The sequence below is a fragment of the Amycolatopsis sp. NPDC005003 genome (genome assembly GCF_053600695.1).
Genome location: NZ_JBSGAI010000048.1, coordinates 1 through 55065, shown reverse-complemented (window position 1 = coordinate 55065; position 55065 = coordinate 1). Strand labels below are relative to the sequence as shown.

Annotated in this window: 57 protein-coding genes; 32 read left to right on the top strand and 25 right to left on the bottom strand. The window is 71.8% G+C overall.

Going from position 1 to position 55065, the window contains the following annotated elements:
* The first annotated feature begins 113 nt into the window (after positions 1–113).
* From ACWED2_RS39485 to pucD, 4 genes are read left to right on the top strand one after another with little or no spacing between them, the layout of a single operon-like run.
* Positions 114–986 (top strand): FAD binding domain-containing protein, encoded by an 873-nt coding sequence (locus ACWED2_RS39485; protein ID WP_449695627.1) that lies wholly within the window; start codon positions 114–116, stop codon positions 984–986.
* Positions 977–1444 (top strand): (2Fe-2S)-binding protein, encoded by a 468-nt coding sequence (locus ACWED2_RS39480; RefSeq protein ID WP_361082788.1) that lies wholly within the window; start codon positions 977–979, stop codon positions 1442–1444. Before ACWED2_RS39485 ends, ACWED2_RS39480 begins: the two co-directional genes overlap by 10 nt.
* The gene (locus tag ACWED2_RS39475; protein WP_449695626.1) at positions 1441–2781 is read left to right on the top strand and encodes an 8-oxoguanine deaminase; all 1341 of its coding nucleotides are present in this window, start codon (positions 1441–1443) and stop codon (positions 2779–2781) included. Before ACWED2_RS39480 ends, ACWED2_RS39475 begins: the two co-directional genes overlap by 4 nt.
* Positions 2778–5039: a xanthine dehydrogenase subunit D gene (gene pucD, locus ACWED2_RS39470; protein ID WP_449695625.1), complete on the top strand. Its 2262-nt coding sequence runs from the start codon at positions 2778–2780 to the stop codon at positions 5037–5039. The genes ACWED2_RS39475 and pucD overlap by 4 nt, the downstream gene beginning before the upstream one ends.
* A 1-nt stretch (position 5040) precedes the next feature.
* On the opposite strand, the gene ACWED2_RS39465 is transcribed toward pucD, so the two are convergent.
* From ACWED2_RS39465 to ACWED2_RS39440, 6 genes are all read right to left on the bottom strand, one after another.
* Entirely contained in the window at positions 5041–6618 is a 1578-nt protein-coding gene (locus ACWED2_RS39465; protein ID WP_449695624.1) for a glycoside hydrolase family 27 protein, read from the bottom strand.
* Between the two features lie 77 nt (positions 6619–6695).
* Positions 6696–7316 (bottom strand): TetR/AcrR family transcriptional regulator, encoded by a 621-nt coding sequence (locus ACWED2_RS39460; protein WP_449695623.1) that lies wholly within the window; start codon positions 7314–7316, stop codon positions 6696–6698.
* Between the two features lie 27 nt (positions 7317–7343).
* A complete protein-coding gene (gene pucL, locus ACWED2_RS39455) occupies positions 7344–8225 on the bottom strand; it encodes a factor-independent urate hydroxylase (RefSeq protein ID WP_449695622.1) in 882 nt (293 codons plus the stop codon).
* A gap of 2 nt (positions 8226–8227) precedes the next feature.
* The gene (gene uraH, locus ACWED2_RS39450; protein ID WP_449695621.1) at positions 8228–8545 is read right to left on the bottom strand and encodes a hydroxyisourate hydrolase; all 318 of its coding nucleotides are present in this window, start codon (positions 8543–8545) and stop codon (positions 8228–8230) included.
* Positions 8542–8991 (bottom strand): 2-oxo-4-hydroxy-4-carboxy-5-ureidoimidazoline decarboxylase, encoded by a 450-nt coding sequence (locus ACWED2_RS39445; protein ID WP_449695620.1) that lies wholly within the window; start codon positions 8989–8991, stop codon positions 8542–8544. The genes uraH and ACWED2_RS39445 overlap by 4 nt, the downstream gene beginning before the upstream one ends.
* A gap of 55 nt (positions 8992–9046) precedes the next feature.
* Positions 9047–9523: a helix-turn-helix domain-containing protein gene (locus ACWED2_RS39440; RefSeq protein WP_449695619.1), complete on the bottom strand. Its 477-nt coding sequence runs from the start codon at positions 9521–9523 to the stop codon at positions 9047–9049.
* Between the two features lie 127 nt (positions 9524–9650).
* Between ACWED2_RS39440 and allB the strand changes: the two genes are divergently transcribed.
* Both allB and alc read left to right on the top strand, forming a co-directional pair.
* On the top strand, positions 9651–10979 hold the full coding sequence (gene allB / locus ACWED2_RS39435) for an allantoinase AllB (RefSeq protein ID WP_449695618.1): 1329 nt from the start codon (positions 9651–9653) through the stop codon (positions 10977–10979).
* Positions 10980–10991: 12 nt separating this feature from the next.
* Complete coding sequence (alc, locus tag ACWED2_RS39430) at positions 10992–11993, top strand: allantoicase (RefSeq protein WP_449695617.1); 1002 nt, start codon at positions 10992–10994, stop codon at positions 11991–11993.
* Here the strand turns inward: alc and ACWED2_RS39425 are convergent.
* From ACWED2_RS39425 to ACWED2_RS39395, 7 genes are all read right to left on the bottom strand, one after another.
* A complete protein-coding gene (locus tag ACWED2_RS39425) occupies positions 11990–12163 on the bottom strand; it encodes a hypothetical protein (protein WP_449695616.1) in 174 nt (57 codons plus the stop codon). The genes alc and ACWED2_RS39425 overlap by 4 nt on opposite strands.
* Positions 12164–12277: 114 nt before the next feature.
* Positions 12278–13027: an MBL fold metallo-hydrolase gene (locus tag ACWED2_RS39420; RefSeq protein WP_449695615.1), complete on the bottom strand. Its 750-nt coding sequence runs from the start codon at positions 13025–13027 to the stop codon at positions 12278–12280.
* Between the two features lie 35 nt (positions 13028–13062).
* A complete protein-coding gene (locus ACWED2_RS39415; RefSeq protein ID WP_354851715.1) occupies positions 13063–13539 on the bottom strand; it encodes a CoA-binding protein in 477 nt (158 codons plus the stop codon).
* Positions 13536–14822, bottom strand: a complete 1287-nt coding sequence (locus ACWED2_RS39410; RefSeq protein ID WP_449695614.1) for an O-acetylhomoserine aminocarboxypropyltransferase/cysteine synthase family protein — start codon at positions 14820–14822, stop codon at positions 13536–13538. Before ACWED2_RS39410 ends, ACWED2_RS39415 begins: the two co-directional genes overlap by 4 nt.
* A 57-nt stretch (positions 14823–14879) precedes the next feature.
* Entirely contained in the window at positions 14880–16214 is a 1335-nt protein-coding gene (locus ACWED2_RS39405; RefSeq protein ID WP_449695613.1) for a Clp protease N-terminal domain-containing protein, read from the bottom strand.
* Positions 16207–17523, bottom strand: a complete 1317-nt coding sequence (locus ACWED2_RS39400) for a caspase, EACC1-associated type (RefSeq protein ID WP_449695612.1) — start codon at positions 17521–17523, stop codon at positions 16207–16209. The genes ACWED2_RS39405 and ACWED2_RS39400 overlap by 8 nt, the downstream gene beginning before the upstream one ends.
* Positions 17520–17876 carry an effector-associated constant component EACC1 gene (locus ACWED2_RS39395; protein WP_449695611.1) on the bottom strand — a complete coding sequence of 119 codons (357 nt, stop codon included), beginning with the start codon at positions 17874–17876 and terminating at the stop codon, positions 17520–17522. The genes ACWED2_RS39400 and ACWED2_RS39395 overlap by 4 nt, the downstream gene beginning before the upstream one ends.
* A 110-nt stretch (positions 17877–17986) precedes the next feature.
* Between ACWED2_RS39395 and ACWED2_RS39390 the strand changes: the two genes are divergently transcribed.
* On the top strand, positions 17987–18424 hold the full coding sequence (locus ACWED2_RS39390; RefSeq protein WP_449695610.1) for a VOC family protein: 438 nt from the start codon (positions 17987–17989) through the stop codon (positions 18422–18424).
* A gap of 6 nt (positions 18425–18430) precedes the next feature.
* On the opposite strand, the gene ACWED2_RS39385 is transcribed toward ACWED2_RS39390, so the two are convergent.
* Entirely contained in the window at positions 18431–19246 is an 816-nt protein-coding gene (locus ACWED2_RS39385; RefSeq protein ID WP_449695609.1) for a carbonyl reductase, read from the bottom strand.
* 71 nt (positions 19247–19317) lie between these two features.
* Here ACWED2_RS39385 and ACWED2_RS39380 point away from each other — a divergent pair, with 71 nt between their 5' ends.
* Together ACWED2_RS39380 and ACWED2_RS39375 are read left to right on the top strand one after the other, a co-directional pair.
* Positions 19318–20226, top strand: coding sequence for a LysR family transcriptional regulator (locus ACWED2_RS39380; RefSeq protein ID WP_449695642.1), 909 nt, complete (start codon positions 19318–19320; stop codon positions 20224–20226).
* An 82-nt stretch (positions 20227–20308) separates the two neighbouring features.
* Positions 20309–21163: a sigma-70 family RNA polymerase sigma factor gene (locus ACWED2_RS39375; protein WP_449695608.1), complete on the top strand. Its 855-nt coding sequence runs from the start codon at positions 20309–20311 to the stop codon at positions 21161–21163.
* On the opposite strand, the gene ACWED2_RS39370 is transcribed toward ACWED2_RS39375, so the two are convergent.
* Together ACWED2_RS39370 and ACWED2_RS39365 are read right to left on the bottom strand one after the other, a co-directional pair.
* Positions 21160–21786, bottom strand: a complete 627-nt coding sequence (locus tag ACWED2_RS39370) for a (2Fe-2S)-binding protein (protein WP_449695607.1) — start codon at positions 21784–21786, stop codon at positions 21160–21162. The genes ACWED2_RS39375 and ACWED2_RS39370 overlap by 4 nt on opposite strands.
* 18 nt (positions 21787–21804) lie before the next feature.
* A complete protein-coding gene (locus ACWED2_RS39365; RefSeq protein ID WP_449695606.1) occupies positions 21805–22653 on the bottom strand; it encodes a putative RNA methyltransferase in 849 nt (282 codons plus the stop codon).
* Positions 22654–22827: 174 nt separating this feature from the next.
* Here ACWED2_RS39365 and ACWED2_RS39360 point away from each other — a divergent pair, with 174 nt between their 5' ends.
* Genes ACWED2_RS39360 through ACWED2_RS39350 form a run of 3 tightly spaced genes read left to right on the top strand, consistent with a single transcriptional unit; the run spans position 22828 to position 26874 of the window.
* Positions 22828–24213, top strand: a complete 1386-nt coding sequence (locus ACWED2_RS39360) for an ammonium transporter (RefSeq protein ID WP_449695605.1) — start codon at positions 22828–22830, stop codon at positions 24211–24213.
* Positions 24210–24548 carry a P-II family nitrogen regulator gene (locus tag ACWED2_RS39355; protein ID WP_013223833.1) on the top strand — a complete coding sequence of 113 codons (339 nt, stop codon included), beginning with the start codon at positions 24210–24212 and terminating at the stop codon, positions 24546–24548. Before ACWED2_RS39360 ends, ACWED2_RS39355 begins: the two co-directional genes overlap by 4 nt.
* Before the next feature lie 10 nt (positions 24549–24558).
* Positions 24559–26874 carry a [protein-PII] uridylyltransferase gene (locus ACWED2_RS39350; RefSeq protein WP_449695604.1) on the top strand — a complete coding sequence of 772 codons (2316 nt, stop codon included), beginning with the start codon at positions 24559–24561 and terminating at the stop codon, positions 26872–26874.
* 90 nt (positions 26875–26964) lie between these two features.
* Here the strand turns inward: ACWED2_RS39350 and ACWED2_RS39345 are convergent, their stop codons facing one another.
* The 6 genes from ACWED2_RS39345 to ACWED2_RS39320 form a co-directional block, all read right to left on the bottom strand.
* Positions 26965–28296: an FAD-dependent oxidoreductase gene (locus ACWED2_RS39345; RefSeq protein WP_449695603.1), complete on the bottom strand. Its 1332-nt coding sequence runs from the start codon at positions 28294–28296 to the stop codon at positions 26965–26967.
* Positions 28289–28951 carry a VC0807 family protein gene (locus ACWED2_RS39340; RefSeq protein ID WP_449695602.1) on the bottom strand — a complete coding sequence of 221 codons (663 nt, stop codon included), beginning with the start codon at positions 28949–28951 and terminating at the stop codon, positions 28289–28291. The genes ACWED2_RS39345 and ACWED2_RS39340 overlap by 8 nt, the downstream gene beginning before the upstream one ends.
* The gene (locus tag ACWED2_RS39335) at positions 28948–29550 is read right to left on the bottom strand and encodes a TetR family transcriptional regulator (RefSeq protein WP_449695601.1); all 603 of its coding nucleotides are present in this window, start codon (positions 29548–29550) and stop codon (positions 28948–28950) included. Before ACWED2_RS39335 ends, ACWED2_RS39340 begins: the two co-directional genes overlap by 4 nt.
* Positions 29551–29617: 67 nt before the next feature.
* Entirely contained in the window at positions 29618–30922 is a 1305-nt protein-coding gene (locus tag ACWED2_RS39330; RefSeq protein ID WP_449695600.1) for a diguanylate cyclase, read from the bottom strand.
* 650 nt (positions 30923–31572) lie between these two features.
* Positions 31573–32325, bottom strand: coding sequence for a glucose 1-dehydrogenase (locus tag ACWED2_RS39325; RefSeq protein ID WP_449695599.1), 753 nt, complete (start codon positions 32323–32325; stop codon positions 31573–31575).
* A 23-nt stretch (positions 32326–32348) separates the two neighbouring features.
* Complete coding sequence (locus ACWED2_RS39320) at positions 32349–32936, bottom strand: TetR/AcrR family transcriptional regulator (protein WP_449695598.1); 588 nt, start codon at positions 32934–32936, stop codon at positions 32349–32351.
* Between the two features lie 121 nt (positions 32937–33057).
* Here ACWED2_RS39320 and ACWED2_RS39315 point away from each other — a divergent pair, with 121 nt between their 5' ends.
* Together ACWED2_RS39315 and ku are read left to right on the top strand one after the other, a co-directional pair.
* Positions 33058–33420 carry a hypothetical protein gene (locus tag ACWED2_RS39315; RefSeq protein ID WP_013223841.1) on the top strand — a complete coding sequence of 121 codons (363 nt, stop codon included), beginning with the start codon at positions 33058–33060 and terminating at the stop codon, positions 33418–33420.
* A 53-nt stretch (positions 33421–33473) separates the two neighbouring features.
* Complete coding sequence (gene ku / locus ACWED2_RS39310) at positions 33474–34352, top strand: non-homologous end joining protein Ku (protein WP_449695597.1); 879 nt, start codon at positions 33474–33476, stop codon at positions 34350–34352.
* A gap of 279 nt (positions 34353–34631) precedes the next feature.
* On the opposite strand, the gene ACWED2_RS39305 is transcribed toward ku, so the two are convergent.
* Both ACWED2_RS39305 and ACWED2_RS39300 read right to left on the bottom strand, forming a co-directional pair.
* Entirely contained in the window at positions 34632–35111 is a 480-nt protein-coding gene (locus ACWED2_RS39305; protein WP_449695596.1) for a MarR family winged helix-turn-helix transcriptional regulator, read from the bottom strand.
* A 9-nt stretch (positions 35112–35120) separates the two neighbouring features.
* On the bottom strand, positions 35121–36899 hold the full coding sequence (locus ACWED2_RS39300; RefSeq protein ID WP_449695595.1) for an ABC transporter ATP-binding protein: 1779 nt from the start codon (positions 36897–36899) through the stop codon (positions 35121–35123).
* A 195-nt stretch (positions 36900–37094) separates the two neighbouring features.
* Here ACWED2_RS39300 and ffh point away from each other — a divergent pair, with 195 nt between their 5' ends.
* From ffh to ACWED2_RS39215, 17 genes are all read left to right on the top strand, one after another.
* Positions 37095–38630, top strand: a complete 1536-nt coding sequence (gene ffh, locus ACWED2_RS39295) for a signal recognition particle protein (protein WP_449683675.1) — start codon at positions 37095–37097, stop codon at positions 38628–38630.
* Positions 38627–39703 carry an amidohydrolase family protein gene (locus ACWED2_RS39290; RefSeq protein ID WP_449695594.1) on the top strand — a complete coding sequence of 359 codons (1077 nt, stop codon included), beginning with the start codon at positions 38627–38629 and terminating at the stop codon, positions 39701–39703. Before ffh ends, ACWED2_RS39290 begins: the two co-directional genes overlap by 4 nt.
* 46 nt (positions 39704–39749) lie before the next feature.
* Positions 39750–40475: a CPBP family intramembrane glutamic endopeptidase gene (locus tag ACWED2_RS39285; RefSeq protein WP_449695593.1), complete on the top strand. Its 726-nt coding sequence runs from the start codon at positions 39750–39752 to the stop codon at positions 40473–40475.
* 101 nt (positions 40476–40576) lie between these two features.
* On the top strand, positions 40577–41380 hold the full coding sequence (locus ACWED2_RS39280; protein WP_449695592.1) for a CPBP family intramembrane glutamic endopeptidase: 804 nt from the start codon (positions 40577–40579) through the stop codon (positions 41378–41380).
* A gap of 159 nt (positions 41381–41539) precedes the next feature.
* Complete coding sequence (gene rpsP, locus ACWED2_RS39275) at positions 41540–41983, top strand: 30S ribosomal protein S16 (protein ID WP_191310269.1); 444 nt, start codon at positions 41540–41542, stop codon at positions 41981–41983.
* Entirely contained in the window at positions 41980–42219 is a 240-nt protein-coding gene (locus ACWED2_RS39270) for an RNA-binding protein (RefSeq protein ID WP_003103110.1), read from the top strand. The genes rpsP and ACWED2_RS39270 overlap by 4 nt, the downstream gene beginning before the upstream one ends.
* 23 nt (positions 42220–42242) lie before the next feature.
* The gene (gene rimM / locus ACWED2_RS39265; protein WP_449695591.1) at positions 42243–42755 is read left to right on the top strand and encodes a ribosome maturation factor RimM; all 513 of its coding nucleotides are present in this window, start codon (positions 42243–42245) and stop codon (positions 42753–42755) included.
* Positions 42755–43534 carry a tRNA (guanosine(37)-N1)-methyltransferase TrmD gene (gene trmD / locus ACWED2_RS39260; protein WP_449695590.1) on the top strand — a complete coding sequence of 260 codons (780 nt, stop codon included), beginning with the start codon at positions 42755–42757 and terminating at the stop codon, positions 43532–43534. The genes rimM and trmD overlap by 1 nt, the downstream gene beginning before the upstream one ends.
* Positions 43535–43667: 133 nt before the next feature.
* On the top strand, positions 43668–44036 hold the full coding sequence (gene rplS / locus ACWED2_RS39255) for a 50S ribosomal protein L19 (protein ID WP_072480952.1): 369 nt from the start codon (positions 43668–43670) through the stop codon (positions 44034–44036).
* 31 nt (positions 44037–44067) lie between these two features.
* A complete protein-coding gene (gene lepB / locus ACWED2_RS39250) occupies positions 44068–45006 on the top strand; it encodes a signal peptidase I (RefSeq protein ID WP_449695589.1) in 939 nt (312 codons plus the stop codon).
* 90 nt (positions 45007–45096) lie between these two features.
* Complete coding sequence (locus tag ACWED2_RS39245) at positions 45097–45939, top strand: ribonuclease HII (protein WP_449663503.1); 843 nt, start codon at positions 45097–45099, stop codon at positions 45937–45939.
* A complete protein-coding gene (locus ACWED2_RS39240; protein ID WP_003096226.1) occupies positions 45936–46259 on the top strand; it encodes a DUF2469 domain-containing protein in 324 nt (107 codons plus the stop codon). The genes ACWED2_RS39245 and ACWED2_RS39240 overlap by 4 nt, the downstream gene beginning before the upstream one ends.
* 232 nt (positions 46260–46491) lie before the next feature.
* Positions 46492–46869 carry a YraN family protein gene (locus ACWED2_RS39235; protein WP_449695588.1) on the top strand — a complete coding sequence of 126 codons (378 nt, stop codon included), beginning with the start codon at positions 46492–46494 and terminating at the stop codon, positions 46867–46869.
* Complete coding sequence (locus ACWED2_RS39230) at positions 46869–48380, top strand: YifB family Mg chelatase-like AAA ATPase (protein WP_449695587.1); 1512 nt, start codon at positions 46869–46871, stop codon at positions 48378–48380. The genes ACWED2_RS39235 and ACWED2_RS39230 overlap by 1 nt, the downstream gene beginning before the upstream one ends.
* Positions 48381–49317: 937 nt before the next feature.
* Entirely contained in the window at positions 49318–50460 is a 1143-nt protein-coding gene (dprA, locus tag ACWED2_RS39225) for a DNA-processing protein DprA (protein ID WP_449695586.1), read from the top strand.
* 102 nt (positions 50461–50562) lie between these two features.
* Positions 50563–51543, top strand: coding sequence for a tyrosine recombinase XerC (locus tag ACWED2_RS39220; RefSeq protein WP_449695585.1), 981 nt, complete (start codon positions 50563–50565; stop codon positions 51541–51543).
* Between the two features lie 109 nt (positions 51544–51652).
* Positions 51653–52501, top strand: a complete 849-nt coding sequence (locus ACWED2_RS39215; protein WP_449695584.1) for a FliA/WhiG family RNA polymerase sigma factor — start codon at positions 51653–51655, stop codon at positions 52499–52501.
* On the opposite strand, the gene ACWED2_RS39210 is transcribed toward ACWED2_RS39215, so the two are convergent.
* Positions 52502–53038 (bottom strand): M23 family metallopeptidase, encoded by a 537-nt coding sequence (locus ACWED2_RS39210; protein WP_449695583.1) that lies wholly within the window; start codon positions 53036–53038, stop codon positions 52502–52504. It abuts the gene before it with no gap.
* Between the two features lie 1041 nt (positions 53039–54079).
* On the opposite strand from ACWED2_RS39210, the gene rpsB reads away from it, so the two are divergent.
* Entirely contained in the window at positions 54080–54940 is an 861-nt protein-coding gene (gene rpsB / locus ACWED2_RS39205) for a 30S ribosomal protein S2 (RefSeq protein WP_310974434.1), read from the top strand.
* The last annotated feature ends 125 nt before the right edge of the window (positions 54941–55065 follow it).

The window sequence follows — 55065 nt, the reverse complement described above, 5'->3', positions numbered from 1 at the left end:
GGAAAGCACAAACGCAGCCCGGTCCGCTGCGGTGCGATTCATGCGTGGTGCCGTTGCCGCCCGGCCGTGATCCGTCGTCTACTGGTCTATCGCCCTCACGAAGGAGCACGCCCGTGGAGTTCCTGCGTCCCACGACGCTCGCCGAGGCACTGGCGCTCAAGGCCGAGCGGCCCGGCGCGGTGCCGATCGCCGGTGGCACCGACGTCATGGTCGAGCTGAACTTCGACCACCGGCGTCCCGAGGCGCTGCTGGACCTGACCACGGTGCCCGAGCTGGCGGAGTGGTCCACTGTGGACCAGCCGGACGGCACCGTCCGGCTCGGCGCCGGCGTCCCGTACTCCCGGGTCATCACTGAACTGGGTGAATCCGTCCCGGCGCTGGCCATGGCGTCCCGCACGGTCGGGTCCCCGCAGATCCGCAACCGCGGCACGGTCGGGGGCAACCTCGGCGCCGCTTCGCCCGCGGGCGACACCCATCCGGTGCTGCTCGCCCTGGACGCGCAGGTCGAGGTGGCCTCCGTCCGGGGGACCCGCCTCCTCCGCGCGGAGGAGTTCTACGTCGGCGTGAAACGCCACGCCCTGGCCGAGGACGAGCTGATCACCGCCGTCCACCTGCCCGCACACGCCGGGCCGCAGCAGTTCACCAAGGTCGGCACGCGCAACGCGATGGTCATCGCGGTCTGCTCCTTCGCGATTTCGCTCCGGCAGGGCGCGGTGGGCGCGGCTATCGGATCCGCCGCCCCCACCCCGCGCCGCGCCCGCGAGGCCGAGGACTTCCTGGCCGCCGAGCTGCCGTGGACGTCCCCCGAGCCGCTGCCGGACTCCCTGAAACGCCGCTTCGGCGACCTAGTCGGGGAAGCTGCGTCGCCGATCGACGATGTCCGGGGCAGCGCCGCGTATCGGAAGCACGCGTTGGGGGTACTTGCGCGGCGTACGTTGACCTGGGCCTGGGACGAACACCGGACGGGGGAGCGCGCATGCGCCTGAATGTCACGATCAACGGCGAGCCGCGGCAGGCGGACGACGTCTGGGAAGGCGAAAGCCTGCTGTACGTGCTGCGCGAGCGGCTCGGCCTCCCGGGCTCGAAGAACGCCTGCGAGCAGGGCGAATGCGGCTCCTGCACGGTCTACCTCGACGACGTCCCGGTGTGCGCCTGCCTGGTCGCGGCCGGGCAGGCCGAGGGCCGGGTGGTGCGCACGGTCGAGGGGCTGGCCGACGGCGACACCCTCGACCCGGTCCAGCAGTCCTTCGTGGACGCGGGGGCGGTCCAGTGCGGGTTCTGCACGCCGGGCCTGGTCGTCGCCGCGCACGACCTGCTGAACCGCGTCCCCGACCCGAGTGACGAGGAGATTCGCGAGGCGCTGGCCGGCAACCTCTGCCGCTGCACCGGCTACGAGAAGATCCTCGACGCGGTGCGCGCGGCCGCGAAGGGGGGAGTGGCGTGAGGACGCTCATCGCGAACGCGGCCATCGCCACCGTCAGCGGCGAGGAGTACGCGAGCGGGCACGTCGTAATCGAGAACGACCGGATCGCCGAAGTCGGCGAAGGCGTGTACACCGGCGAGTTCGACGAGCGCGTCGACGCCGAAGGCTGCCTGGTCACGCCCGGCCTGATCAACACCCACCACCACCTGTACCAGTGGGCGACCCGCGGGATGGCCGCCGACCACACGCTCTTCGAGTGGCTGGTCGCGCTCTACCCGGTCTGGAAGCGCCTCGACGCCGAGATCACGCACGCGGCAGGCACCGCCGGGATGGCGCGGCTGGCGCTGACCGGCTGCACCACCGTCGCCGACCACCACTACGTCTTCCCCCGCGACGGCGGCGACCAGGTCGCGGCGCTGGCCGCGGCCCGCCAGCGGATCGGCGTGCGGCTGCACGTCGTGCGCGGGTCGATGGACCGCGGCGAGTCCGACGGCGGCCTGCCGCCGGACAACCTGGTCGAGCCGACCGAGGACGCCCTGATCGGCACCGAAGCGGCGATCGACCGCTTCCACGACGACTCCGCCGGTGCCCACCTGCAGATCGCCGCGGGCCCGTGCTCGCCGTTCTCGGTCACCGAACGGCTGATGTCCGGCGCCGCCGAGCTGGCCCGGCGCAAGGGCGTCCGCCTGCACACCCACCTCGCCGAGACCCTGGACGAAGAACGCCAGTGCCTCGCCGAAGTGGGGTGCACGCCCGCCGAGTACGCCGACAAGCTCGGCTGGCTCGCCGACGACGTCTGGCTCGCGCACACCATCCACCTCGCGCCCGAGGCGATCCGCCGCTTCGGCGCCACCGGCACCGGGTCGGCACACTGCCCGACGTCCAACGGCCGCATCGGCGCCGGCATCGCGCCCGTCCGCGACCTGCTCGACGCTCGCGTCCCGGTCGGCCTGGGTGCCGACGGTGCCGCGTCCAACGAATCCGGCGGCCTCGGCGAAGAGCTGCACCAGTCGCTGCTGCAGGCCCGCCAGCGCGGCGGGCCCCGCGGCCTGACCACGCGCGAAGCGCTGTGGATGGGCACGATGGGCGGCGCCCGCTGCCTCGGCCGCGCCGGCGACCTCGGCTCCCTGGACCCCGGCAAGCTCGCCGACCTGGCCGTCTGGGACCTGACCGGGCTGAACTACGCGGGCATCACCGACCCGGTCGCGGCGCTGGTGCTCGGCACCACGCCGCCGCTGCGCCGGCTGTTCGTCGGCGGCAAGGCCGTCGTCGAGGACGGCACCCTGCGCGAAGCCGACGAGTCCGCCATCGCCCGCGAGCTGGCTGCCGCGAGCGCCCGGTTGCGGGAGGCCAGATGACCAGCACCACCGCCGTCACGACGACGACCGCGAACGGCGTCGGCACCTCGCCGCAGCGCCCCGACGGCACGGTGAAGGTCCGCGGCGAGTTCGCCTACTCCTCGGACCTGTGGCACGAGGACATGGTGTGGGGCGTGACGCTGCGCAGCCCGCACCCGTACGCGCGGATCGCCTCGATCGACATCGCGGAAGCCCTCGCCGTGCCCGGGGTGTACGCGGTGCTGACGCACGAGGACGTCCCGGGCGTCAACCGCTACGGCCTCGAGCACGCCGACCAGCCGGTGCTCGCGTCCGACGTCGTGCGCTACCAGGGCGAGCCGGTGGCGCTGGTCGCCGCCGACCACCCGGAGACCGCGCGCCGCGCGATGAAGCGGATCGCCGTCACCTACGAAGAGCTTTCTCCCGTGACGGACTCCGAAGCGGCTGTCGCGGGCGAAGGGCCTTCGCTGCACGAAGGGGGCAACGTCGTCCGGCACGTGAAGATCCGCCGTGGGCCGCAGGACCTCGACGCCGACGTGGTCGTCTCCGGCGTCTACGAGGTCGGCATGCAGGACCAGGCCTTCCTCGGCCCCGAGTCCGGGCTCGCCGTGCCGGACACCGAAGGCGGTGTCGACCTGTACGTCGCGACGCAGTGGCTCCACGTCGACCAGCAGCAGATCGTCGCCGCCCTGGGCCTCCCGGTCGAGAAGGTGCGGCTCACGCTCGGCGGCGTCGGCGGGGCGTTCGGCGGCCGGGAAGACCTGTCGATGCAGGTGCACGCGTGCCTGCTGGCCCTGCACACCGGCAAGCCGGTGAAGATGGTCTACAACCGCGAAGAGTCCTTCTACGGGCACGTCCACCGCCATCCGGCGAAGATGTACTACGAGCACGGCGCCACCCGCGACGGCCGGCTCGTGTACGTGAAGACGCGCCTGTACCTCGACGGTGGCGCGTACGCGTCCTCGACGGGCGCGGTGGTCGCGAACGCGGCGACGCTCGGCGTCGGGCCGTACAAAGTGGACAGCGTCTCGGTGGACTGCTGGGGCACGTACACGAACAACCCGCCGTGCGGCGCCATGCGCGGCTTCGGCGCGGTGCAGGCGGCGTTCGGCTACGAGTCCCAGATGGACAAGCTCGCCGCGGCCTGCGGTCTCGACCCGGTGGAGATCCGCGTCCGCAACGCGATGAGCGAAGGCGACCTGATGCCGACCGGCCAGGTCGTCGACGCGGAAGCGCCGGTCGCCGAGCTGCTGACCCGCCTCCGCGACCTGCCGATGCCGCCGGAGCGGCCGTTCGACCTGCGGCACATGCCGGGCGGGGTGTCGAACACGACCCACGGCGAAGGCGTCGTCCGCGGGGTCGGGTACGCGGTCGGGATCAAGAACGTCTGCTTCTCCGAAGGCTTCGACGACTACTCGACGGCCCGCGTGCGGCTGCAGCTGGTCGGCGGGGAGCCGGCCGCGACCGTGCACACCGCGGCCTGCGAGGTCGGCCAGGGCCTGGTGACGATCATGCAGCAGATCGTCCGCACCGAACTCGGCGTCGACCGGGTGACGGTCCTGCCGATGGACACCTCGATCGGCAACGGCGGCTCGACGTCGGCGTCGCGCCAGACCTACGTCACCGGCGGCGCGGTGCAGGCCGCCTGCGTGGCGGTGCGGGCGCGGCTGCTGTCCCGGTTCGACACCCTGGTGCGGGTGGTCGGCGGCAAGCTCGTCGCGGCCGACGGCCAGGTGGTCGCCGACCTGGTGGACGTCCTCGGCGAAGACGTCTACGACGAGACGATCGAGTGGCGGCACCGGCCGACGTCCGCACTGGACCCGGAGACCGGCCAGGGGACCGCGCACGTGCAGTACGCGTTCGCCGCGCACCGGGCGGTCGTCGACGTCGACACCGAGCTGGGCCTGGTCAAGGTGGTCGCGCTGGACTGCGCCCAGGACGTCGGCAAGGCGCTGAACCCCCAAGCCGTGCTGGGCCAGATCCAGGGCGGCTCGGCGCAGGGGCTCGGGCTCGCGGTGATGGAGGAGATCCAGACCTCCGGCGGGAAGATCCGGAACCCTTCCTTCACCGACTACCTGATCCCGACGGTGCTGGACATGCCGCCGATGACCATCGACGTCCTGGAGCGTCCCGACCCGCACGCGCCCTACGGCCTGCGCGGGGTGGGCGAGCCGCCGACGATCTCGTCGACGCCGGCGATCGTGGCCGCGATCCGGGCCGCGACCGGGCTCGCGCTCACCCGCGTCCCGGTGCGGCCGGAGCACCTCACGGGCACCTGAGTCACTTCAGGCTCCAGTTCTGGTTGGCGCCGTCGTTGCAGCCCCAGAGCTCGAGCCGGGTGCCGTTGACGTTGCCGGCGGGCTTGTCGCCGCCCGTGACGTCGACGCACAGCCCGGCCTGGGTGATCGAGCCGTCGGCCTCCAGCCGGAACTTCTGGTTCCCGCCGCCGTGGCAGTCCCAGACGACGAGCCCGGTCCCGGAGGCGCTGGCGCCGCCGAAGGCGTCCAGGCAGAGCCCGCCGGCTTTGAGCTCGCCGGCGCTCGTGAACGTCCAGCCCTGGACGGGGCCGCCGCCGCAGTCCCAGATGTCGACCGGGGTGCCGGGCGTCGCCGAGCCACCGCTGACGTCGATGCACCGCGCCGAGGAGGCGCCCTGGATCGGCTGCGTGGCGTCGGTGCTGGTGCCGTGCGCGCCGGCTTTCACGCGGTAGGCGACCGTGCTGTGCGGCAGGACGTTCGCGCTGATCGCGCCGCTGGTCGTGGTGACCTCCTTCGACCACAGGTTGGTCAGCCGGTAGCTCGACGCGGCGGCCAGCCCGGCCGCGGCGGCCGTCGTCGAAATCGTGCGGGCGGTGGTGTTCTCGTTGAGCAGCACCACGGCCACGTCGCCGCCCCGGAGGGGTTTCGCGAGCACGTCCATGCCGTCTCCGGTCGCGATCCGCCGGGCCTGCTTGCCGAGGGAGTCCTGGCCGACGGCGATGACGTCCGGGTCGAGGTAGACGGAGAAGGTGGCGACGCTCGCCGAGCGCAGGTCGGCGCCCGCGATGAGCGGCGCGGCCATCGCCGCCCAGAGCGTGAAGTGCGCGCGGTCCTCCTTGAAGCCCATGCCGTTGCCGACCTCGAGCATGTCCGGGTCGTTCCAGGCGCCCGGCCTCGCGGCGGAGGCGAGCCCGACGTTCTGGCGGTAGATCGCGTCGACGGTGCCCCAGTTGTTGGTGATGTCACCGGTGGTGCGCCACAGGTTGCCGACGTCCGCCGCCCAGCTCACGGGGGCGAAGTCACCCCATTCGCAGATGCTGTAGACGATCGGGCGGCCGGTCGCCCTCAGCGCGTCGCGCATCGCCGAGTAGCGCCGGATGTAGTCCTCCTGGCTGTTGCTGCCGTTGTTGAAGCAGTTGTCGTACTTGAGGTAGTCGACGCCCCAGCTCGCGAAGAGGGCGGCGTCGGCCTGTTCGTGGCCGAGACTGCCGGGGTAGCTCTGGCACGTCATCGTGCCGGCGCTTTCGTAGATGCCGAACTTCATGCCGCGGGCGTGGATGTAGTCGCCGAGCGCCTTGAGACCGCTGGGGAACTTCGCGGGATCGGCGACGAGGTTGCCCGCGCCGTCGCGGGATCGGGCCATCCAGCAGTCGTCGAGGTTGACGTAGGTGTAGCCGCGGTCCCGCATCCCGGTGCCGACCATCAGGTCGGTGGTCTGCTTGACGAGGGTCTCGTTGATGTTGCACTCGAAAGTGTTCCAGGTGTTCCAGCCCATCGGCGGGGTGCGGGCGAGGCCGTTTTCGAGGGCGGTGGCCGGGCTCGCGATCGAGGCGGCGGCTGCGGTGGTGACGGCGGCGGCGATGGCGAGGGCGCGGCGCATGGCGACTCCAACCGGACGGCGTTGTGAGGCAGGAGGACTAGACCACCAATCAGGATCCGTGGTGGATCCCCACGTGGTCAAGCGCCATGTTGGTAACTTTTGTCCAGTCCGGGTTGGAGTTGCGGGCTCTCTCCGAGGAGCCGCCGGGCGACGTCGACGGTCGCGGCCCCGGCAACGGCCATGGCTTCGGTGTCGCGCAGTGAGCGGCAGAGGACGAAGGCGCCTTCGAGGTTGTTGACGGCGGTGATGGTGAGGGTCCGCGCGGCTTCCCGGCTGAGCCCGAACCGCGCGAACTTCTCGGTCCCGGCGTCGATCCAGGCGGTGAAGACGTCGGCGGTGGCCTTCCGGAGCGGCTCGTTGGTGGAGGCGACCTCGAGGGCGACGGTCGCGATCGGGCACCCTTCGACGTAGTCGGTGGCTTCGAGGGTCGCGACCCCGGCGGCGAAGAAGGCTTCGATGCCGCTGACGAGGTCCGCGGCCGGGGCGATGAAGAGGTCGAAGAGGGCGATGTAGGCGAGCCCCGAGGTGCGGACGACTTCTTCGCCGAGCTGTTCCTTCCCGCCGGGGAAGAAGTGGTAGAGCGACCCGAAGGGCGCGTTGGCCTCGGCGACGATCTGCTTCAGCCCGGTGCCGGCGTAGCCGTTGCGCCGGAAGAGCTCGGCGCCGGCGGCCATGATGCGGTCCTTGGTCCCTGCCACCGTTCGATGATAGAGCGTTCTATCAACTCAGTGGAGGTCCCAGGCCGGCCCCGGATCTTCGGCGTCGTCGCGCAGGATCGTGCCCTCGATCAGGCCGTACGGCCGGTCCGCGGCGTAGAACACCTCGTTGTCGTTCTTCAACCCGAACGGGCTGAGGTCCACCAGGAAGTGGTGTTTGTTCGGCAACGACAACCGCACCTCGGCGACCTCTTCGCGGGTCTCGAGCACCGCCGCCCCCATCGCATACAGCGTCTGCTGCAGCGAAAGGCTGTGTTTCGTCGCGAACGTCTCCAGCAGCACGCGCCGGATCTCGGCGTGCGACGAAGCCCAGTCGATCGCCGAGCCCTGGTAGCGCCACCGGGCCGTGACCGCGGTGGCCAGGATCCGGTCGTTCGTCTCGGCGAGGGTCGTGTACTCGTCGCGCGGGAAGCCGTGGAACTCCGACCCCGTGGACTTCAGCAGCGTCAGGCCGTCGATACCCGAAACCACCCACGCGCGGCCGTCCTGGATCGTCACCGCCGTCGTGCGGCGCTCGTCGCCGGAGCGGCTGAACGCGTGGTCGTGCGGCGAACCACCGACGGCGATCCGGTCCCAGCCGTGCTCGTCGATCTTGACGCGTGCCCCGGTGATGTTCTCCTGCGTGCCCACGAAGTGCCGGGCCAGGCGCAGCCCGAAGTCCTCGATCTCGCCGACCGGCGCCTCCTTCGCGAAGGCGTACACGGTGTTCTTCTGCGTGTCCGTCGCCAGCACCCCGACGTTGTCGCCGGTCAGGTGCGTCGCGGCCAGCTCGCTGCGCAGGGAGGTCGACACCGTCAGGTCCTTGAGGTGGTGCACCGGGCCGTCGCGGCGCACCGTGACCAGGCGGACCTCCGCCTTGCCGTACTGGTTGGGGCCCAGGGTGATGGCCACGGTCAGCTCCCTCGGTAGGTCGAATAGGCGAACGGGCTGAGCAGGAGCGGCACGTGGTGGTGCGCCGCGGGGTCGGTGATCCGGAACGTCAGCGCGACCTCCGGGAAGAACGCGTCCGGGCCCAGGTAGGCGCCGGTGTCGAAGACCAACCGGTAGGTGCCCGGCGAAAGGGTTTCCGGGCCGAGGTCGCGGATGCGGCCGTCGTCGTCGGTGCGGCCCTCGGCGATCGGCTTCCCGCCGGCGGTTTCGAAGCGGACGGCGATACCCGCGGCGGGGCGCCCGGCAGCCGTGTCGAGGACGTGGGTCGTCACGAGGCTCACGCCGTCACCGCCTTGGCCAGCCGCAACGAGGCGATCTTCAGCAGCTCCCGGCCGGCGACGGCCAGTTCGGTCGCCGGGTCGTTGTGCAGCCGGTCGCGCAGGATCTTCAGCAGTTCGCCGCCGCTGCGGCCGCTCGCGCAGACCAGGTAGACGTGCCCGAACTTGGCTTCGTACTCGGCATTCGCCGCCGCGAAGGCGTCCGGATTGTCCACACCGGACTGTTCGGAGTTCGCCCAGCCGCTCGCCGGTTTCTCCCCGATCCGCGGGTGCGCAGCCATCGCCTGCCGGATCTCCTCGCTGCTCAGCGGCAGGTCGGCGGCGGCTTTCAGCGCGTCGAGATCGGCGTACGGCCGCCCCACCAGCACGGCGTCGACCCACCGGGGCACGGCGAGGCATTCCGTCAGCAGCGGGCGGACGTCGGTGGTGTTGAACTCGGTGAGCAGCACGGGCTGACCGTACGTCGGCGCCGGAGTTCCGTCAACATTTTGTTGAAGGTGCTGGTCAGTCGGCTTCCCGGTTGAGGTAGTTGTAGACGGTGAACCGCGTGACGCCCAGCGCGTCGGCCACCGACGAGACGGATTTCCGCAGGCCGAAGGCGCCGCGTTCGCGCAGCAGCCGCACCGCGCGCTGCTTGCCCGCGCGGTCGAGTTCGCCCAGCTTGGCGCCCAGTTCCCGCTCGACGTCGGCGATCAGCCGGGCCAGTGCGTCGTTCAGCTCGACGACGGGCGGGCTGCCCGGGTCGTCGGCCCGGCGCAGCTGCAGCGTGACCCGCGTGGCGCCGCCGTCCAGGGCCGCCTTCGCGATCGACGGCAGCGCTTCGAGCAGCTCCTTCGCCTCACCGCGGGCGAGGGTGCCGAGCGGGCCGAAATCGGTGTCCAGCCCGGCTTCCGCGGCGGCGTCGCGGGCGGCGACGGCGTGCTCGGGCGGCGAACCTTCGCCGTGGAACGGTTCGCTGGTGAACTCCGCCTCAAGCCGCACGGGATGACCGTAACGCGCCGCGGCTGTCGTTGACGAGCGGCGCGGGCCGTGGTTACTGTCGTTTTGCGAAACCGTCTTTCCGGTCTGTGAAATCGGCGGTGTCATTTCTCCCGACGAAGGGCTTCGGATGGATCTTGTGGTGCGCGCCGCCCGGGCCGTGACGGCCGCGGGCGAAGTCCCCGCGACCGTCGGCGTCGACGGCGGCCGGATCGTCGCGGTCGAACCCGGCGGCGCGGCGCTGGCCGGCGACCGCGTCCTCGACCTCGGCGACGACGTCGTGCTGCTGCCGGGGCTGGTCGACACGCACGTCCACGTCAACGACCCCGGCCGCGCCGAGTGGGAGGGCTTCGAGACGGCGACCCGCGCGGCCGCCGCGGGCGGGGTGACCACGATCGTGGACATGCCGCTGAACAGCCTGCCGCCGACCGTCGACGTCGCGGCACTGGAGGTCAAGCGCAAGGCCGCGGCCGGCCGGGTGCACGTCGACGTCGGCTTCTGGGGCGGCGCCATTCCCGGCAACGCCGGAGAGCTGCGCGGCCTGCACGAGTCCGGGGTGTTCGGCTTCAAGTGCTTCCTGCTGCACTCCGGCGTCGACGAGTTCCCGCCGCTCGACCCGGCCGGGCTCGACGAAGCGTTGCGGGAGCTGAGCTCCTTCGGTGCGCTCATGATCGTCCACGCCGAGGACGCCCACGAGATCGACGAGGCACCCGAGCCGCACGGCGGTCGCTATGTCGACTTTCTGCACTCGCGGCCGCGCGAAGCCGAGAACCTCGCGATCTCGCAGGTGATCGAGGCGGCCCGGCGCACCAACGCCCGCGCGCACATCCTGCATCTGTCCTCTTCGGACGCACTGCCGCTGATCGCCGCCGCGCGCCGCGACGGCGTGGCCCTCTCGGCGGAGACGTGCCCGCACTACCTCAGCTTCGTCGCCGAGGAGATCCGCGACGGCGCGACGCAGTTCAAGTGCTGCCCGCCGATCCGCGAGGCGGCCAACCGCGAGCTGCTCTGGCAGGGCCTCGCCGACGGTGTCATCGACACGATCGTCAGCGACCACTCGCCGTGCACGCCGGAGCTGAAGCGCTTCGACAGCGGCGACTTCGGCCAGGCGTGGGGCGGGATTTCCAGCCTGCAGCTGGGGCTGCCTGCGATCTGGACGCAGGCGCGGCAGCGCGGTTTCGCGCTCGCCGACGTCGTCCGCTGGATGGCCGAGCGCCCGGCCGCGCAGGCCGGGATGCGCCGCAAGGGCCACCTCGCGGTGGGCTACGACGCCGACTTCTGCGTGTTCGCGCCGGACGAGGCGTTCGTGGTCGACGTCGCGAAACTGAAGCACCGCAACCCGGTCAGCGCCTACGACCGGCGGCCGCTCGCCGGCGTGGTGCGCTCGACCTGGCTGCGGGGCACCGAAATCACCGGCGACGAGCCGCGCGGCGCGCTGCGGACCCGGGGCAACTGCTGAAATGGAGACCGTGTGACCGACCGTCCGGAGTGGACAGAACTGCCCGACCTCGCCTCCCGCCGCTTCGGCGGGACGGTGATGTGGGCGACCGACGAGCTGTTCGCCGAGAAGGAGAACCTGGTCAACCCGTGGGCGCCGGCGCACCGCGCGGAGACGTTCGGGCCGAAGGGCCAGGTCTACGACGGCTGGGAGACCCGCCGCCACCGCGAACCGGGTGACGACCAGGCCATCGTGCGGCTCGGCCTGGCCGGCACGGTCGCCGGCGTCATCGTCGACACGGCGTTCTTCAAGGGCAACTACCCGCCGTTCGTCTCGGTCGAAGCGACGTCGCTCCCGGGCTACCCGTCGGCGGCGGAGGTGGCCGCGGCGGACTGGGACGTCCTGGTCGACCGCGCGCCGGCCGCGGGCCACACGGAGAACTTCTACGCGGTCAACGGGTCCCGGCGCTACACGCACGTCCGGTTGACACAGCACCCGGACGGGGGAGTGGCGCGCCTGCGCGTGCACGGTGCCCCGATCCCGGACCCCGCCCTGCTGGACCTGGACGCGCTCGACCTGGCGGCGCTGGAGAACGGCGCGATCGTGACGGGCTGCAGCAACCGGTTCTATTCGTCGCCCAACAACATCCTCTCGCCGGGCCTGGCGGCCCACCAGGCGGAAGGCTGGGAGACGGCCCGCCGCCGCGACGACGGCAACGACTGGGTGACGCTGCGGCTGGCCGGCGCCGGGATCGTCCGGTTCGTGGAGCTGGACACCAGCAACCTGAAGGGCAATGCGCCCGGCTGGGCGTCGGTGAGCGGCCGGGAGACGTACGGCGAGTGGGTCCCGCTGCTGCCGAAGACACGCCTGCAGCCGGACACGCGGCACCGGTTCGCCCTGCCGGACGGCCCGGAGGTGTCGGAGGCCCGCCTCGACATCTACCCGGACGGCGGCCTGGCGCGGCTGCGGTTGTTCGGCCGGCTCACGGAAGCGGGTCGCACGAACCTGAAGGCCCGGTTCGCGAAGACGCGCTAGCTCGCGTCGGGGCGGTTGAGGTAAGCGGAGGCGAGCGACAGGACGCACGCGCAGCCGATGATCGCGCTGACCCACCACTGCATGCCGACGACGACGCTCCAGACGAAGCCCGCCGCCGCGAGGGCGGCGACGAGGAGGTTCCGGAACTGCAGCGGGGTCGGCTTGGCCATGCCGCCAGCCTCTCACGGCCCCCGTTCGGGCCCGCGCTGTGCCCTGTTCTCCGCCCCTATGGCCAACTGCCACATCGATGAGGCATCTAGCCATAGGGTCGGAGAACAGCCGCGTCAGACCTCCGCGCGCTGCCCGGGTTCGAGCAGCACGAGCCGGTCCGCCAGCCCCGCCGCGTCGAAGGCTTCCTGCAGCGTGTCCGGCCCCTCGCTGAAGTGCCCCCAGCCCCGGAAGTGCAGCGGAACCACCTTCGCCGCCCCGAGCACCTTCGCGGCCTCGACCGCGTCCACGCTGGTCAGCGTCAGCGGTGCCCCGTCGAACAACGGCGTCCGGGCCGCGCCGGCGAACAGCACCGCGATGTCCACCCGGAACCGTTCCGCGATCTCGCGCACCAGGTCGACCGACGCGTTGTCCCCGCTCACATACACCGTCGGCAGCCCGTCGCCGGTCAGCACGAAGCCCGTGACGTCCCCGGTGAGCCGTGCCGCTCCGGAAGGCCCGTGCAGCGCCGGAACCGCCGTGACGGTCAGCGGGCCCACCTGCGCCGACTCCCACGGCTCCAGGCCCCGCGCCGTCCCGCCGAGCCGCTCGGCCCCGCTCGGCGTGATCAACGTCAACGGCACCGTCGTCAGGTACGCGCGGCCGCGGTCGTCGAGGTTGTCGGGGTGCTGGTCGTGCGACAGCAGCACCGCGTCCACCGCCCCGACCGCCTCCTCGGTCAGCGCCGAATCCTCGGTCTTGACCAGCACGCGCTCGCCGATCGGGTGGTCGCCGGGCGGGTCGAACGTCGGGTCGGTGAGCAGCCGGACGCCGCCCAGCTCCAGAAGGGCGGTCGGGCCGCCGGAGAACGTGATCCCGAAAGTCATATCCGGGCCAACAGCGGCAGCCACCGCGGTCTTCCCTACGGCGCCGACTGCCGCCGCGAGCTGATCACGCCCGTGTTGAACCCGGCCAGGTGCAGCCCGCCGGCGAACCGCGCGTGCTCGATCTTGACGCACCGGTTCATCACGACGTCCAGGCCCGCCTCCCGCGCCCGGTCGGCCACCGGCTCGTGCCACAACCCGAGTTGCAGCCACAGCGTCCGCGCGCCGGCGTCGATGACCTCCTCGGCCACCTGCGGCAGGTCGTCGTGCCTGCGGAAGACGCTGACCAGGTCCGGTTCGCCCGGGACGTCCTTCAGCGACGCGTACACCGGCTTCCCGAACAGCGTGTCGAGCCGCGGGTTGACGAAGTTGACCTCGTAGCGCGTCGACGAGAGCAGGTAGGTCGCGACGAAGTAGCTGGGCCGCGCCGGGTTGGCCGACGCGCCGACCAGCGTCACCGACTTCGTCCGCCGCAGGATCGCCCGGCGCTCGACCGCGCCGACGTCGTACGTCATCCGGCCACCGCCTTGCCGAGCGCCTGGTCGAGGTCCCAGAGGATGTCGTCGACGTCCTCCAGGCCCACCGACAGCCGGATCAGGTCGGGGCCGACGCCCGCGGCCGCGAGCTGCGCCTCCGAGAGCTGGGCATGGGTGGTCGACGCCGGGTGGATGACGAGCGTCCGCGCGTCGCCCACGTTCGCCAGGTGCGACAGCAGTTCCACCGATTCGACGAACTTCTCGCCGGAAGCGCGGCCGCCGTCGATGCCGAAGGAGAACACCGCGCCCGGTCCGGCCGGCAGGTACTTCCGCGCCAGGTCGTGGTGCGGGTGCGACGGCAGCCCGGCGTAGGACACCCAGGCCACGCGCGGGTCCGCTTCGAGGTGCTCGGCGACCGCCTTGGCGTTGGCGACATGGGCGTCCATCCGCTGCGGCAGCGTCTCGACCCCTTGCAGCAGAAGGAAAGCCGAGTGCGGCGACAGGACCGCGCCGATGTCCCGCAGCTGCTCGGCGCGCAGCCGGGTGCAGAACGCGTACTCGCCGAAGTTCTCCCAGTACTTCAGGCCGCCGTAGCTGTCGACGGTTTCGGTCATCCGCGGGAACTTCCCGGTGCCCCAGTCGAACTTCCCGGACTCGACGACGATCCCGCCGAGCGTGGTCCCGTGCCCGCCGAGGAACTTCGTCGCCGAGTGCAGCACGATGTCGGCGCCGTGCTCGATCGGGCGGCACAGGTACGGCGTCGCGAGCGTCGCGTCGACGACCAGCGGGATGTCGTGGGAGTGGGCGAGGTCCGCCAGCGCGGCGAGATCGGCGATGCCGCCGCCGGGGTTGCCGATGACCTCGGTGTAGAGCAGCCGCGTCCGGTCGGTGATGGCGGCGGCGTAGTCGTCGATGCCGCCGCTGACGAACGTCGTCTCGACGCCGAAGCGCCGGAGCGTGCCGGTGAGCTGGGTGACGGTCCCGCCGTAGAGCCCGCTCGCGGACACGATGTGGTCGCCGGCCTCGGTGAGCGCGCTGAAGGTGAGGAACTCGGCGGCCTGGCCGCTGGCGGCGGCGACCCCGCCGATCGCGCCTTCGAGGCTGGCGATCCGTTCTTCGAAGGCGGCGACGGTCGGGTTCCCGATCCGGCTGTAGATGTTGCCGTACTTCTGCAGCGCGAAGAGGTTCGCGGCATCGGAGGCGTCTTCGAAGACGAAGCTCGTGGTCTGGTAGATCGGCACGGCCCGCGCGCCGGTCGCCGGGTCGGGCGTGCCGCCCGCGTGCAGGGCGCGGGTGCGGAAGCCCCAGCTGCGTTCACTCATCGTGGTTCACGGTACGGGCGGGCTCGGGGCGTCGCCATCCCGTTCCACCGGGTGGGCTCAGCCGATCCGCCAGATCTCGGTGTCCACACCGCCGTAGACCTGCAGGAACGCGGCCGGTACCGGCCGCGCCGCCGGCCCGCGGTGGGCCGGCTCGATCGCGCCCAGGAGTTCCGCTTCGATCTTCCACTCGTTGCGCAGGTCCTGCATGGTCCGGCTGAGGTCCGCCTCGCCCAGGCTCGACGATCCGGCGGTCCGGGCGCAGGCCTCGTCGATGAGATCGAGGGCGCTTCTGGGCAGCCGGTGCCGCCGGTCGTACCGCGAGGCCAGCTCCACGGCCTTGGTCAGCACCTCGTCCTCGATCACGAGGTGGTGGTGGTCGGCGAGACGGCCGCGCATGACGCGGAGCACCGCCACGGCGGTTTCCGTGGACATCTCCACCACCTGGATCGGCTGGAAGAGCTGGGCCAGTGCGGGGCTTTCCGCGTTCACCCGGCGATAGCTTTCGGGTGTCGCGGTGCACCCGACCAGGACGTCACCGCGCAGCACGGCCGAGCTCAGGATCTCGGCGTGTTTGCCGTGCAGCAGCTCCGAGATGTCGTCGAGCAGGAGGATGACGTCTTCGCGGGCCCGGACTTCGGCCAGAGCTTTGCGCAGGTCTCCGTCTTCGCGGCCATCATGGGCAAGGGCGTGAACTTCTTTGCCTTTGAGCCGCTCCGGCACTTCACCGGCGACGATCCGCTGAGCGAGACCATCGAAGATGGCGGTCTTGCCGACTCCGTGCTCGCCGACGAGCACCGGATTGTGCCGGGTCCGGCGGCAGAGGACCTGGACGACCCGGTCGATCTCCTTGGCCCGGCCGACGATGGGTGCCAAGGCGCCGTCGTGAGCCAGGCCGGTGAGACTGCGCCCCGGCCGGCGCAGTGCCGGTTTCGCCGGTTCCGCTGCCGGAATCGGCTCCGGATCGGAGATGAGGTTCAGGGTGGTTTGGCGGAGTCCCTCCAGCGGGATGTCCAGCTTGGCCAGTACCTGGACGGCGACCCCATCGCCTTTGCGGATCAGCCCGAGCAGGAGGTGTTCCGTTCCGACGTAGTCGTGGCTGAGCCGCAGGGCTTCCCGCAGGGCGAGCTCCTGGACTTTTTTCGCCCGCGGGGTGAACGGAGCCTGTCCCTCGGGGATGCGGGTGCCCAGCCCGATGATCTCTTCCACCCCCCAGCGGATCATCTCGACGGTGAGACCGTGGTGCCGCAGTGCCCGGCCGGCGGTCGCTTCGCCGTCGTCGGCCATCGCCATGAGGAGATGTTCGGTTCCGATGTAGTTGTGGTTCAGGCTCTTGGCCGCCGCCTGGGCCCGGATGATGACGTTCCGCGCTCGATCGGTGAAGCGCTCAAACATCCGCGGCCTCCGGCGAAAGCAGCATCAGGTCCCTCGACACCCAAGCGGTCTGCGGCGCCTCTTCGCCGAGGTGGATCTTCTGCATGGTCAGCAGTTCCCGCAGCAGAGCGGCACTTTCCTCGAGCCGGCCCGTCAGGGCGAGGTCGATCGCGAGGACGTGCTGAGCCCGCCAGCACGCCGGGTCGAGGTGGCCCAAGACGCGGCGCATGTCGGGCAGCAGCGCGCGAAGCAGCGTGATCGCTTCCTCGCGCAACCCGGACTCACCGAGGTTCACCGCGAGGAGGTGCCGCGACCGCAGTACGTCGGTGTGCTCGGCACCGAGCTCGGCGGATTGCCGGGCGAGCAGGGTCCGCAGCCGGTCGGCCGCCTCCGCCGGATCACCGCCCTCGCCGATCGCGTGGGCGACGAGCTGCTCGGTCCGCCAGACCTTCCCATGCCGATCACCGAGGAGGGTCTGCTGACGAGCCAGGATCTTCCGCAGGTCAGGCAGCTGGTGAGCCCAGCTCTCCGCCCGGCCCCGCCGGATGATCTCCGCGATCCGGCCGTCGAGGTCCTCTTCGCTCTCGGCCGAGATGGCGTGGTTGCGCGCGATCCGGAACAAGCCCGAGTTCTGGCTCCCGCGCTTCTGCGGCCGCGGCAACCCGGCGGCCGTCATCATGGCCGACAGGTGCTGGAAGACGTCGTCGACCGTCAGGTATTCGCCCGCTTCCGGGATCCCCGTCTTCAGGACCCGCAGCAGCCGGCCGGTGAACGCGGTGTGCGGCTCGCCGTCGAGCACGAGGGCGACCTGGTCGCGCTGGGCGGACGTGATCAGGTAGGTGCCGTCGATGTCGAGCTGGCCGACGACCGCCCCCACCGGGTCGGCGAGCGTTTCCCCCATGGCCCGGCCCGAATAGCAGGAGTCCAGGATGACGACCTTCGTGCGCGCCGGGCTGTCCAGGATCTGGTCTCGCAGCGCGTCGTAGGACAGAGACCCGAAGATGGGGTGTTCCAGGTCGCTGTCGGGCAGGCCGAGGTACAGCTCGTGCCGGCGGCCGATGATGCCGTGGCCGACGAAGTAGACCACCAGGAGACCCGTCGCGCCCGCCATCGCCTCGCGGATCCGCCGTCCCAGCTGGGCGATGTCCGGCTCGTCGAGCAGGACGGTGCAGTGCTCGGCCGGGACGAGCCCGTGCCCCGGATCGGTGAAGACGTCCCGCATGTCGTGCAGGCACCGTTCGACGACGGGAATGGGCGGGAGGCGCTCGTCGGTGTACTGGGACGTGCCGATGAGGACCACGCGCGCTTCGTCCCGGACCCCGGACGTCATGGCGATTCGCCCTCCCGGAACAAGCGGTCGAGGATCGCTTCGATGTCGTCCGAGCCGACCCGGTCGGCCTCGATCTCCGTGGTCTGCGCACCGTTTTCCCCGCGGCTCACCCGGAGGACGACGTGCTTGCCGCGCGGCCGCTGCACCCAGGCTTTCAACGCGGAGGCGAGCACGGTCAGGGCGCCGCCGCTGCCGACCGAGATCAGGATCGCGTCGGCGATCGTTCCCAGTTCGCCCGGCTTCGGGGCCGCGTGGCGGCTCTTCACCGCCGGTCTCAGCTCGGGGTCGCCGCGCAGCCAGTCGAGCAACGACTCCTGCAGCGCAGGGTCGGTCACGGAAACGGCGATGTCCATGCGAATGCTCGCCCACCCTCCCGGCCGGGGCAACGTGCCGGGGATGTCGTGCGGGCAACCGGTCTTGTTACGCGCGGTGCCCGTCACCTCTTGCGGTTACGCTCCCTTCCGTGACGGTGGCCTGGAGCGTGACGATCGACTGCGCGGACCCCCGCGCACTGGCGAGGTTCTGGGCGGTGGCCCTCGGCTACATCGAACGCCCGCCCCCGGCCGGGTTCGCGAGCTGGGAAGCGTGGTTCACCCAGCACGGCGTGCCCGAGGACGAGTGGGACGACGGCGCGTACCTGACCGATCCGGAGGGCGTCCTGCCGAGCCTGAGCTTCCTCAAGGTCCCCGAAGGCAAGGTCACGAAGAACCGCGTCCACCTGGACGTCCAGGCCGGCGGCGGCCGCGAGGTGCCGTGGGAGACGCGCTGGGAGCGGGTCGTCGAAGCGGTCGCCCGGTTGACCGCCGCCGGGGCGACCGTCCTGCGCGAGGACAAGCTGGACGGCCGTCCCGACCACTTCGTGATGGCCGATCCCGAGGGCAACGAGTTCTGCGTGCTCTGAACCCGGTCAGTGCCACGGCAGCACGCGGCCGAACCGGACCAGCTCGCCGTAGGTTGCCGGGTCGACGTCGGCGAACACCACGTCCAGCACCGGCCGCGCCGCTTCGTCCGGGGTCCGGGCCTGGCTGAAGTCGCTGAACCACGGCCGCGACGCGCGCGTGTCGACCAGGCCCGGGCAGACCGCCGCCACCAGCGTTCCGGCCGCGAGGTCCGCCGCCCGGCGCTCGGCCGCCACCGCGCGGACCGCCGCGACCTGCGCCACCTTCGACGGCACGTTGATCCACTCCGGCCAGCCCTGCCCGGCGGCCGTGCCGTCGTGGATCGCCGTGCGCCAGTCCTCGACCGCCTTCTCCACCTCGTCCAGCGAGACGCCGTCGAAGCGCGGCCGCAGCGGCTCGGGCAGGTGGTCCAGGGTGCCGAGCGAGCTGGCGACGACGAGCAGCCGCCCACCCGGCCGCAGGACCGGGCCGAACGACCGCAGCACCGCGTGCGTGCCGCCGTTGGCGACGTCGAGGAACACGTCGGCCTGCTCGCCCTGCGGGCGGCCGGGGTCGAGGGGACCGATGGCGTTCGAGATCACGATGTCGGCCGGCCGGGCGAAGCGGGCGACCGCATCGGGGTCGGAGACGTCGAGGACGCGTCCTTCGACGCGGCTGCGCGTCGCCGGATCGGTGGCGACCGCGGAAGCGGCGGCGGCCACCCGGCCGGCGTCGCGGCCGGTGAGCAGGACGAGGTCTTCGGGGTTGAGCCGGGCCGCGAGGCCTCGGACGAGGGCGAAGCCGAGGCCCTGGTTGGCCCCGGTCACCACGGCGATGCGGGTCATACCGGCCACGCTAAGACGACGACAGCCATGCGAAAAGCGAAAAAGAAGCAACCGTGGTATGCGTGAACGTCATGGACTTCGGTGACGTCTCCCTGGTCGCCCTGCGCGTGTTCCGCGAGGTCGCCGAACGCGGCACCCTCACCGCGGCCGCGGCGGCGCTCGGATACACCCAGTCCGCGGTGTCGCGGCAGATCGCGTCCCTCGAACGCGTGGCCCGGACGCCCGTGCTGGAGCGGCGGCCCGGCGGCGTCCGCCTCACCGCGGCGGGCACCATCGTGCTGCGCCGGGCGATCGCGGTGCTCGACGAGATCGACGCCGCCGGGCGCGAGCTGGCCGGGCTGCCCGCCGACGCCGGCACGGTCCGCCTGGGCTGGTTCCCCAGCGCGGGCGCGGTGCTGGTGCCCCGCGCCGTCGCCGGGCTGCGGCGCACACATCCCGCCGTCACGGTGGTCACCCGGGAAGGCACGACGCCGGTCCTCGTCCGGGCGCTGCGCGCGGGCACGCTCGACCTGGCCGTGCTCGGCTCGGTCCCGCCGTTCCGGCCGCCGGACGCCGAGACCCCGGCGTTGCGCCTCGAGACGCTCGCCGAGCGCAGCCTCCGCCTCGCGGTGCCCGCCGGGCACCCACTGGCCGGCGCCGGCCCGGTCGACGTCGCGGACCTGCGCGGGCAGCGCTGGATCGCCGGGCCGCAGGCGGGGGAGGAGACGCTGATGGGCGTGTGGCCGGGGCTCGACGAGCGGCCCGAGATCGCCCACACCGCCCGCGACTGGCTGGCGAAGCTGAACCTGGTCGCCGCGGGCTGCGGGCTGACGACGTTGCCCGCTTCGCTGGCCGGGGCCGTGCCGCCCGGAGTGCGGGTGCTGGAGGTCCGCGGCGGCCCGTCGGAGCGGCGGCGGGTGGTGCTCGCGCGGCTGCCGGGGGCGATGTCCGAGCCGGCGGCGCTGCTGGCCGGAGTTCTGCGCCGCACCGCCGCCGAATGACCCGGATCACGTCCGTTCCGGTCACATCGGCCGCCGCCGCGGGGTCTACTGCTACGACGCACGGCGGAAGGAACGGGACACAGTGGACGCGCTGACCGAGCGGTTCGAGCAGGAGCGGCCGCGGCTGCGTGCGGTCGCCTACCGCATGCTGGGCTCGGCCGCCGAAGCCGACGACGCCGTCCAGGAAACGTGGCTGCGCTTCCACCGCACCGACGCCGGCGAGATCGACAACCTCCCCGCGTGGCTGACCACCGTGGTCGCCCGGGTGTGCTTGTCCCTGCTGCGCACCCGCCGCAACCACCGCGAGGAGCCCCTCGACGGACAGCCCGAGCCGGACGACGACCGCCGCGACCCCGGGCAGGAGGCGGAGCTGGCCGACACCGTCGGGCTGGCGCTGCTGGTGGTGCTCGACGCGCTGGGCCCGGCCGAGCGCGTCGCGTTCGTGCTGCACGACATGTTCGCGGTGCCCTTCGACGAGATCGCCCCGGTGCTCGGCAAGACCCCGGCCGCGGCCCGGCAGCTCGCCAGCCGCGCCCGCCGCCGGGTGCGGGGCGGGACCACCGCGGCCGCGGACCTGCCACGGCGGCGCAAGGTCGTCGAAGCCTTCCTGGCGGCCTCGCGCGGCGGCGACTTCGAAGCACTCCTGGCCCTGCTCGACCCGGACGTGGTGCTGCACGCCGACCGGTTCGTCGGCCCGAGCCCGGCGCCGATCGAGCTGCGCGGCGTCGAGAGCGTGCGCCGCGGTGCGATCCTGGCGTCCGAACGCGCCCGCGCGAGCGAACTCGCCCTGGTCGACGGCGCTCCCGGCCTGCTCATGGTGCGCGAGGGGCGGTTGGCGGTGGTCCTGGCGTTCCAGGTCGACGGCGACCGCGTCACGGGCATCGACGTCATCGCCGACCCGGAGCGGCTGGGGAAGCTGGAGCTGGCGGTTCTCTAACCCAGGGCGGCGCGAAGGCGTGCTTCGCGCTCTTCGGGCGTCTGACGCGGACAGCTGACGCACTTGGGGTTGCCGACTTCGTAGATCAGGCAGCACGAAGCACGCCGCACGGCCGGGGTGCGGCCGACGCGCACGAAACGCGGCTTCGGCAGGCCCAGGCCGATCGCGGCGACCAACGGCCCGGCGAGCGCCATCGCGCGCTCCGGATCGGGCGTCCACAGCAGCCGGTTGCCGATCGAGTCGGTGGCGATCGCTCCGAGCGCCCGCTCCCGCGCCCCGCAGACGGCGGCGATGGTGGTGATCGCGGTGCCGAGGGCGGTGGTGAGGGCGGCGCCCACTTCGGGGAGGCCGCCGTCGAGCCGGCGGGCGGAGCGGGCACCGAGGAACCGTCCGTCGGCGACGAGGTCCAGCTCGACGGCGTCCAGCGACGGGTCGACCGGCGTCCCGGCCACCAGGCCTTCGACCGCCGGGGCCACCAGGACCGACGAGAGCGAGTACCACCAGATCGTCCCGAGCACTTCGGGCCGCGCGCAGCCGTACAGCTTCGCGGCGCCGCCGATGCGGGCCCGGACCCACTCCGGGTCCGCGAGCCGGGTCGCGGACGCGGTCCAGTCGGGCATCACCCCTCCACCTTCCCAGACTCAGCGCCGCCGGTACGTGGACACGGTGAACGACACCGTGACGACCTGCGGTTCCCGCACCGCGTCCAGGCGCTCCCGGCGGCCGTCGCGGTCCAGGTGGAACCCGGCGGGGCCCATCTCGACGGCCTGGCGCACCTGCCGCGGTGTCAGCTCCACCTCGCGCCGGACCTCCGTGCGGTCTGTGCGCGTGAAGTACTCGCCGAGGGTGGCGTCCAGGCGTTCGTCCTTGCGTTCGTCGACGGCCAGGACCAGGTCGCCGAGCTCGCGGAGGTGGTCCGGGGCCGGCGCCGCGACGACCAGCAGGCCGCCGGGCCGCAGCACGCGGTGGAACTCCGGCCCGTTGCGCGGCGCGAAGACGTTCAGCACGACCGACGCCACGCCGTCGCCCACCGGCCACGGCTCCCACAGGTTCCACACCGCCGCGCCCAGCCGGGGGTGCGCGCGGGCCGCCCGCCGCAGGGCGACCGCCGAGACGTCCAGCGCGAGGCCGAACGCCTCCGACGCCGCCAGCACCCGCGCGAGGTAGTACCCCGTGCCCGCGCCGGCGTCGACGACGAGCCCCTCGGCCTCCGCGCAGACGCGGGCCAGTTCGTCGGCAAGGGGCTCGTAGGCGCCCGACGCGAGGAAGTCCGCGCGGGCCGCGACCATCGGTGCGGTGTCCGCCGTTCCGGCCGGGATTCGCGCGTGCAACAGGTTCACGTAACCCTGCCGGGCTAGATCAAATGAGTGGCGGTTTTCGCAACGCACCGTGCGCCCGGTTAGTCCGATCGGGTCGCCGCAGACCGAACACCGCAGCGCCGCCACGACCGGAGGTGGCAGTGGGTCATTCCCGTGGTCGGCCGCTGTCATGGAGGTATTCGACCACGACGTTTCGCAACCGGACACTCCAGGAGGGGTCCTGGGAAACCTGGCCGTAACAACCGGGCGCGGACAGTTCACGCGGGCGAAACCTCACGCGCCGCCCCGTGAAACACCGCGAGCCAAAACTGCCAACGCACGAACCCAGGGCACGGGAGGACGATTGTGCTGAACGCAGGAGACACCGCATGGGTATTGGCCAGCGCCGCGCTGGTCATGCTCATGACCCCAGGACTGGCGTTCTTCTATGGCGGCATGGTCCGCGCGAAGAGCGTCCTGAACATGCTGATGATGAACTTCATCGCGCTGGCCGTCGTGGGGGTGCTGTGGGCCCTGTACGGCTTCTCGATGTCCTTCGGCGACGACGCGTTCGGAGGCTTCCTCGGTAACTTCCACTTCGCCGGCCTCGAAAACACCTTCGGCAAGCTCGCCGGATTCGCGGTCGCCGCCACCGACACCTCGCCGGCGGTCGCCTGGCCGGGTTCGGACGGGCTGCCGGTGCTCGCCTTCGTGATGTTCCAGCTGATGTTCGCGATCATCACGCCCGCGCTGATCTCCGGCGCCATCGCCGACCGCGCGAAGTTCTGGGGCTGGACGCTGTTCGTCGTCGTCTGGGTGACGGTCGTGTACTTCCCGGTCGCGCACTGGGTGTTCTCCTTCAACGGCTTCATCGGCGAGAACGCGGTCGGCGGCTGGATCGCCAACAACCTCAAGGCGCTCGACTTCGCCGGTGGTACCGCGGTCCACATCAACGCCGGTGCCGCGGGCCTGGCGCTGGCGATCGTGCTCGGCAAGCGCAAGGGCTGGCCGAAGGACACCGGACGGCCGCACAACGTTCCGTTCGTGCTCCTCGGTGCTTCGCTGCTGTGGTTCGGCTGGTACGGCTTCAACGCCGGTTCGGCGCTGGCCGCCAACGACCTCGCCGCCGTCGCGTTCACCAACACCACCGTCGCCACCGCCGCGGCCGTCCTCGGCTGGCTGCTGATCGAGCAGATCAAGTTCGGCAAGCCGACCACCCTCGGCGCGGCCTCCGGCGCGGTCGCCGGTCTGGTCGCCATCACCCCCGCGTGTGGTTTCGTGAGCCCGCTCGGGGCCATCGCGATCGGCCTCATCGCCGGTGCGCTCTGCGCGCTCGCCATCTCGCTCAAGTTCAAGTTCGGCTTCGACGACTCGCTCGACGTCGTGGGCGTCCACCTGGTCGGCGGCATCGTCGGCACGCTGCTGATCGGCTTCTTCGGCACCACCAGCGTGAACTCGCTCGGTGCGGACGGCCTGTTCTACGGCGGTGGGTTCACCCAGCTGGGCCGGCAGGCCGCGGCCGCCGGTGCGGTGCTCGCGTACTCCTTCGTGCTTTCCTTCATCATCGGCTTCGTGATCAAGAAGGCCGGCGGCTTCCGCGTCAGCGCCGAGGACGAGGTCAGCGGCATCGACGAAGCCCAGCACGCGGAAAGCGCCTACGACTTCACCGGGACGGGCGGCGGCCTCGGCTCGCCGAACACCATTCCGGTCAAGTCCACCCCGGCCGCGAAACTCGAGGAGAGCAAGGCATGAAGCTCATCACGGCGATTGTGAAGCCGTTCACGCTCGACGACGTCCGTTCCGCGCTGGAGCAGCTGGGCGTGCTGGGCATGACGGTCAGCGAAGTCCAGGGCTACGGGCGGCAGAAGGGCCACACCGAGGTCTACCGCGGCGCCGAGTACTCGGTCGACTTCGTGGCCAAGCTGAAGGTGGAGGTCGTCACCGACGACACCAACGTGGAGAAGGTCCTCGAGGCCATCACCACGGCCGCGCACACCGGCAAGATCGGTGACGGCAAGGTGTGGGTGACGCCGGTGGAGACCGTCATCCGGGTACGGACCGGCGAGCGCGGCACGGACGCCCTATAAGGCGTCTGGAATGGCCGACGGGGGCGAACTGGTCAAGGCCACCGAGCGTTTGCTCGAGGGCAGGCACGGCCGGCTGGGGGCATCCGCACTGCGGGCGGCCCTGGTCGACCTCTATGAATTCTGGCTGGGCAGGGGAGCCTCGGCGGCCGGCGTCGACACCGCGGAACCGGGTGTCGCGCTGGTCGCCGTGGGCGGGCTCGGCCGACGGGAACTGGTGCCGTTCTCCGATCTCGACCTGCTGCTGGTGCACAACGGCAACAGCGGCGTCGGCGAGATCGCGGACGCGCTCTGGTATCCCTTGTGGGACGCCAAAGTCGGGCTCGACCACTCGGTCCGCACACCGGGTGAGGCGCTGAAGGTCGCTTCGGAGGACCTGCGCGTGGCCATGGGCCTGCTCGACGCCCGGCACCTCGCCGGGGACGCCGAGCTGAGCGGCCGTCTGGTCTCCGCGGCGCGGGACCAGTGGCGCCGCACGGCGCGCAAGCAGATCCCGGACATGACGGCGTCGGTCCGGCAGCGCTGGACCCGCAGCGGCGAAATCGCGCAGTCCGCCGAACCGGACCTCAAGCACGGCCGGGGCGGGCTGCGGGACTTCGCGGTCCTGGAAGCCCTCGCCGCGGCGCAGCTCACCGCGCGCCCTGGCGAGGAACTCCTGGAAGCGAAGGGGCTGCTGCTCGACGTCCGCACCGAGCTGCGGCGCGAGATCCGGCGGGAGCGGGACGTCCTGTCCGCGCCGGAAGCCGAGCTGGTCGCCGCCGAGCTGGGCTTCGGCGACCGGTTCACGTTGGCCCGCAAGCTTTCCGGAGCGGGCCGCACGATCGCGTACGCGCTCGACGTCGCACTCCGGTCCACTGTGGAGCCGCCGAAGACGCGGTTCGGGCGGCGGCCGGCCCGGACGCCGCTGGCCGAGAACGTGGTGCTGCACGGCAACGAGGTGGCGCTGGCCCGCGACGCCGTCCCGGCGAAGGACCCGGCGCTGCTGCTGCGGGTCGCCGCCGCGTCGGCGCGCACGGGCAAGCCGATCGCGCTCGGCACGCTCAAGGCACTGGCCGAGTCCGCGCCGGAGCTGCGCGCGCCGTGGCCGGCCGAGGCGCTCAACGCGCTGGTCGAGCTGCTGGGCGCGGGGGAGGGCCTGGTCGACGCGGTCGAGTCGCTGGATCGGACCGGCCTGTGGTCGCGGTTGTTCCCGGAGTGGGGTGCGGTCCGCGACCTGCCGCCGCGGTCGCCGGTGCACCAGTGGACGGTCGACCGGCACCTGGTGCGCACCTGCGTCGAGGCGGCCAAGCTGACGACCACGGTGCCGCGCCCGGACCTGCTGCTGATCGGCGCGCTGCTGCACGACATCGGCAAGGGCCGCGACGCCGACCACTCCGAGCTGGGTGCCAAGATCTCCGCCCAGGTCGCGACCCGGCTGGGCCTGAGCCCGGCCGACGTGGCGACGGTGTCGGGGATGGTCCGCCATCACCTCCTGCTGCCGCACACGGCGACCCGGCGCGACATCAGCGAGCCCGCCACGGTGGCGCGGGTGGTGAAGACCCTGGACAGCGACATCGTCCTGGTCGAGCTGCTGCACGCGCTGACCCAGGCCGACTCGCTGGCCACCGGCCCCGGGGTCTGGACGGACTGGAAGGCGCGCCTGCTGGCGGAGCTCGTGTCGGGCTGCGAAGAAGTGTTGCGCGGCAAGGGGTTCACCGCGCCCTCGCCGATGGACGACGAACAACGCGAGCTCGTCGCTTCGGCGGTGAAGTCGGGCACGGGCGAGATCCGGATCAGCTCGCACGGCAAGGTGGTCACCGTCCTGCTGGCGGTCCCGGCCCGGGCGGAACTGCTGGCCCCGGCGGCGGGCGTGCTGGCGCTGAACTCCCTGGAGGTCCACTCGGCGATCCTGCGCGGCCACGACGGTGGTCGCGCGGGGGTGTTCACGGCGTCGCCGAAGTTCGGTTCGCTGCCGGACGCGACGCTGCTGCGCGAGCAGTTCGCCCGCGCGGTGGCGGGCACGTTGCCGCTCACCCAGCGCTTGGCGGCGAAGGAACGCGACTACGGGGTCCCGGCGGAAGCCCCGGTCGCGCCGAAGGTGCTGTGGTTCGACGACGAGACGTCGGGCCCGGACACGGTGGTCCTCGAGCTGCGCGCGGCCGACCGGATCGGCCTGCTGTTCCGGGTGGCGGGCGCGTTGCGCCGCTGCGACGCCGAAGTCCGCTGGGCGAAGGCCTCGACCCTGGGCGGCGCGGTGGTGGACTCGTTCGCGGTGACGCCCCGCAGCGGCCGCATCGAACCCGGCTGGCGCCGTGAGGTGGAGCAGGCCGTCCTGGCCGCGGCTTCCTGAGCCCAAGCGCCCCAGGGCGGCCTCCGCTGAGAGTGGCGGTGCGCGCCAAGGCCGCCTCGGGACGCTGGGGCGAGTGGTGCGCCGGATGTTCTAGCCGGGCGCGCCGACCCAGCGGCGCAGCGCCTCGTCCAGGCCCGGGCCGCCGTCCCACGCGACGTACCCGTCGGGCCGGACGAGCCGAGGTGCCGCCCCCTCGCGGCCCTCGACCCGTCCGGTCCACCCGGCCGGCACCGTGGCGCCGACCAGGACCGCGCGGCCGTCCGCACTCGCCGGGACGTCGGTCGCGCGGCCGGTGGTCCCGGGGTACGCCACCCCGATGCCCGACAGCTCCGCCGCCACCGCGCGGCGGGCCTCGGGGACGGCCAGCAGGTCCGTGACGACCGTCCGGACGGCCACCGCGTCCGGGTCGGGCACGCCGAGGACCGCCTGCGCCCTCGTGCTGACCAGGACGCGCGCCGCGATCGGGTGGCGCTCGTCGTGGTAGCTGTCGAGCAGCCCGGCCGGCGCCGTGCCGCGGACCGTCGCCGCCAGCTTCCAGCCCAGGTTCGCCGCGTCCTGCAGGCCCAGGTTGAGCCCTTGGCCGCCGACCGGGAGGTGGATGTGCGCCGCGTCGCCGGCGAACAGCACCCGGCCGTGGCGGTAGCGCTCCAGCTGCCGGGACGCGTCGCCGAAGCGGGACGCCCACAGCACGTCGCCCACCTGGATCTCCGGCCCGTGCGCGGCGGTCAGCGCGCGCTGCACCTCGCCGGCGGTGACCGGGGTGCCGCGGTCGAGCTGTTGCTGCTCCTCGCCGAAGACGATCGTGCGGTAGCGGCCGCCGGACAGCGGCACCAGGTATCCCGAACCCGACGACGGCAGCTGCCAGTCCTCCGCCAGGCCGGCGGGCTTGGCGCGCAGGGTGAGGTCGGCGACGACCAGGGAGATCCGCGCCGGGCGGCCGGGGAACGCCGCGCCCAGCAGCGTCCGGACCGTGCTGTGCCCGCCGTCGGCGGCGACCAGCCAGCCGACCCGGTGCGTCCGCCCGCCCGCGGCGACCGTGACGCCCTCGTCGTCCTGGGCTACCGCGGTGACGGCCGCGTCGCGCAGCACCGGCGTGCGCAGCCGCGCCTCGATCGCCGCCGCGACGTGGGCCTGCTCCACGCCGAGCTGGTACGGGAAGCGCGTCGGCAGGTCGCGGTAGTCGATCGGGACGCCGGAGAAGTGCCCGGCGGGCAGCTTCGCCTGGACGTGCGGCTCGAGCGCGTCGAGCAGGCCGCGGTCGGCCAGCACCTCCACCGACCGGGGCTGCAGGCCGAGGGCCTTCGACTGCGCGGCGGGCCCGGCGTCGCGCTCGAGGACCAGGACGTCGGCACCGGCGCGTTCCAGCTCGAACGCGGTCAGCAGCCCGGTCGGGCCCGCGCCCGCGATCAGGACGTCAGGCATCGAGGTTCTCCTTGCGGAGGTACCAGACGTGCCAGGCGATCAGCACGGCCAGCGCGCCGAACCAGGCCACGTTCGTCACCAGCGCGATGAGGTCGATCGGCAGCGTGTAGACGAGCACGATGTGCACCACCGCGCTGCCCAGCAGCACCGCACCCCACGCGGCGGTGTTGATCCGCAGGCCGCGCCGGAACCGGTCGTCGGTGTCCCAGCGGGCCGCCCACGCGTCGGCCCCTTCGGCGCCGCGCTTGATCTCGGCGATCGTGCGGCCGAGCGTCAGCTGCGCCGGACGGCCGACGAAGACCGTCACCAGCATCCAGGCGCCGAACAGGCCGCCCAGCGCCGCCGTCCAGCCTTCGCGGATCACCAGCGTGCGCGGGTCGTCCGACAGCAGGCCGAGCACCACCGACAGCACCAGCACGCTCAGCGTGACCAGGGCGACCAGATCGATCTTGCGGTTGCGGGCGATGGTCCACAGCACGTACGGCGCGGCCACCAGGACACCCGCCATCAGCGCCCACCACTGGCTCACCCCGGCGGCGCGCAGGCCGTAGAACAGCGCCATCGGCACGATCACTTCGAACACGACGTTCCGCACGTTGGCGCGCACGAGCCGGCGCAGGCCGGCGTCCGGTTCGGTCTTCTGCTCGATCATCATCCGGCTTCCCCAGTGGTTTCGGGTGCGGTCGCCCGCACGTAAAGGTCGGCGAGCTCACGGCCGATGCGCGCGAGCTCGGCCGGTTCGGGCACGTTCGCCGCGGCGGTGGCGACGACGGCGTCGAGCCCGGCGGTGAAGGAGAGCGCCGCGGTCCGGGCGTCGAAGGAGCCGAACGCGCCGGCCGCCTGCCCGGTGCGGAAGTGCTCTTCGAACAGGGCGAGCCGCCCGTCGACGGCGGCACTGCGCGAGCCGGCGTTCTTGACGAGGTCGATCAGTGCCCGCAGCTCGGTGGCGTGCTCGCCGACGAGCTCGACGTTCGCCTCGACGAAGGCACGCAGCTGGGCGACGTGCCCGACGGCGGCGTCGATGCGCGGCTGCATGAACGCCCCGGTGACCTCTTCGATCTCGGTGACGCAGGCGGCGAGCAGGTCGTCCTTGCCCGCGAAGTGGTAGCTGATCATGCCGGTGCTCGACAGGCCGGCGTGCTTCGCGATCCGGCTGAACGACGCCTTGAGGTAGCCGGCTTCGGCGATCACGGCGATCGCGGCCCGCACGATCTGGGCGCGCCTGCCGGACTCCGTGAACGTTCTTGCTCGCATGAGCAAAAGTTAGCTCAGTCGAGCAAATCTGACAAGGCGCCTGGTCAGGGCCCGGAAATGGCGTGGGTCAGGCGGAAGCGGTGCCTTCGACGACCTGGTTGCGGCCGGCGTCCTTGGCCCGGTACAGGGCCTTGTCGGCGGCCTGCAACAGCCGGTCGACGGCCGTGCCGCCGTCCGGGTAGGTCGCGACGCCGATGGAGGCCGACAGGCCGCCGATGGCGCGGATCCGGGTGCCGTCCTCGTACTCGACCCGCAGGGACTCGATCGCCGACCGGATGCGCTCGGCCACCGCGAGCACCGCCGCCGGCCCGATGTCCGGCAGCAGGACGACGAACTCTTCACCGCCGAACCGGCCGACCGAGTCGTAGTCGCGGACGGCGCTCTTGATCGTCGCCGCGACCGCGCGCAGCACGGTGTCGCCGGCGAGGTGGCCGTGCTCGTCGTTGATCAGCTTGAAGTAGTCCAGGTCGATCATCAGCACGCCGAACGTGCTGCGCGTGCTGCGCTGGGCGCGCGCCAGTTCGCGCGAAGCGAGCAGGTGCCACCCGGTCGTGTTGAACAGGCCGGTCTTCTCGTCGGTCGTCGCGGCGATCTCCAGCTGCTTGATCAGCACCGCCCGGTGCAGCACGAGAAGCGGCGGCACGATCGCGACGGCGAGCGCGGGCAGGGTCGCCAGCGTCAACGCCGTGAGCAGGCCCAGGCAGAGCGTCGCGACCTCGAGGAGGTTGTCGCCGAGGCCGCCGAAGAACGCCTTGACCGTGCGTTTGGTGATCGTCAGCGCCGGGACGATCGTGATCGCCGAGACCAGGAAGTACGTCACCGCGGCCAGCGTGATGGCCGTGACGCCGCGCCAGCCGGCGGTCAGCGCCCCGTACATGTCCGGCACGCCGAGGCGGCCCAGGACGAGTTCGGCGGAGTAGCAGGTGATGACGACCAGCGTCGCGTTCAGCGTGGTCCGGAACGGCGGAACGCGCTTGATCCGCGCGAGGCTGCGCGTCGCGAGGTGCAGGTAGAGGACGGCGATCAGGGCGGTGACGAGCGCCGGCGGCAGCAGCAGCACACCGGCGAACGTCCAGACCGACGTCAGGTTGATGTGCGGGGTGTCGGACACCAGACGTCGGACGCGTTCGATCTTCCGGCCCAGCTCGGCCTGCAGCACACCGAGGCCCGTGAGGACACCGAAGACGGCCAGATCCCACCCGCGCGTGGGGACGTCCACGGCGGCCCAGGCGGTGGCGACGAGCGCGACCGATTCGACGAGGAAGCAGTAGAAGATCAGCGACCCGCGCTGCTGCCAGAGGGTCCAGTGAGCAGGGTTGAGCGCCCCACGGATCCGTCCCGCGCGGGGTTGGGCCGGACGGGCGCCGTCCATACTCAAGGCGGTGCAACTCCCCTGGGTGATCCGACGATCCGCATCCACCCCACCACACCGGGCGGCCGCGATCGATGATTGCCACACGTTCGGAGCAGTGAAGGGAGGCTGCCGCCATGCGCAACCGCGAGTCCTGAGCCTTCCCGAAGCCCGCGCGAACCGCCGGAGGGAGGCCGCCATGCGCAATCGCGAGTCCTGAGCCGACGTGAGTCCTGTCCGCCGTTCCGTCTGTGCGCCGAGAGGAGAGCCGTCGTGCGTAACCGCGAGTCGTGACCACGTCCTGTCCGCCACCACGAGCCGAGAGGAGAGCTGCCGTGCGTAACCGCGAGTCGTGAGCCGATGTCTGCCTGCCTGGTCATGTGCCGGAAGGAGGAGTGCTGTGCGTAATCGCGAGTCCTGAGTCGATGTCCGCCTGCCCGATCACGTGCCGGAAGGAGAGCTGCTGTGCGTAATCGCGAGTCCTGAGTCGATGTCCGCACGCCCGATCACGTGCCGGAAGGAGAAGTGCCGTGCGCAACCGCGAGTCGTGACCCAGCCGCGCTCCCGATCCATCCCCCTAGAGAGGAAACGTCACCATGCGCAACCGTGAGTCGTGAATTCGTGCCGGAGGATCCGGCCGACCCCTCGTCCGCGGGCCGGGGTGGGGCCGCTCAGGCGGTCGCGCCGCCGTCGACCACCAGGTCGTGCCCCACGGTGAAGGCGGCTTCGTCCGAAGCCAGCCACAGCACCGCGGCGGCCACCTCGGCGGTGGCACCCACCCGGCCCAGCGGAATCGCGCCCTTCAGCCGCTCGGCGCGACCGGCGTCCGTCTCGCCGGGGCGCCGGGACATGTCCGTGTCGGTCGCGCCCGGGCTGACCGCGTTGATGCGCACGCCGTCGGCGATGTGGTCGCGCGCCGCCGTCCTGGTCAGCGCGCTCACCGCGGCCTTCGACGCCGCGTAGGCCGCCATGTTCGGCAGCCTGCCGTGCGCGCCGATGTTCGACGCCATGTTGACGATCGCGCCGCCGCCGTGCGCCCGCATGTGCGCGACCTCGTGCTTCAGGCACAGCCACGTCCCGGTGACGTTCGTGCCCAGCACCGCGCCGAAGCCGTCCTCGTCGAGGTCCGCGGCCGCCGCCGGCGACCCGAGGATGCCCGCGTTGTTGAACGCGACGTCCAGCCCGCCGTGCCGCGCGACGACCGTCTCCACCATTCGCGCCACGTCCGCGGAGTCGGTCACGTCGACGGTCACCGCACTCGCGCCGCCGCCGATCTCCGCGACCGCGGACGCCAGCCGCCCCTTGTCGCGCCCGGCGACGACCACCGTCGCGCCTTCGCCCGCGAACGCCCGCGCGGTCGCCCGTCCGATGCCCGAGCCGCCGCCGGTCACCAGGACGACCTTGCCTGCAAAACGTGCCCCCATCGTGTTCCCTCTTTCTGGTCCGATCATTCTTGAATGAGGAGTCGGAGAGCCTGTGAGGCGGCCGCGTCCACCCGGCTCACCGCATCGGCGCCCTTGCCCAGGACCCGCAGTCCCTGAAGCACTGTGAGCAGGAAACGCGCCAGCGTCGCCGGCTCGCTGCCGTCCGGGAGTTCGTCCTGGGCCTTCGCGCGTTCCAGCGCCATGGTGAGCGCGACTTCCAGGGTGTCCCAGCTGCGCTCCACCACTCGCGCGACTTCCGGGTCGTGGGGGAGCAGCTCGATCGCCGCGTTGACGACGAAGCAGCCCATTTTCGTTTCGTCGCCGAGGATTTCGGCGGTGTAGCTCTCGAACAGCCGGCGCACCGCGGCCACCCCGGAACCCGGCTCCGACAGCTGGGCCATCACCCGTGCGTCGGTCTGTTCCGCGTACCGCTTCAACGCCGTGACGTACAGGTCGTGCTTCGTGCCGAAGGTGGCGTACAGGCTGGCCTTGGCGACGCCGAGGTGCGTGACGAGGTCGCTGACGGACGTCGCCTCGTAGCCTTGGCGCCGGAAAAGCGTGAGGGCGCCGTCGCAAGCCTCGCCGACGTCGAACTCCTTGACCCGGGACATGATCAAAACCCTAGCCAAATCCAGAACGGTCGGTCAAATATACAACCGGCGGTGTGTCGCGTCCGGTGACACGGCGTGCGGTGGCACTATGGCTGCTTCGACCGGCCCCAGGGGGTGAGCGATGCAGGATCGGCTGACGCTGCCGCCGACCGTCGTCGCCACCCACCTGCGCTCCTGCGCCGAGGAACTCGCCGCCGGCCTGCGCTGCGGCGGCCCGGGCGCCACGACGGCCGAGCTCACCGACGTCGTCGCTCAGCTGGTCGCCGGCCAGGAAGCCATTTCCCACGCGCTCGCCGGCCTCGCCGCCCGCGTCGAAGGCGGTTCGGCCGCTCTCGCCGCGGCCCCGCCGCTGGACGTCGAGGTGGTCACCGAAGTGCTCCGCGCGGCCGCGATCGCCTCCCGCTGCTCGGCGGAGGCGCTCGACGAGGTCACGCCGTCGTTCGAATGTGTGAGCGAATCCGTCTCACCTGACACCCGTTTGTAGCTGTCGATCCGCTGCGGCCGCTGTCTAGCCTGGGAGCTGCGGAGGTGGCACGGATGCGCGCAGTGTGGACGGGCACGATCGGGTTCGGCAGTTACGCCATCCCGGTGAAGGCGTACAGCGCCACCGAGGAGCGGGAGCTCCCGCTGCACCAGGTGCACGAGGCCGACGGCGGCCGTATCCGGGTGAAGCGCGTGTGCGAGGTCGACGGCGCCGAGGTGCCGCCGGGCGAGCTGGCCCACGGCTACCCCGTCCCGGGCGGCGACGTCGTCCTGCTGTCCGACCACGAGCTGGCGTCGCTCCCGATGCCGGGCCGCACGATCGCCATCCGCGGGTTCGCGCCGCTGGCCGACGTCGACCCGATCTGGTTCGCGAAGAGCTACTACCTCGAACCCGAACCGGCGGGCACGAAGCCGTACGTGCTGTTCAGCGAGGCCCTCCAGCAGTCGGGCCGGCTCGCGCTGGTCACCGTCGCGCTGCGCCGCCGCGAGACGCTCGGCGCGCTGCGCGTGCGCGACCAGGTGATCCTGCTGGAGACGATGCGGTGGCCGGACGAGGTGCGCACCCCCGACTTCCCGTTCCGGCACGCCGACGTCGACCTCCGCCCCGGCGAGCTGCGCCGCGCGGTGAACCTGGTCGAGGAGCTGACCGGCGAGTTCGACCCGGGCCGCTACCCCGACCGTTACCGCGAGGCCTTCCATGCGTTGGTCCAGGCGAAGATCGACGGCGCCGAGGTCGTCCAGCCGACGGCCGCCGACCAGGCCGAGGGAGTGACCCGCCTCCTGGCGGCGTTGCAGGAGAGTGCCGCCGAAGCGGAGGACGCCCGCAACGCGGCCGTCGCCAACGCCAAGGCGGCTGCTTCCCGGGCCGCGAAGGCGCGTACGACCGCGAAGCGAGCCGCGACGCGCAGCCGTGGCCGCACGAAGACGTCTTGAGTATTACTACCCACGGGTAATTGAGGGTTCTCACACTCAACCCGCCACCCCTCGGCGCGGCAGACTTCCTCCTGTCAGCGGGTACCGGATCGCTGGCGAGGGGGGAAGTCCGGACGGCCCCTGGGGAGGTGAGCCGTCCAGACGCCAGGGTTCCGGGGCGGGCCGGAGGAGGAGCGGCCCGTTTCCGGAACCCGTCGCGCACCGCGGGGAGGCGGCGCGGGACGACAGGGGGTGTCCGAAAGCTGCCGTGGAGGGATCGAGGGGTCTCCACGGCAGCTTTCAGGCGTCCGCGACCCGGATCAGCAGGTCGGCGGCCAGCCGGAGCAGCTGCTGCTCGGTCGGCGACAGCGTCGACTCGAGCGCCCCGGCCAGCCAGCGTTCGCGTTGGGTGGTGTACCGGCGCAGCACGGCCAGGCCGTCCTCGGTGATGCTGACCCGCGACCGGCGCCCGTCGTCGGGATCCGGCGTCCGCTCGATCTGGCCGCGGAGCTCGAGCGACGCCAGGATGCGGGTGAGCGACTGCGGCTGCAGCCGTTCCGCTTCGGCCAGCTCGGTCGGCGTCTGCGTGCCCGTGCGGTAGAGCCGGCTCAGCACCGCGAGCACTGCCGGCCCGGGGATGTGCCGGTCTGCTTCCGCGCGCATCCGCCAGTTCAGCCGCCCGACGCCTTCGCGTACCCGCCGGGACAGCTCGGCGAGTTCGGCGTCCGCGGTGATCCGCGCGGCGGTCTCGTCAAGGGTCCGGGCCGGTTCGCTCTGCATGGCCCCACATTAGGTGTTCCCGCGGACAAGCCGGGCATAGCGCCCGTCGCGCGCCAGTAGTTCCTCGTGCGTCCCCCTTTCGGCGATCCGGCCCTCGTGCAGCACCACGATCTGGTCGGCGTGCTCCACAGTGGACAGCCGGTGCGCGATCGTCAGCGTCGTGCGGCCCGTGGCGAGCCGGTCGAGCTCGGCCTGCACCGAGCGTTCGGTGCGGGTGTCGAGCGCGCTGGTCGCCTCGTCGAGGATGAGCACCGGCGGGTTGCGCAGCAGGATCCGGGCGATCGCGATCCGCTGCTTCTCGCCGCCGGAGAACCGGTAGCCCCGCTGGCCGACCACCGTGTCGTACCCCTCCGGCAGCCCGGCCAGGGTGTCGTGGATGTGCGCGGCCTTCGCCGCCCGCTCGATCTCGTCGTCCGTCGCGTCCGGCTTGGCGAAGCGCAGGTTTTCGCGCACGGTGTCGTGGAAGAGGTGGGTCTCCTGCGACACCAGCCCCACGCCGGCCGCGAGGGAGGCCAGCGTGACGTCCCGGACGTCGGTGCCGTCGATCGTCACCGAGCCGCAGCTCACCTCGTACAACCGCGCGACGAGGTAGGCGAGCGTCGTCTTGCCCGAGCCGGTCGAGCCGACCAGTGCCGTCGTGGTCCCGGCCGGCACGTCGAGATCGATGTCCTGCAGCGTCGGCGGGCCGTCTTCGTCGTAGCGGAAGGAGACGCCCCGCATCGAGATGTCGCCGCGGCGCACCTCCAGTTCACGCGCGCCGGGCTTGTCCGCGATCTCCACCGGCAGGTCCAGTACCTCGAAGATGCGGCCGAACAGCGCCTTCGACGTCGCCACGTTCTGCCCGATGCTCTGCATCGCGCTCGCGGGCGCGACCAGCCTGTTCAGCATGCTGGTGAACGCGACGACGGTGCCGAGGGAGATCGGCGACGCACCGCCCGCCAGGGCCAGCCCGGCGATCCAGTACACCAGCGCCGGGATCACGGTGAGGCTCATCGCCCGTGACGCCGTTTGCCAGCGGCCGGCCAGCGCGGCCGCCCGCTCCAGCGACGCGATCTCCCGCGACTCCGCGCCGAAGCGCTCGCGCATCGCCCGCTCGTTGCCCATCGTCTTGGCGAGCAGTACCCCGGTGACCGACAGGGATTCCTCGACCATCGTCGTCAGCCGCGCCATCCGGCGGGTCCGGCCGCGGGCCAGGTGCCGCCGCTTCTTGCCCAGTCGCAGCGTGAACAGCAGGAACAGCGGCACGACGATCAGCGAAAGCGCGGCGAGCTGCCAGTCGAGCAGCACCAGGGCCACCGCGATGGCGATCGTCGTGGTCGCGTTCTGCACCATCGACCCGGCCGTCGTGGTGATCACGTTGTCCACTCCGCCGATGTCGTTGAACACCCGCGAGAGCACTTCGCCGCTCTTCGTCCGCGTGAAGAAGCCGAGCGACATCCGCTGCAGGTGGCCGTAGACCGAGACGCGCAGTTCGTTCATGACCCGCTGCCCGAGGGTGTTGGACAGCCCGGTGGTGGCGACGCCGAGCGAGCCGCTGCCGACCGCGCAGACGATCATCCCGGCCGCCAGCAGGCTGATCAGCAGCGTGTCGCGGTGCGGCAGGGCGTCGTCGAGGATCTCGCGCAGCAGGAACGGCGAGACGACGCCGAGGCCTGCTTGCACGACGATCAGCGCGAACAGCACGCCGAGCGGCCCGCGGTGGGGGCGGAACAAGCCGGCGATCCGCCGCAGCGGCACCGGTTCGTCGGTGTCGCCGGCCGGTTCGCGGAGGACGGGCGCGGTGGTCATGCACCTATGTTTACTAAAAATCGGCCGAGTCGCCACCTATTTTCTTGGAATCAACCGGAAGCGTGTCGAACACTGGTTAACGCATGCGTACTAATGTGTGCGTACCCGCGAGGCAGGGGACCCGGAGCGACTACCCTCGACAGAGCCGGCCGAGTCCGGCGCGCCACCATCGACCCAGCTGGAGCGTGCACACCCGTGTTCGACACCCTCTCCGATCGGCTCACCGCCGCCCTGCAGACGCTCACGCGCAAGGGCAAGCTGTCCGACGCCGACATCGACGCCACCGCGCGCGAGATCCGCATCGCGCTGCTGGAGGCCGACGTCGCCCTCGGCGTGGTCAAGACCTTCATCGCGAGGATCAAGGAACGGGCGAAGGGTGCCGAGGTCTCCCAGGCGCTCAACCCCGCGCAGCAGGTCATCAAGATCGTCAACGAGGAGCTCGTCGGGATTCTCGGCGGCGAGACGCGCCGGCTCAACCTGGCCAAGACCCCGCCGACGGTGATCATGCTGGCCGGTCTGCAAGGTGCCGGTAAGACGACGCTGGCCGGCAAGCTCGCGATGTGGCTGAAGAAGCAGGGCCACGCGCCGATGCTGGTCGCCTGCGACCTCCAGCGCCCGAACGCCGTCACGCAGCTGCAGGTCGTCGGCGAGCGGGCCGGGGTCGTCACCTTCGCGCCCGAGCCCGGCAACGGCGTCGGCGACCCGGTCGACGTCGCCCGCCGCGCCATCGCCGAGGCCAAGCACGCGCAGCACGACGTCGTCGTGGTCGACACCGCGGGCCGCCTGGGTGTCGACGAAGAGCTGATGAAGCAGGCCGCGGACATCCGCGACGCCGTCGAGCCGGACGAGGTCCTGTTCGTCGTCGACGCGATGATCGGTCAGGACGCCGTGACCACGGCCGAGGCGTTCCGCGACGGCGTCGGCTTCACCGGTGTCGTGCTCACGAAGCTCGACGGCGACGCGCGCGGTGGTGCCGCGCTGTCCGTCCGCGAGGTCACCGGCCAGCCGATCCTCTTCGCCTCCAACGGCGAGAAGCTCGAGGACTTCGACACCTTCCACCCGGACCGGATGGCGTCGCGGATCCTCGGCATGGGCGACGTGCTCACCCTGATCGAGCAGGCCGAGCAGGCCTTCGACCAGAAGCAGGCCGAGAAGGCCGCCGAAAAGCTCTCCAGCGGCCAGCTCACCCTCGAAGACTTCCTCGAGCAGATGCTCGCGGTCCGCAAGATGGGCCCGATCGGCAACCTGCTCGGCATGCTCCCTGGCGCCGGTCAGATGAAGGACCAGCTGGCCCAGGTCGACGACAAGCACCTGGACAAGCTGCAGGCGATCATCCGCGGCATGACCCCGGCCGAGCGCGAAGACCCGAAGATGATCAACGGTTCGCGGCGGCTGCGCATCGCGAACGGCTCCGGCGTCACCGTCCGCGAGGTCAACGACCTGGTCAACCGGTTCTTCGAGGCCCGCAAGATGATGGCCCAGATGGCCGGCCGGTTCGGTTTCGGCGGCGGGGGCGGCTCGAAGTCCCGCAAGGGCAAGAAGGGCAAGAAGGGGCGCGGCCCCACACCCCCCAAGGTCCGCGGCGGCTTCCCCGGCGGCATGCCGATGCTGCCCCCGGGTGGTGGCATGCCGGGCGGGATGCCCGACCTCTCGCAGCTGGGCGGCATGAACGACGTCCCGGGCTTCGACCCGTCGAAGTTCAAGCTGCCGAAGAACCCCAAGGACAATTGAGCACCGCGCTCCACGCCGCCGGGGTGATCCTGCCCGGCGGCGAGCCGGGGGAGCTGTGGATCACCGGCGGCCGGATCTCGTTCGAGCCGGTGCCGGACGCCGAGACGCTCGGCCGGGACGTCTTCCTCGTGCCCGGCCTGGTCGACGCGCACTGCCACCCCGGCATCGGCGTCGGCGGGCCCGTCTCGCTCGAAGAGGCGACCGAGCAGGCGATCACCGACCGGAACGCGGGCACGCTGCTCATCCGCGACTGCGGCCTCCCGATCGACGTCCGGCCGCTGCAGAAACGGGCCGATCTGCCGACGATCATCCGCGCCGGGAGGCACCTCGCCCTGGCCAAGCGGTACATCCCCGGCCTCGGCATCGAACTGGAAGACCCGGAGCAGCTGCCCGACGCCGTGGCCGAGCAGGCCCGGGACGGCGACGGCTGGGTCAAGCTCGTCGGCGATTGGATCGACCGCGGAGTGGGTGACCTCGCGCCGCTGTGGCCGGACGACGTCCTGGCCGAAGCCGTCAAGGTGGCGCACGAGAACGACGCCCGCGTCACCGCGCACGTGTTCGGCGAAGCGGCGTTGCCGGGGCTGATCGCGTCCGGCATCGACTGCCTGGAGCACGGCACCGGCCTGAGCGCCGATCAACTGGCCGAGCTCGCGCGGCACGACGTCGCCCTGGTCCCGACGCTGATCAACATCGAGAACTTCCCGGGCATCGCCGACAAGGCGGGCAAGTACCCGACGTACGCCGCGCACATGCGCGCGCTGCACGCCGGCGTCGGCGAGATGGTCGCTTCGGCCATCGAAGCCGGCGTACGCGTCTTCGCGGGCAGCGACGCCGGCGGCATGGTCGAGCACGGCAGGCTCGTCGACGAGATCGAGGCGCTCCACCGCGCTGGCATGACCCGCGAGCAGGCGCTCGCGAGCGCGTCCTGGGCCGCCCGGGACTGGCTGGGCCACCCCGGCATCGCCGACGGCGCGCCCGCCGACCTGCTCGTCTACCCGGCCGATCCGCGCGAGGACCTGGGCGTCCTCCGGCATCCCTCGCACATCGTGCTCGGCGGCGTCGCCTACGCCTAGACCCCCGCTGATTTCCTTGCGGGGGCGGCACTTTAGCGTGGGAGACGTGACGGACGACGACGGCGCACGGCGCGTGCTGGGAGCGCACTGGTGTTTCGTGGCGTTCTTCGCCGGCATCGCCGGCTACTACCTGACCAACCTGATCATCGCCGCGGCGGTGAACCGCAACGTCGGCGAGTTCGACCCCCTCGAACTGCACGACATCGGGCCGCTCCTGCTCCTGGCGTTCGTGCCCAACCTGCTGCTCGGCCTCGGCCCGGCGGCCGGCTCGTGGCTGTGGGGCGAGGGGCTGCGCGCCGACTTCGGCCTCAAGCCGACCTGGCGCGACGTCCGGATCGGCCTCGCCTGCGGGGTGCTCGCGCTGGTCGTCGGCTACCTGCTCAACCTGATGCTGATCGCGGTCTACGGCGCCGACGACGGCTCCGACAGCCCGCTGACCGACCTCGCCGACACCTTCGACGGCGACACGGTGTGGCTGGTGCTCGCCGCGGTGATCGTCATCGCCGGCGCGCCGATCACCGAGGAACTGCTGGTCCGCGGCACGCTGTGGAACGCGCTGTCGGTCCACCGGGTGCCGCCGTGGGTGGTGCTCGTGCTCACCTCGCTCGTGTTCGCCCAGCTGCACGGCGAGCCGACCCGCACCATCGCGCTCTTCGGCCAGGGCATCGCGATGGGGCTGGCCCGGTACCTGTCCGGCCGGGTCAGCGCCGGGGTGATCGCCCACGCGGCGAACAACCTGCCGCCCGCGGTGCTGCTGTTCGTCGCGCACTGAACGTTGCGAAGTTCGATGGACAGTAGCTGGACGGATACTGTGCGATCACATCCCGGCGGCTAGGCTCGACCTCTGGAGCCGACCGACGCGGAGGGCAAGGCGTGACCACTTCCCAGCCCCGGGACCCGGCTGCCGACGCCACGCCGTTGCCCGAGCCCGAGGAGCCCGCCGCGACCGCCTTCCTGCCGCCCGCGCCGCGGCACCGGTGGGGCTTCGGGGCGTTCCTGCTCGTCGAAGCCGTGCTCCTGGCCTCCGCGGCCTTCGTGTCCGTCCTCGTCGGCGACACCGGGCCCGGCCCGCTGCCGATGCGCGTCGTGCTGCTCGGCACCATGCTGCCGACGATGATCGCGGCCGGCGTCGCGGTGCTGATCACCTTCGTCCGCGGCAACGGACCGGTGGCCGACCTGCGGCTGGAGTGGCGCTGGGCCGACGTGAAGACCGGGCTCCGGTACGGCTGCGTCGGGCTCGTCTCCACCACGATCGCCGCCTACCTGTGGACGCGGCTGGTCGGCGACGCGAACGCGACGTCGGCGATCAGCGCGCTGGTCGAGGACCGCCGGATGTCGGTTTCGGCGGCCCTGGTGATGTTCGTCTACCTCTGGCTGCTGGGCCCGATCTGCGAGGAGATCATCTACCGCGGCCTGCTCTGGGGCGCGGCGGAACAGCTGCAGTGGCGCAGCGAGCGCTGGGGCCGCGTCGCGGCGTTCCTGCTGTCGACGGCGGTGTTCGCGGCCAGCCACCTCGAGCCCCTCCGGACGACGTTGCTGCTGGTCATCGCGGTGCCGATCGGCCTGGTGCGGCTGGTCACCGGCCGCCTGCCGGGCAGCATCGTGGCGCACCAGGTGAACAACTTCCTGCCGGCGCTGACCATCCTGCTCGGGGCCCTCGGGGTGGCCTCTTTCTAGGTGCGCGGGTGCCGTCTGGCAGAATGGGTCACTGCCTGCTTCCGCCGGACCCTCTCACCGTGCGAAAGCTCCTGACCTTCGGGTGCCCGCGTCCGTGTCCCCACTCGGCCCGCGTGCGCCCAGCCCAGCACCAGAGAGATTCGAGGAGAACCCACACCCGTGGCCGTCAAGATCAAGCTGCAGCGCCTCGGCAAGATCCGTGCGCCGTACTACCGCATCATCGTCGCCGACGCGCGCACCCGCCGGGACGGCAAGGCCATCGAGACGATCGGCAAGTACCACCCGAAGGAAGAGCCGAGCCTGATCGAGGTCGTCTCCGAGCGCGCCCAGTACTGGCTGGGTGTCGGCGCGCAGCCGACCGAGCCGGTCCAGCGCCTGCTGGAGATCACCGGTGACTGGCAGAAGTTCAAGGGCCTGCCGGGCGCCGAGGGCACCCTGAAGGTGGCCGAGCCGAAGCCGTCCAAGCAGGACCTGTTCAACGCGGCGCTGGCCGCGGCCGGCGAGGAGCCCACCACCGAGGCCACCACGCCGAAGAAGAAGTCCGCCCCGAAGAAGGCCGAGGCCGAGAAGGCGGAGGCCGCTGAGGGCGAGAAGTCCGAGTGAGTTTCCTCGCGGACTCCCTCGAGCACCTGGTGCGCGGGATCGTCGACAACCCGGACGAGGTCCGGGTCGAGCTGCTGACCACCCGCCGTGGCCGCACGCTCGAGGTGCACGTGCACCCCGACGACCTCGGCAAGGTGATCGGCCGGGGCGGCCGCACGGCGACCGCCCTGCGCACCGTCATGGGCGGCATCGGTGGCCGCGGCGTCCGCGTGGACGTCGTCGACACCGACCGCTGAGCGCCTTTTCGGAAACGGTCAGGATGGACGTCGTAGTCGGCCGCATCGCGAAGGCGCACGGAATCCGCGGGGAACTCGCGGTGGACGTGCGCACGGACTCGCCGGAAGAGCGGTTCAAGGTCGGTGCGGCCGTCACGACGAAGCTGCGTGACGGCAGCAAAAGGGAACTCACCATCGCAGCCGCCCGCGAACACAGCGGGCGGCTGCTGGTGCGTTTCGAGGAGGTGCTGACCCGCGACGTCGCCGAGACGCTGCGGGGTGCGCTGCTGGTGGCCGACACGGCCACGTTGCCGCCGACGTCGGACCCCGACGAGTTCTACGACCACGAGCTGGCCGGCCTGCGGGCCGAGCTTCTCGACGGCGTGGTCGTCGGGAAGGTCGTCGAGGTCGTCCACTCGCCCGCGGGTGAGCTGCTGGAGCTGGACGTCGAGGGTCGCTCGGTCCTCGTGCCGTTCGTCCGCGCGATCGTCCCCACGGTGGACGTCGCGGGCGGCCGGGTCGTGCTCGACCCGCCGGAAGGGCTCCTGGACGCGTGATGCGGATCGACGTCGTCACGATCTTCCCCGAGTACCTCGACCCGCTGCGCGCCGCGCTGCTGGGCCGGGCGATCGACCGCGGCCTCATCGAGGTCGGCGTGCACGACCTGCGCGACTGGACCCACGACGTGCACCGCGCGGTTGACGACGCGCCGTACGGCGGCGGCCCCGGCATGGTGATGAAGCCGCAGATCTGGGGTCCGGCGCTGGACGACGTCTGCCGTCCCGAGACGCGGCTCGTCGTCCCGACACCGGCCGGGCGGCCGTTCACCCAGGAGCTGGCGCACGCCTACGCGGCGGAGAAGCACCTGGTCTTCGCCTGCGGCCGCTACGAGGGCATCGACCAGCGGGTCGTCGACGACGCGGCCCGGCGGATGCCGGTCGACGAGGTGTCGATCGGCGATTACGTCCTGGTCGGCGGCGAGGCGGCGGTGCTGGTCATCGTCGAGGCCGTCGTCCGGCTGCTGCCCGGCGTGCTCGGCAACGCGCGTTCGGCCGCCGAGGACTCGTTCTCCGACGGCCTGCTCGAAGGGCCCAGCTACACGCGCCCGGAGGTGTGGCGGGACCTGGCCGTGCCGGAGGTGCTGCGGTCGGGCAACCACGCGCTGATCGACCGCTGGCGGCGTGACCAGGCCCTCGAGCGCACCGCCCGCCGCCGCCCCGATCTCCTGGCGGCGCTGCCGGAAGGTAGCCTGGACAAGCACGACCGCGGGGTCCTGGAGGGCTTGGACCCCGAGCAGGCCGAGGGCCGGTTCTCCCGGCCCGATCCCGGTCTGTAATACTTGACAGGTTGGCGTGAGTGGACCTCCTCGTCCACGAGCCCGCCATCAGCCCCCCGGGTCGCCCGCAGCGGCACCGTTGCGCGCCCGGGATCTGTACGCAAGCCATACCGAAGACGAGGACGGACCACCGATGAACACCCTGGACGCGCTGGACAAGCAGTCGCTGCGTTCCGACATCCCGGACTTCCGCCCGGGCGACACGCTCAAGGTGAGTGTCCGCGTCATCGAGGGCAACCGCGAGCGCAACCAGGTCTTCCAGGGCGTGGTCATCCGCCGTCAGGGCGGTGGCATCCGGGAGACCTTCACCGTGCGCAAGGTTTCGTTCGGCGTCGGCGTCGAGCGCACCTTCCCGGTGCACTCGCCGAACATCGCCTCGATCGAGGTCTTCAAGCGCGGCGACGTCCGCCGGGCCAAGCTGTACTACCTCCGCGACCTGCGCGGCAAGGCCGCCAAGATCAAGGAGCGCCGCGAGAACCGCGAGACGGCGTCGGCTAACTGAGTCACCACGCGGTTACCGGTAGCCTGACGACGTGGCCGAACCCGTGTCCCAGAACGCTCCCGAGGATGACCCCGATCGCTCCGAAGAGGACAGGCCCAGGCTGTCCCGCTCCGAGGAGCGCGGGGGATCCCGCCGGCGGCGAGCCAAGCCCGCCAAGAAACGGTCGTTCTGGAAGGAACTGCCGATCCTGCTCGTGATCGCTCTGGTGCTCACGATCCTGATCCAGACATTCCTCGCGAAGGTCTTCATGATCCCTTCGGGCTCCATGGAGGCCACCCTGCACGGGTGTCCCGGGTGCACCGGAGACCGGATCCTGGTCGACCGGGTCACCTACGACTTCACCGAGCCCTCCCCGGGCGACGTGATCGTCTTCAAGGGCCCGCAGGCGTGGATCAACAACGAGATCGCGCCGCAGGAGTCGAGCAACATCGTCGTCCAGGGCCTGCGCGGCCTCGGCTCGCTGGTGGGGTTCGCCCCGCCGGACGAGCGCGACTTCGTCAAGCGCGTGATCGCGGTCGGTGGCCAGACCGTCCAGTGCTGCGACCCGCAGGGCCGCGTGATCGTGGACGGCAAGGCGCTCGACGAGCCGTACATCCACTGGGAAGACCCGTCCGTCCAGGAGCAGAGGGCGTTCGAACCGGTCAAGGTTCCCGCCGGGATGGTCTGGGTGATGGGCGACAACCGCAACAACTCCGACGACTCCCGGTTCCAGGGTGGCGGCGGCGTGAACGGCGCGGTCCCGGTGGAGAACATCATCGGCAAGGCGCGGATCATCGTCCTGCCGCCGGGCCGGTGGGGCGGGATCACCGACCACAACCCGCAGCAAGCGGCGCAGCCGGTGGCACTGGGTGCGCCGGCCTGGCAGAGCGGGCTCCCGCTCGGCGCCGGGATCGCGGCGGCGTGGCCGGCGTTGTTCGTCGGCCGCAAGCTCAAGTCCGGACTGCGCCGGGCGGCCGGGCGGAAACCCTAGCCACCCGACCCTTGCCGGCAGACGGGTGATCCAGCCTTGACACTTCCCGTTCCCCTGACGGCGGCCGAGCCGATCCGGCCACCGCGAGCCGTGGTGCGCGGCGACCTCTTCTGGGGTCTGCAGGGCGCCCTCGACCGCCGTGGCCTCGGCCCGGTCGCCGGCGTGGACGAAGCCGGCGCCGGTGCGTGCGCGGGGCCGCTGGTGGTCGCGGCCTGCGTGCTCAAGCAGGGCGACGCGGCGAAGCTGACCGAGCTGACGGATTCGAAGATGATGACGGCCAAGGCGCGGGACCGGGTCTACGACCTGGTCCTCGCCCGGGCCGTCGACTACTCGGTGATCGTCATCCCGACCGAAGAGGTCGACCTCTACGGCATCCGGGTGATGAACCTGGAGGGCATGCGCCGCGCCGCGGCGGCTCTGCGCGTGCAGCCGGGTTACGTCCTGACCGACGGGTTCCGCGTCCCGGGGCTGACCGCCCCGAACGCCGCGGTCATCAAGGGCGACCGTTCGGTGGCCTGCATCGCGGCCGCGTCGGTGCTGGCGAAGGTGACGCGAGACCGCATCATGGCGGGCTACCACGACGACTTCCCGCACTACGGGTTCGACGTGCACAAGGGGTACAGCACGTCCGACCACCTGGCGGCGCTGCGCGAGCACGGCCCCAGCGACGTCCACCGCTGGTCGTACACGAACGTGGCCACGGTCGCCGTCAAGCACGGCCTGCGCCCGGCGCGGCCGGTCCTGCTGACGTACGCGGCGTTGGAGAAGGCCATGGAGACGCCCGGCGCGGCCGGCCTCGCCGCGGTCCTCGACGAGGCATTGGAACCGCAACTCAGCCTGCCGCTGCATGCCCCGGCCGCGGGTGTGGGTCACAATGAACGCTCCGCCGGCGGAGCAGCAGCACGATCCCGAGGAGGGGCGCGGATTTCATGAGCGCAGAGGATCTCGAGAAGTACGAGACCGAGATGGAGCTCTCGCTGTACCGCGAGTACCGCGACATAGTCGGCCAGTTCTCGTACGTGGTGGAGACCGAGCGTCGGTTCTACCTGGCCAACGCGGTGGACGTCCAGGTCCGCGACGGCGGTGGCGAGGTGTACTTCGAGGTCCGCATGTCCGACGCGTGGGTCTGGGACATGTACCGCCCGGCCCGCTTCGTCAAGCACGTCCGGGTCATCACGTTCAAGGACGTCAACGTGGAGGAACTGGACAAGCCGGACCTCCGCCTGCCGGAAGACGGCCCGTTCTCGGGCTAGTCCGCTCGTCGACGACCGCGCCGGCTCACCCCGCTGGGTGAACCGGCGCAGTTTCTTTCGCAGGCACCACTGCCTGGGGCTAGGTCGGTTATCCACAACACCCCGGTTGTCCACAGCTTCGCGATCCGGGTCTGGTGAACCCCGTCCGCCCGCTGGCATCGTCGGAAACACGCACCGTGATCACCGGGACCGCCCCGGTGACAGCTGCGCACCGACGAGGGGGCGAACCACGATGACGGGCACCGACGAGCTCGCGAGACACCGCCGCGACCTGGGCGCCTGGGGCGAAGACATCGCTCTCGGCTTCCTCCAGGACCGCGGCCTCGTCCTGCTGGCCCGCAACTGGCGCTGCCGCGAAGGCGAGCTGGACCTCGTCCTCACCGATCGCACCCGCGTCATCGTCTGCGAGGTGAAAACCCGCTCCGGCACCGAGTTCGGTCTTCCGTCGGAGACGGTCACCGACGAGAAAGCCGGCCGGGTCCGCCGAGCCGCCCAGCGCTGGCTCCGCGAAGCCCGCATCGGCTGGTGTCCCGTCCGCTACGACGTCGTCACGATCCTCGCCGAGCCGGGCACCAGTCCGCAGCTCCAGCACATCGAGGCGGCGTTCTGATGCCCATCGCCAAAGCTTGGTCGGCCGGTCTCCTCGGCATCAACGGCCGGGTGATCGAGATCGAGGCCGACCTCGGTGGCGGCTTGAGCCGGATCACCCTCGTGGGCCTGCCCGACGCCGGGCTGCGCGAGGCGAAGGACCGGGTCCGGTCCGCCGTCCGCAATTCCGGGCAGCCCTGGCCCGACGGCAAGGTCACCCTCGGCCTGTCCCCGGCGAACCTGCCCAAGATGGGCTCCGCCTTCGACCTCGGCATCGCGGCGGCGGTGCTGGCGGCATCGGGTGCGGTCCCGGCAACCCGGTTGCTCGGCACCGTGCTGCTCGGCGAACTGGCCTTGGACGGCCGGATCCGCGCGGTCCGCGGCATCCTCCCCGGCCTGCTGGCGGCCCGGGAGGCCGGCTACGGGCGAGCAGTCGTGCCGGTGGACTCCCTCGTCGAGGCCGCCCTCGTGGACGGCATCGAAGTCTCGGGTGCGCCCCACTTGCGCGACTTCGTGGCTTGGCTGAACCGCGAAGCCGAGCTGGTCCGCCCCGAGCCGCCCGGTCCGGTGACCCCGCCGGAGGTGCCGGACCTCGCGGACGTCGTCGGCCAGCCGGAGGCGCGCTGGGCGCTGGAGGTCGCCGCGGCGGGCGGGCATCACCTCCTCCTGACGGGCCCGCCCGGGGTGGGCAAGACGATGCTGGCGAAGCGGCTGCCCGGGCTTCTCCCGCAGCTGACTCCGGAGGAGTCGTTGGAGGTCACCGCGGTCCACTCGGTCGACGGTTCGCTGTCGAAGTCGTCGCCGCTGGTCACCGTCCCGCCGTTCGTCGCTCCGCACTATTCGATCTCCGTACCGGCCCTGATCGGCGGCGGCAGCGGCGTGGCTTCGCCGGGCGCGATCAGCCGGGCACACCGCGGAGTCCTGTTCCTCGACGAGGTCTGCGAGTTCGGCGGCCAGTGTCTCGAATCGCTCCGGACCGTCCTGGAAGAGGGCGAGGTCCGCATTTCCCGGGTCAAGGGCTCGATCACCTACCCGGCGCGGTTCCAGCTGGTCCTCGCGACCAACCCGTGCGCGTGCGCGCCGCCGAAGGATGCGGACTGCGTGTGCTCGCCGAGCGCCCGCCGCCGCTACCTCGGCAAGCTTTCCGGGCCGCTGCTCGACCGCGTCGACCTGAGGGTCCGGTTGCGTCCCCTGAGCGCGATCAGCGCCCACGACACCGGCGCGGCGGAGCCCTCGGAAGCGGTGCGCCAGCGAGTATTCGCAGCCCGCGAACGCGCAGCCCGGCGCTGGAGCGAACACGGCTGGCTGTCGAACTCGGAGGTCCCCGGCCCGGCCCTCCGCCGCGAGTTCGCCCTCCCGGCAGAAGCAACGGCCCTCCTGGACAAAGCAATGAACCGCGGCGCGTTGAGCGGCCGAGGCGCCGACCGCTGCTTGCGAATCGCCTGGACGCTGGCCGACCTGGACGGCGAGCCCCGCCCCGGCCCCGACCAGATCGGCTCGGCCCTGGCCTTCCGAGAGCGGGTGGCAGCATGAGCCCCACCCACCCCTGGCTTCCCCGCGCCTCCCTGACGCGCCTGGCCGCGCCCTTGGCGCCCGGCTTCACAGCGTCGGTCACCATGCATGAGCCATCGCCTTCTCGGGAACAGTCAGCGGCTAAGCAGTTGTTGCCTGCGCTCTCGGCGCCCGCCTTCGTGGGGTTGGTTGCCGAGCTTGGGCTTTCGGATTCTCCGGGACGGGCCGCAGCTGAGCAGTTGCTGCCCGCGCTCTCGGCGCCCGCCTTCGTGGGGTTGGCTGCCGAGCTTGGGCTTTCGGCTTCTCGGGGACGGGCAGCAGCCGAGCAGTTGCTGCCCGCGCTCATGGCATTGGTGGCGGCGCATGGGCTCTCGCCTTTGCGGAAGCGGGTGGCGGCTGAGGCGCCGTCGCCTGCCCGTGCGGCGTCCACCCTCGTTGTCCCTCTCACTCGCCACGCTCCGACGCGGGTGCCGGCCGCCGGGATGCACGCGAGGGAGTTGCCGGTACCGGCCGTGATCGCCCTCTCCGCCGCACGCGTGACATCGGCTCCCCGAGCGGGCGGTGGCGTGAATGCTGGTGAATTGCGGCGGGTTCGCGCGTGCCGGGTGGGAGTGCCCGACCCACCGGAGCGTGCCACGGTCCCGTCCATCGCTGCCTGCGGGCCGGCGGTTCTTCCGGAGAAGGTCGTTCGCGCCGGCCGGCGTTGCGTCGCCCGGCACCTGTGGGCTCGTACATCCCCGCTCCGGGTGGCTGCCTCACCGGCCCCCGCGGATCCTGCCGAGTATCGCTCTGCGGCCACGTTGCCGTCGAGCGCTCCGGTCGCCTTCGTCTCCGAGCGCGGGCTGGTGGCCGTGCTGGCGCCGCTCTGCCCAGTCGGCCCCGTCTCCGAACTCGAGCAGGCTTTCCGGAAGCCGACGGTCGAGTTGTCGGCGCCGGCCGTTCGAGGGCGGGTGGCGGCATGAGCGCCGATGAACTGCGGCAGGCTCGCGCGTACCTCCTGCGGGTGGCCGAGCCGCCGGCGCCGGCCCTCGTCGCCTTCGTTGCCGCGCATGGGCCGATAGCGGCAGCCCACCGCGTTCGGCGCGGCGATTGCCCGGACGAAGTGCTCAAAGTGACCGAAGCGCGGCGAGGCTACGACCTCGTCAGCCAGGACTTCACCCGAGCCGCCGCAGCCGGTGCCCGCCTGGTCGTGCCCGAGGACGCCGAGTGGCCCGCCTGGCCTCTGCACTCCCTGAGCGTCGCCGCCAAGCATGGGGTGGCCGAAGCCGTGCCGCCCTTGGCCTTGTGGGTTGCCGGGGAGGTTGCGCTCGGCACCGCCGCCGATCGGGCCGTGGCGATCGTCGGTGCTCGTGCCGCGACCGATTACGGCGAGCACCATGCCGCCGAGTTCGCCTTCGGGCTGGCCGGCCGGGGCGTGCCCGTGTTCTCTGGTGCCGCCTACGGCATCGACGGGGCGGCGCACCGCGGTGCGCTCGCCGCCGAGGGCATCACCGTCGCCGTGCTGGGATGCGCTGTCGATACCGGCTATCCGGCGGGGCACGCCGGGTTGCTGACCCGGATCGTCCACTCCGGCGGCGCCGTCGTCAGCGAGTATCCGCCCGGCACCCAGCCGGCGCGGCACCGTTTCCTCGTCCGCAACCGGCTCATCGCCGCCCTCACCGAGGGCACCCTGGTCGTCGAGGCCGGACGGCGCAGCGGTGCCCGCAACACCGCCGGCGCCGCCGGCGCCTTCGGCAAGGTTGTGATGGCCTTGCCCGGACCGGTGTCGTCCGGGATGTCCGTCGGCTGTCACGAACTGATCCGCGACGCCAAAGCGACGCTGGTTTCGTCCGTCGACGAAGTCCTGGAGACCGTCGGAAGATTCGGCATCGCCGAGAACACCGTCTCGGACCGGCCGAAACGGCGCACCGACCGGCTGGGGCCCGAGGCCTTGCGCGCCTTCGAGGCACTGGCTGTGCGCATCGACCGGTCCGACGCCGAGGTCGCGGCCGAGTCCGGCCTCCCGTTGCGGCGGGTGCGTGCGCTGCTGCCCGAACTGGAAATCGACGGATTCGCCGTGCGCGGCGAGTCCGGCTGGCGACGACGGAAGGAAAGCGCGTGACCACGACGAAATCCGGGCCGAATCGTCGCCGGCATTCGGCCGGTCCGGTGGGGACGCGTGGCGATCCTTGACCGAAGGCGGTTGTTCGCGCAGCGTGACATCATGCCGCCACCACGCTCCGGACAGGGCCGCCGTCCCGACCTGCGCGCGCTGCGGGCCGCGTTGCCCGAGCCCGTGCGGGCCGTCGTCACCGCCTACGAACGGCACCTCGGGCTCGAACGCGGCTTGTCCTCGCACACCGTCCGGGCGTACGTCGGGGACGCGGTGTCGCTGCTCGGGTTCGTCGCGGGCGGGGGCAGTGAGGTCGCGGAGCTCGACCTCGCCCGGCTGCGGGCGTGGCTCGCCGCCCAGCAGTCCGGCGGGGCGAGCCGGACGACGCTCGCCCGGCGCGCCGCCTCGGCGCGGACGTTCACCGCCTGGGCGCACCGCACCGGCATCCTCGCCACGGATCCGGGAGGGCGGCTCGCGGCGTCGCGCGCGCACCGCACCCTGCCCGGAGTGCTGCGCGCCGGGCAGGCGGGGGAGGTCATGCAGGCGTCGGCCGCCGGCGCGGCGCAGCGCGATCCGGTCGCCCTGCGTGATCGCGCGATCGTCGAGCTGCTCTACGCCACCGGCATCCGCGTGTCCGAGTTGTGCGGGCTGGACGTCGGCGGAGCCGACTTCTCCCGTCGTGTCGTGACGGTCCTGGGGAAGGGCGGCAAGGAACGCGTCGTCCCGTTCGGCGTTCCGGCGGCGGCGGCGCTCGAGGACTGGATCGACGAGGGCCGGCCGAAGATCATCGCCGAAAGTGGTGGTGAGAGCACTGAGCCCGCGCTTTTCCTCGGTGTCCGGGGCAAACGCCTCGACCCGCGCGCGGTGCGGCGCGTCGTGCACGACGCCGTCACGGCGGTGCCCGGAGCACTCGACATGGGGCCGCACGGGCTCAGGCATTCCGCCGCGACGCATCTGCTCGAAGGGGGCGCCGATCTCAGGAGCGTTCAGGAACTGCTTGGTCACGCTACGCTTGCCACGACGCAGCTCTACACTCATGTGACCGTCGACCGGTTGAAAGCGATCCATGACCGAGCGCACCCCAGGGCCTGAGGCGGCCGGGGGAGGCTCGCCGGGGTTGTCACCAGCAGGTCCGGCGGCGCACGCGCATCCGCACGAGCACGGAGACGACACTGAGCCGCATGCCGAGAACGACGGTGCAATGACCGCAGGCCCGCACGTGACCGAAGCCGCCGGAGTGAGCACTCACGGTGACGCTGCCGCGCCCGCGGAGACCCGCGCCGGCTACGACGTCGACGCCGGAATCGCGGCTCTGTGGCAGCAGTTCGCCGACAGCCCGGACCAGGCGTCGCGCGATCGGCTCGTGCTGCACTACGCCCCGCTCGTCAAGTACGTCGCCGGCCGGGTCGGCACCGGGTTGCCCACCCACATCGACGTCGGCGACCTGGTGCAGTCGGGCATCTTCGGGCTCGTCGACGCGATCGAGAAGTTCGACCCCGAGCGCGGCCTGCGCTTCGAGACCTATGCGATGCAGCGCATCCGCGGCGCGATCCTCGACGACCTCCGCTCGCAGGACTGGGTGCCCCGGGCGGTCCGCAGCAAGGCCAAGGAAGCCGAGCGCGCGATGGAGCGCCTCGGCGCCCGCCTGCACCGCACCCCGACCGACGCGGAACTCGCCGCCGAACTCGGCATCGGCCTCGACGACCTGCGCGACTTCTACGGCCAGCTGCAGCTCACCAGCGTTGTCGCGCTGGAAGACCTGGTGGCCGCGGGCAAGGACAGCGGCTCGTTGGTCGACACGCTGCCCGACGACGACGCCGTCGACCCGGTCGCGGTGCTCGTCGACCAGGACAACCGCCGCCAGCTCGCCCAGGCGATCGCGCAGCTCACCGAGCGGGACAAGATCGTGGTCAGCCTCTACTACTTCGAAAGCCTGACCCTCGCCGAAATCGGCAAAGTCCTCGGGGTCACGGAGTCGCGGGTGAGCCAGCTGCACACGCGGGCGGTCATGCGGTTGCGCGCCAAGCTGGTCGAGCAGACCGGCACCTGATCACCGATCACCTCCCCACGGCTTGAGCCGGTATTCGCCGACCTCGCCGGTCAGCGCGAGGGGGTCGACGTACTCCTCACCCCGCCGCACGCCCCAGTGCAGGCACGCCACCACCGAGCAACCGGGGTGCCCGGCGAGGACGGTGCCGAGCACCTGGCCCCGGTAGACCTGTTCGCCCACGGCCACTTTCGGCAGGACGGGCTCGTAGGTGGTCCGCAGCCCACCGTCGTGGTCGACGGAGAGCACGGGCCGCCCGCCCACGGAACCGGCGAAGACGACGATGCCCGCGTCGGCGGCCAGCACGTCCTGCCCGGGCACGGCGGCCAGGTCGAGGCCGCGATGGCCGGGGCCGAAGGGGGTTTCGGGCGCGTCGAAATATTTGGTGATCACCGGAACGGGTGACAGTGGCCAGGAGAGCCGCGGTTGGCGCGCCGCGAGGGCACCACCGGCCCCGTCCGACGGCGCCGGCGGTGGTGGCAACGACGGCGTTGCCGATGACGGTGACGGGACGGCCATGAGCGCGATCGCCCACGGCATGGCCGGCGCCTCTGCGAACGAGGGGGAACGTGCGGGCTCGGCCGACGATGGCTGAGTGAGGGTGAGCCGACCTGATCGAGGTTCAGGTGGTGTCGGCTCGGCCGGCCGCCAGCCCGGCTTCGCCGGGGGAGCGAGGTCGCTCGCCTGGAGGTCGGCCGGCCTCGCTGGGGCCGCGAGGTGGCTCTGCGAGGTCGGCTCCGCTGGCGGCATGAGGTGGCCCGCCCGGAGGTCGGCCGACTCGGCCTGGGACGCGAGGTCGCTCGCCCAGGTCGGCTCGGCCTGGGCCGCGAGGTGGCTCTGCGCCGCGAGGTGGCTCTGCCAGGTCGGCCCCGCTGGCGACATGAGGTGGTCCGCCTGGAAGTCGGTCGGCTCCGCTGGCGACGCGAGACGGCCTGCCCGGAGGTCGGCCGTCGCCGGGGCGGGCGGGTGGGCGTCCGGGGGTGGCGGTGCCAGGCCGCTCGTCCATGGCTCCGCTACGGCGCGGGGCGGCTGAGCCTCCGCACCTGTCCTCAGCGCTGCCGATGTCGGTTCGTCAATCCGCCAACCCGCCGCTCCCGGGGCCCGGATACCCTCCTCGCCACCCGTAACCACCTCTCCGAAAAGCATCGTGACCAGCGCACTCGCGCCCACCAACCACCCCGGCACCCGGTGCCTGAACCGCATGATCGAGTCCATGACTCCAGGCTGCGGTACCGCGGGGGCTCGTGGGGCCGCGGCGGCAAATCTGTGGATAACCGGAGGCGATGTGGACAACCGTGCCGGTGAGCGGCCGCCGGTGGGGGCGGGGGTGGTGGGAGGGGGTAGAATCTTCTGCGCAGTCCGTTTCAGCGGGCTGACTTCGCGTGCACGTGCGCGTTCCCCGGTCTGGAAACAGCCGGGCGGGCGCACGGGGTCCGGCGGTCCCTGGGGGTCCTCTACTCCCTGGGTCCGGGCACCGGCACGGGCACCAGGGCGAACGGCCACCCGGCCGCGAGCGACAAACCGAGCAGCGCGTCAGCGGAAGCGAAGCGCGCACTACACAGAAGAGGTGTGATTCCGGCAATGGCCGTCGTCACCATGAAGCAGCTGCTCGACAGCGGCGTGCACTTCGGGCACCAGACCCGCCGGTGGAACCCGAAGATGAAGCGCTACATCTTCACCGAGCGCAACGGCATCTACATCATCGACCTGCAGCAGACGCTGACCTACATCGACCGTGCGTACGAGTTCATCAAGGAAACCGTCGCGCACGGCGGCACCATCATGTTCGTCGGCACCAAGAAGCAGGCTCAGGAAGCCATCGCCAACGAGGCCGCGCGCGTGGGCATGCCCTACGTCAACCAGCGCTGGCTCGGCGGCATGCTGACCAACTTCCAGACCGTGCACAAGCGCCTCCTCCGCCTCAAGGAGCTCGAGGCCCAGGAGCAGACCGGTGGCTTCACCGGCCTCACCAAGCGCGAGATCCTGACGCTGACCCGCGAGAAGGAAAAGCTGGAGAAGACCCTCGGCGGTATCCGCGACATGGCCAAGGTGCCGAGCGCGGTGTGGATCGTCGACACGAAGAAGGAGCACATCGCCGTCGGCGAGGCTCGGAAGCTGAACATCCCGGTCGTCGCGATCCTGGACACCAACTGCGACCCGGACGAGGTCGACTACCCGATCCCGGGCAACGACGACGCGATCCGCTCCGCCGCGCTGCTGACCAAGGTCGTCGCCGAGGCCGCGGCCGCCGGTCTGATGGCGCGCTCCAGCCGCAACGGTGCGTCCGCCGACGCGAAGCCGGAGCCGGGCGTCGCCTCCGACGAGCCGCTGGCCGAGTGGGAGAAGGAGCTGCTCGCCGGCTCCGAGACCGCCGCCGCCGACGCGACCGAGGCCGCTGCCGCGACCGAAGCCGCCACCGAGCAGGCGACCGCCTCTTCCTGATGCTCCACCCGCCCGTGCGGCCGCGCCCCCGGGGCCCGGATCGAAGAGATGGGCATCGCGAAGTTCAACGCGGCTTCGCAGGAGTCCGTCCTCCGCTACACCGACGAGTGGCGCGAGTACGTCAC

What these genes read in the sequence shown, in the direction of transcription:
- ACWED2_RS39480 (WP_361082788.1), top strand. Translation starts at nt 977, where the DNA reads ATGCGCCTGAATGTCACGATCAACGGCGAGCCGCGGCAGGCGGACGAC.
- pucD (WP_449695625.1), top strand. Translation starts at nt 2,778, where the DNA reads ATGACCAGCACCACCGCCGTCACGACGACGACCGCGAACGGCGTCGGC.
- ACWED2_RS39465 (WP_449695624.1), bottom strand. Translation starts at nt 6,618, where the DNA reads ATGCGCCGCGCCCTCGCCATCGCCGCCGCCGTCACCACCGCAGCCGCC.
- allB (WP_449695618.1), top strand. Translation starts at nt 9,651, where the DNA reads ATGGATCTTGTGGTGCGCGCCGCCCGGGCCGTGACGGCCGCGGGCGAA.
- ACWED2_RS39425 (WP_449695616.1), bottom strand. Translation starts at nt 12,163, where the DNA reads ATGGCCAAGCCGACCCCGCTGCAGTTCCGGAACCTCCTCGTCGCCGCC.
- ACWED2_RS39420 (WP_449695615.1), bottom strand. Translation starts at nt 13,027, where the DNA reads ATGACTTTCGGGATCACGTTCTCCGGCGGCCCGACCGCCCTTCTGGAG.
- ACWED2_RS39415 (WP_354851715.1), bottom strand. Translation starts at nt 13,539, where the DNA reads ATGACGTACGACGTCGGCGCGGTCGAGCGCCGGGCGATCCTGCGGCGG.
- ACWED2_RS39410 (WP_449695614.1), bottom strand. Translation starts at nt 14,822, where the DNA reads ATGAGTGAACGCAGCTGGGGCTTCCGCACCCGCGCCCTGCACGCGGGC.
- ACWED2_RS39405 (WP_449695613.1), bottom strand. Translation starts at nt 16,214, where the DNA reads ATGTTTGAGCGCTTCACCGATCGAGCGCGGAACGTCATCATCCGGGCC.
- ACWED2_RS39400 (WP_449695612.1), bottom strand. Translation starts at nt 17,523, where the DNA reads ATGACGTCCGGGGTCCGGGACGAAGCGCGCGTGGTCCTCATCGGCACG.
- ACWED2_RS39395 (WP_449695611.1), bottom strand. Translation starts at nt 17,876, where the DNA reads ATGGACATCGCCGTTTCCGTGACCGACCCTGCGCTGCAGGAGTCGTTG.
- ACWED2_RS39385 (WP_449695609.1), bottom strand. Translation starts at nt 19,246, where the DNA reads ATGACCCGCATCGCCGTGGTGACCGGGGCCAACCAGGGCCTCGGCTTC.
- ACWED2_RS39380 (WP_449695642.1), top strand. Translation starts at nt 19,318, where the DNA reads ATGGACTTCGGTGACGTCTCCCTGGTCGCCCTGCGCGTGTTCCGCGAG.
- ACWED2_RS39365 (WP_449695606.1), bottom strand. Translation starts at nt 22,653, where the DNA reads ATGACAGCGGCCGACCACGGGAATGACCCACTGCCACCTCCGGTCGTG.
- ACWED2_RS39355 (WP_013223833.1), top strand. Translation starts at nt 24,210, where the DNA reads ATGAAGCTCATCACGGCGATTGTGAAGCCGTTCACGCTCGACGACGTC.
- ACWED2_RS39350 (WP_449695604.1), top strand. Translation starts at nt 24,559, where the DNA reads ATGGCCGACGGGGGCGAACTGGTCAAGGCCACCGAGCGTTTGCTCGAG.
- ACWED2_RS39345 (WP_449695603.1), bottom strand. Translation starts at nt 28,296, where the DNA reads ATGCCTGACGTCCTGATCGCGGGCGCGGGCCCGACCGGGCTGCTGACC.
- ACWED2_RS39340 (WP_449695602.1), bottom strand. Translation starts at nt 28,951, where the DNA reads ATGATGATCGAGCAGAAGACCGAACCGGACGCCGGCCTGCGCCGGCTC.
- ACWED2_RS39335 (WP_449695601.1), bottom strand. Translation starts at nt 29,550, where the DNA reads ATGCGAGCAAGAACGTTCACGGAGTCCGGCAGGCGCGCCCAGATCGTG.
- ACWED2_RS39330 (WP_449695600.1), bottom strand. Translation starts at nt 30,922, where the DNA reads ATGGACGGCGCCCGTCCGGCCCAACCCCGCGCGGGACGGATCCGTGGG.
- ACWED2_RS39325 (WP_449695599.1), bottom strand. Translation starts at nt 32,325, where the DNA reads ATGGGGGCACGTTTTGCAGGCAAGGTCGTCCTGGTGACCGGCGGCGGC.
- ACWED2_RS39320 (WP_449695598.1), bottom strand. Translation starts at nt 32,936, where the DNA reads ATGTCCCGGGTCAAGGAGTTCGACGTCGGCGAGGCTTGCGACGGCGCC.
- ACWED2_RS39315 (WP_013223841.1), top strand. Translation starts at nt 33,058, where the DNA reads ATGCAGGATCGGCTGACGCTGCCGCCGACCGTCGTCGCCACCCACCTG.
- ku (WP_449695597.1), top strand. Translation starts at nt 33,474, where the DNA reads ATGCGCGCAGTGTGGACGGGCACGATCGGGTTCGGCAGTTACGCCATC.
- ACWED2_RS39305 (WP_449695596.1), bottom strand. Translation starts at nt 35,111, where the DNA reads ATGCAGAGCGAACCGGCCCGGACCCTTGACGAGACCGCCGCGCGGATC.
- ACWED2_RS39300 (WP_449695595.1), bottom strand. Translation starts at nt 36,899, where the DNA reads ATGACCACCGCGCCCGTCCTCCGCGAACCGGCCGGCGACACCGACGAA.
- rimM (WP_449695591.1), top strand. Translation starts at nt 42,243, where the DNA reads ATGGACGTCGTAGTCGGCCGCATCGCGAAGGCGCACGGAATCCGCGGG.
- trmD (WP_449695590.1), top strand. Translation starts at nt 42,755, where the DNA reads ATGCGGATCGACGTCGTCACGATCTTCCCCGAGTACCTCGACCCGCTG.
- rplS (WP_072480952.1), top strand. Translation starts at nt 43,668, where the DNA reads ATGAACACCCTGGACGCGCTGGACAAGCAGTCGCTGCGTTCCGACATC.
- ACWED2_RS39240 (WP_003096226.1), top strand. Translation starts at nt 45,936, where the DNA reads ATGAGCGCAGAGGATCTCGAGAAGTACGAGACCGAGATGGAGCTCTCG.
- ACWED2_RS39235 (WP_449695588.1), top strand. Translation starts at nt 46,492, where the DNA reads ATGACGGGCACCGACGAGCTCGCGAGACACCGCCGCGACCTGGGCGCC.
- ACWED2_RS39230 (WP_449695587.1), top strand. Translation starts at nt 46,869, where the DNA reads ATGCCCATCGCCAAAGCTTGGTCGGCCGGTCTCCTCGGCATCAACGGC.
- dprA (WP_449695586.1), top strand. Translation starts at nt 49,318, where the DNA reads ATGAGCGCCGATGAACTGCGGCAGGCTCGCGCGTACCTCCTGCGGGTG.
- ACWED2_RS39220 (WP_449695585.1), top strand. Translation starts at nt 50,563, where the DNA reads ATGCCGCCACCACGCTCCGGACAGGGCCGCCGTCCCGACCTGCGCGCG.
- ACWED2_RS39215 (WP_449695584.1), top strand. Translation starts at nt 51,653, where the DNA reads ATGACCGCAGGCCCGCACGTGACCGAAGCCGCCGGAGTGAGCACTCAC.
- ACWED2_RS39210 (WP_449695583.1), bottom strand. Translation starts at nt 53,038, where the DNA reads ATGCCGTGGGCGATCGCGCTCATGGCCGTCCCGTCACCGTCATCGGCA.
- rpsB (WP_310974434.1), top strand. Translation starts at nt 54,080, where the DNA reads ATGGCCGTCGTCACCATGAAGCAGCTGCTCGACAGCGGCGTGCACTTC.